The organism is Amycolatopsis keratiniphila subsp. keratiniphila (assembly GCF_001620365.2).
Taxonomy (GTDB): domain Bacteria; phylum Actinomycetota; class Actinomycetes; order Mycobacteriales; family Pseudonocardiaceae; genus Amycolatopsis; species Amycolatopsis keratiniphila.
This window is the reverse complement of sequence record NZ_LQMT02000005.1, coordinates 326,195-382,165: the sequence shown is the minus strand read 5'-3', so window position 1 is coordinate 382,165 and position 55,971 is coordinate 326,195. Positions and strand designations below refer to the sequence as shown.

The following is a 55,971-nucleotide window of genomic DNA, read 5'->3' as shown; positions in this document are numbered from 1 at the left end:
GGGAGGATCTCCTCGATCGGCGTCCGGTGGTAGTTGGCCTTGCCCTCGAAACCCTGGAAGCTCAGGTAGCCGCCTGCCATCATCAGGCCGCCGCCGTTCGTGACCCATTCGCGCAGCAGCTTGAGCCGGTTCGGCGTCGGACGGCCGCGGGTGAACGTGTCCGGGTGCAGCAGCAGCGTGTTGGCGCCGATGTCGGAGAGCAGGACGACGTCGTAGGCGTCGAGCTCTTCCAGCGTCTGCGGGAACTTCTCGGCCACGTCGTGCGAACGCAGATGAGTCACCTCGACCCCTTCCGCCGCCAGCGCCGCCAGCAGCCGCTCGCACCCGATCTCCACCTGGGTGTGCGCGAACGGGTCGTATCCCTTGTGATCGATGGTCGCACTGACCCACGACTCCCCGGCTAGCAGGACCTTGACCATCGACGACTCCTTCGAGCTAAAAGCCTTAGCGTATGTTGCGCAACATAGCGCAACGGCGCCAATATAAGATGCGGTCGCAGTCGCCGTCAACGCTCAACGGGGAGGAGCCGGATGTCGCTGGCGAAGGTGGCCCGAGAGGCCGGAGTGGCCGTGTCGACGGTGTCGAGGTACGTCAAGGGGGAGCTCAACGTCGCCTCCGAGACGGCCCGGCGCATCGACGCCGCGCTGTCGGCCGAAGGGCATCCGCCCGTGCGGAAACAGGTGACCGGCCTCAGCCTCGGCCTGGTGGTCCCGTCGCTGGACAACCCGTACTTCTCCACGCTGGCGGACGCCGTGGTCGACGCCGCCGCGACGGACGGCGTCGACGTGCTCACCGCGCTCACCGGCTCTTCGCCGTCACGGGAGCGCGCCGCCGTCGAGCGCCTGATGCGCGTGCAGGACGTGGGCGGGCTGATCTACCTGGGAATGAACACCACCAACGAAGCCTTCACCAGCCGCCTGGCAGGCGATTTCCCGGTGGTCTTCCTCGACGAGTACGTCGAAGCGGCCGGACCGCGGATCGCGCACGTCACCGCGAACAGCTTCGGCGGCGCCTACCAGGCGACCACCCACCTGCTCTCCCAGGGCCACCGGCGGATCGCCCACGTCGGCGGACCGGCCGGGCTGCGCACGGCCGACCAGCGCGAGGCGGGCTACCGGGCCGCGCTGAAGTCGCACGGGATCGCGGCGGACGAAGCGATGATCGTGCGCGGCGCCTTCAGCTCGGCGTTCGGCATGAACTTCTTCGCGCATATGGCGCGGACCGGCGCGACGCCGACAGCCGTGTTCACCGCCAGCGACATCGCCGCGGTCGGCCTGCTCGAAGCGGCCCGCCGCGCCGGGATCTCGGTGCCGGGAGACCTTTCGGTGATCGGCTGCGACGGGATCACCCTCGGCGAGTGGACGTCGCCGCGGCTGACCACCGTCGCGCAGCCGACGGAACAGATGGCCCGCAAGGCGGTCGACGAGATCACCCGTCTCGCGGCCGGCCGCGAACCCGCCGACCACGTGCTCTCCATGCGGCTCGTCGTCCGCGAATCGACCCAGGAGTACCCCGCATGACCGACGAAACCCTCGCGCTGCTGCGCGGTCTGGTGTGCCAGGACACCACCTCCGGCGACAGCGCCGCGCAGGCCGCCGCGCAGGAACTGGCCGTCTCCTACGCCACCGCCGCTCCAGGCGTCCGCGTGCTGCGACGCTCCACCGCCGGGCGCCCCTGGGTGCTGGTCGGCACCGAACCCGGCGACGGACCGTTGTTCGTGTGCCATATCGACACCGTCCCCGTCGGCTCCCCCGCGCTGTGGGACCGCGCCCCCTTCTCCGCGGACGTCGACGAGGAGTTCCTGCACGGCCGCGGCAGCGTCGACATGAAGGGCGGGCTGGTCGCCGCACTCTCCGCGTTGCGCAACGCCGCGGAAGCCGGTGCGCCGGCGCAGGTCCTCATCACCAGCGACGAAGAGATCGGCTGCCGGGGCGCGGCCGAGGCGTCGGCCTCGCTGGAGCTGACGCCGCGGATCGTCGTGGTGCCGGAGGCGACCCGGAACCGCGTCTCGCTCGGGCACCGCGGAGCCACCTGGCTGCGGCTCGCCGCGCAAGGGAAGGCGGCCCACGGCTCCACGCCCCGGCTCGGCCGCAACGCGATCCGGTTGCTCGCCGACCGGGCCCTCGGGGCGCTCGATTCCCTGCCGTTGGCGGCCGACGACTACCTGGGCGAGGAAACCGTCAACGTCGGCACCTTCGAGGGCGGGACCGCGACGAACATCGTGCCCGCGTCGGCGGTTCTGACCCTGGATGTGCGCACTGTGGACGGTGGAGCGCCGGTGATCGGCTGGGCTTCCTCGCTCGATCCGGCCATCACCGCGGAGGTGGATCTCGACCTGCCCGCCGTCCGGACGCCGCGTCTGCCGGAGTTGCTCTCCGGCCAGACTCCCGCACCCGCGGCCACTTACTTCACGGACGCCTCGGCTTTGGCTGGGTCCGTCGGCGGCGCGCCGATCGTGATCTGGGGCCCGGGCGATCCCGGCGAGATGCACGCGGCGAACGAAAAGCTGGAACTGGAATCGTGGCGGCAGGCTTCGCGCGACTATCTCGAACTGGTCTTGGCCGCCGCGCGCTGAGCGGTTCCCGACCGCGTCGGCGCGCAGGGTTGCGAAAGCCACTTTCGCAACGTTGAAGGTTGCGAAAGTGGCTTTCGCAACCTCCCGGCAGCGGCCGAGCGTGCTCAGCCCAGCTTGAGCCACCCCAACGCCAGCGCGACGACGAACCCGCTCGCCAAGACCACGATCACGCCGATGAGGACCAGCCACGCGACCGGCATCGCCTTGGACGGCATCGGTTGCGGATGCGAGAGTCCGGACGTCTGTGCCGAGTCGGGCGGCGTGTCGCCCGGCGTGACACCGCCTCCCGGTTCGCGGCGGGTCTTCTCGGGTTCCGGGTCGGGCGGCTGGGCTGTCATCGCCGGTGCTCCTTCGGTCGGTCTTCCCCCTCGGATACCCGAACGACGGCGACGAAACCCTTTCAGCCGAGCTGAGGAACGTCGTTCGGGAATCCGATGGGCAGCTGGTACATCCCGCGGGCGGTGCGGCCACCTCCGAGCCAGCCGTGGAAGTGGATGTGTCCGTCCACGACGTCCGCGCCGCCCGGCGCGTCGACCTTGCCGCCGAGCAGATCGGTGGACAGGAACGGCGTGCCCGCTTTGACGAACGGCCCGCTCAGCGAGAGCGCGGTGGCATATCCGGTGTGGTAGCCGGAACTCTGGAAGGTGTCGGCCGAGTAGAACAGCACGTACCGGCTCGGCGTCTTCACCACCGACGGCGCCTCGACGACGGCGTTCTCCGACGCGAGGTCGGCGCGCAGGAGCTCGATCCGCGGGCCGTCCGGTGTCCGTCCGTCGGCGCGCAGTTTCTGGGACCAGATCGCGGCCGGGGGCCCGACCGCCGCGCCGTCGCTCTTGTAGAGCAAGTAGCGCGTGCCGTCCGAGTCCACGAAGGTCTGCGGGTCGATGTCGCCGCCGTCGCCGGGGACACAGATCAGCGGACCGTCCCCGGCAGGCGTGTACGGCCCTTCGACCTTCGCGGCGGTCGCGACGCCGATGCACATCTCCCCGCCGGGAGCCACCGCCGCGGAGAAGTAGAGCACGAACGTACCGTCGGAAAGCCTGGTCACGTCGGGAGCCCAGAAGCCGCCGTCGGGTTTCGCCCACTTCGGTACGGCCGCGAGGGCGTCGCCGCCCACCCGCCACGGACCTTCCGCCGCCGGAGCGTGCGCGTAGGGCACTTTCACCGCACCGGTGCTCGTGGAGAAGGCGAAGTAGCCGGAGTCGGTCTTGACGATGTCGGGATCCGGGAAGTCCTGTCCGATGAGCAGCTGCGGCGTGCCGATCGCGAAGGCGGGCGGCGAGGAGATGAGGGTCAGGGCCACGGCGAGGGTCACGAGGCGGCGCAGGAACTTCATGACCGATTCTGTGGACGGGACGACGCGATCGGCAGCGTCACCCGGGCCTTGCCACCGGGAAGCGTGGATTTGGTCGTTCACCCGGTCCTGCGGGATTCAACCGCGCTTCTCCGGGTAGTCACGCTGTCTTGTGGTGCCGGACCACGGCGACCGGGCACGGCGCGTGGTGGACCATGGCGCGGCTGACCGAGCCCAGCAGTGCACGGCGTAGCGGCCCGCGTCCGTGACTGCCGACGACGAGCAACGCGGCGCCCTCGGCCTGCTCCGCCAGCGCGTGAGCGGGCCGGTCGACCGCGATCACGCGCTGGACGGGGACGTCCGGATACCGTTCCCGATATCCGGCCAGTGCTTCGTCGAGCACGGGCTTTCCGCGCTCCTCGATGAGCTCCCTGTCGTGCTCGGTGGGAGTCACCGCCATCGCTTCGAGCGGGAGATCGGACCAGACGTGCATGGCCACCAGCGCGCGGTCGTGCCGGTCGGCGAAGTCGTAGGCGAACCCGATGGCCTCTTTGCTGGTCTCGGATCCGTCGACGCCGACCACGACCTTCCGGTCGCCGTCCACCGCCGGTTCGTCGCCGGCACGCACGACCACGATGGGCCGGTGGTAGCCGTGCAGGAGTTCGTTGGCCGTCGAGCCGACCAGGAGCCTGGGCAGCGCGGTGAGCCCCGACGACCCGATCACCAGCAGATCCGCGTCCTCCGCGGCACGGGCCAGCTCGTCGGGCGCGCGGCCGGACAACAGCCGCGTCGAAACGGTCAGCTCCGGCCACGCCCGGCGGCATTCCCGCGCGATGTCGCCGAGCATGGCCTCGGCGTGCCGTTGCGCTGTTTCCTGGCCTGCTTCGAGGAACCCCGGTCGCGGCCAGGCCCCGCCACCCGGGAGCGCTTCGGGCACGGGCGGGAACCCGACGACATGGGCGATGACCAGTCCGTGGCCGCGGGCAGCGGCTTCCTCCGCCGCCCAGCGCACGGCCTTCCGCGCTTCTTCGGAGCCGTCATAGCCTGCGACGACGGCTCCCTTGTCCATCGGAACGGTCATGGTGTCACTCCCCAACCGCGCGGGCCTTGACACCTTGTGGGCTACCACGCCGGGCGGTCACCGAAACCTCGGATCGCCCCCTCGTCAGGTGAGTGCCGCGATCAGCCCGATCACCAGCGCCGTCCGTTCCGGGATGTGCTTCACGAGGATGTGTTCGTCGCGTGCGTGCGCTCCGCCTCCGACGGCACCGAGGCCGTCGAGCACCGGGCGGCCCAGCGCGGATACGAAGTTGCCGTCGCTCGCCCCTCCCACCGCGGTCTCCTCCAGCTCCCAGCCCGCTTCGGCGGCCACCTTCCGCGCGGTCGCGAACAGCGCCCGGGACGGGTCGTTCGGGGTCATCGGCGGCCGGTTCCACTCCCCTTCGACCGAGATGGTCACGCGGGGATCGGCGGCTTCCAGCCCGGCGAACACCTTGTCGATCCGGTCCATTTCGGACGGTTCGGCGACCCGGACGTCGACGCCGCAGCCGGCGCCGCCCGCGGTGACGTTCCGGCCGGTGCCGCCGGAGATGGTGCCGACGTTGACCGTGGTCCCGAGTTCACGCGAGCCCGCGGCCGCCACCTGCCCGACGATCCCGGCGAGGGCGTGGATCGCGCTCGCTCCCGCATACGGGTCCAGGCCGGCGTGCGCCTCGACACCGGTGGCGGTCACGTCGAACAGGCCGACCCCCTTGCGCGCGGTCTTCAGCTTGCCGTCCAGCGACGCCTCGAAGACGAGGGTGGCCAGCGCGCCGTCACTGGCCGCTTCGATGTACGGGCGTGAGTGGGGGCTGCCGATCTCCTCGTCGCCGTTGAAGAGGAACCTGACCGACGGATGCGGCAGGCCGAGTTCGCGGAGTCCGCGCAGGGCCCAGACCGATTGCACCAGGCCGAGTTTCATGTCGAACGCGCCCGGACCGGTGACGCGGCCGTCCTCGTCGGTGTACGGCCACCCGGCGAGCGTGCCCGTCGGCCAGACGGTGTCGTAGTGGCTCAGCAGCAGAACCGTGCCCGGCGCCGTCCCCTCATAGCCCAGTTCGAGCACGTCGCCCCGGACCGTGTCGGTGTGCCGGGCCTCGGTATCGGGTGCGCCGAGCCGGTCGAAGACCCACGCCCGGATGGTGTCGAGGCCTTTGTCCAGCATCGGCTTGTCGTAGCTGTGCGTCTCCAGCTCGACGATGCTCCGCAGATCGTCGAGCATGGCGGGCAGTGCCTGCCGGGACCAATCCGTGTGTGACAAGAGAATCCCTTCCTAGCGAACGGGGGCACCGGGGCCGAGCGGGATGCCGAACACCCAGAACACGAAGAACAGCAACGTCCACACCACGAGCAGGGCGAACGAGAGCGGGACCGTCATCGAGAACAGCGTGCCGATCCCCGCCGAGCGCCGGTAGCGCTGCAGGAAACCCAGCGCCATCACGAAATACGGGCTCATCGGGGTGATCGCGTTCGTGCACGAGTCCGCGATGCGGTACAGCGCCTGCGTCGTCTCCGGCGGGATGTCCAGCAGCATCAGCATCGGCACGAACACCGGGCCGATCAGCGCCCACTGGGCGGAACCGCTGGTGACGATCAGGTTCACCAGGGTCACCACGACGAGGATGCCCAGCATGATGACCGGCCCGGAGACCCCGGCGGATTTGAGCAGACCGGCGCCGTTGATCGCGGTGATCTCACCGATTCCGGTCCATTTGAAGTAGGCGAGGAACTGGGAAATGGCGAAGAACAGCACCAGGATCGGCGCCATCTCGCGGAAACCGTGCGCCATGAACCCTGGGATGTCACGGCTGCTGGTCACCGTCCCGGCGACCTTGCCGTAGGCCCAGCCCGCGGCCAGGAAGCCGAGCGCGAGGAAGATCGAGATGGAGGTCAGCAACGGGGACTCGATGATGCTTCCGCCCTTGCCGCGCAACGGCGACGACGCGGGCAGCACCGCCAGCACCAGGGCGACCACGAAGACGGCCAGCGCGATCAGCGCGGCGAGCAGGCCCCGTCGTTCCTCACGGCTGAGCTTCAGCGAACCGAGATCGTCCTCCTCGGCGTCGGCGTCGACGGGCATCTCCTCGGCCCGCCGCGCGAGGACCTTCTCGGTCACGAGCGTGATCACGGCGGCCAGCACGACCGACGAGGCGAGCGAGAAGAAGTAGTTGGCCAGCGGGGTGACCGAATAGGCCGGATCGATCGTCTGCGCCGCCGCCGTGGTCAGCCCGGAGAGGATGGCATCGGTCGGCGTGATCAGCGGGCTCGCGTCGTATCCGGCGGAGATGGACACGAACGCGACCACGATACCCAGGATCGGGCTCCGCCCCACCGCACGGAAAGCCAAGGCCCCCAACGGGATCAGCACCACATAGGCCGCGTCGGACGCGACGTGGGAGACCATTCCGGTGAACGCCAGCGCGAAGGTCACCCACCGCGGCGAAACCTTCGAAACACCGGAGCGGAGCACGGCCGCCAGCAGACCGGACCGCTCGGCGACCGCCACGCCGAGCATCACCACGAGGATCGTGCCGAGCGGCGGGAACGACGTGTAGCTCTTGACCGCGTCGGTCACCATCATCCGCACGCCGTCGGCGGACAACAGGTTCTTCGCCTCGACCGTCTTGCCCGTCGCCGGGTTCACCGCCGACACCCCGGCCGCACTGAGCCCCCAGCTGGCCAGTGCCAGCACTCCGCTCAGGATGACGAACAGCCAGAACGGATGCGGCAGCTTGTTGCCGAGCCGCTCGACGCCGTCGAGCGCGCGCAGCAGGAGATTCATCGGACGTGAGGTTGTTCTGGCCTGGCTGGAACTCACCGGCGCGGCTCCTTCCTGATCGGAGGCTCATTACAAACTCAAGCGACCGAATAGTGCAACTCGATTCGAATTCTGCACGAATCAGTCAGGTGAGATCTCCATATGACTGATACATTCAGCAGATGCTGACCGAACCCGACCTCGACCTGATCGCGGCACTCCAGATCGCCCCGCGCGCCTCGGTCGCCACACTCGCCGAAGCGCTCGACGTCTCCGCGAGCACGGTGGGACGGCGGCTGATCCGGCTCGAGGAACAGCGGATTCTCCGGGTGATCGGCCAGGTCGAGTGGACGGCGAGGGCTCGCGGGAACCCGCGGCACGTCTGGGTCACGACCGAACCGGGCGCGTCCGGGTCGGCGGCGAAGGCGCTCGCGCGGTTTCCCGAGGTCCAGCTCGCGGCGGAGACGGCGGGCCGGTCGGACGTCTACCTCGCCGTGCACGTGCCGGACCGGGCCGAGGCGCGCGAACTGCTCGCCGAGCGCATCCCCGGCGTGCCCGGCGTGGCGGGAACCCATTCGGAGCTGGTGTTGCGGGCGCCGACCAGGGCCGACTCCTGGCGACTGCACCGGCTCAGCGAAGACCAGCAAAGGATCTTGTCCCGCGAACAGATCGTCCCGGACGGCTTCGACGCCGACGAAGTGGGCCCGGACGAGCGACGGCTCATCGCGCTGCTGGCCGGGAACGGGCGGATCACCGCGGCCGAAGCGGGCCGGAGCCTCGGCCTCAGCCAGTCCACCGCCTACCGGCTGATCCAGTCGACGTTGCGGCGCGGCCTCGTCCGGCCCCGCGTCGAGGTGGAACCCGCGCAGCTCGGCTACGAACTGGAAGCGGTCATCGCGCTGACCATCACCCCGGGCGCCATCCAGGCCGTGGCCGGGGAACTGGCGCGGCATCCGTCGGCGCGGTACGTGTCGATCGTCGCCGGCACCGCTTCGGTCATCCATCAGGGCGTCTTCCGGAACGAGGACGAAATGGCCGACTTCCTCACCAGGGATCTCGCGCCGTTACCCGGGATCACCGCACTGCAGGTCTCCGTGGTGCTGCGCATGCTGCGCCGGTATTGGCTGTACCGGGAAGACGGCCGATTCGCCCCGGACCACACCTGAGACCAGCGGCCCGCCGATCGGCCGAAGCCCGGCCAACGAACCTTTCCCCACGGAGTCGCGGGGCCATCGCCGTCTGCGGCCACGGAGGATGCCGGTTCTTCACCTTGGGTGAAATGGCGGACGTCGTGGTGGAATTCGAGCTCTGGGCGACAGAACCCGCCCTGCCCACGTCTCCTCACGGAGATCGTTTCGAAGGATCGTTCACGGTGGACACCGGGCGCGTCGTCCTCGGCTCCGTCACCGGCTCGCCGTCGGACGTCGTCATCGAACTCCCTGTCCCCGGCCCTTTCCGGCTACGCGCCTTCCGTGCCGGCACTCCTACGGTGAACGCCGACTTCCCGGATCTCGACCATCGACACGAGCGATGGCTGATCCAGACCTGGCCGTCCAGCACGGAGAGCGTCGGCGACCGCCGGCCGGTCCGGTGATGACGCGGGCCACGCGACATCGTCGATGGCGAGCCACGGCGCCACGGCCACGGCCGAGGGCGTGTTCCCGGTGAACGCCTTGACCTCACGGTTCAGGTGGGATTGGTCGGCGTAGCCGCACTCGGCGGCGACGCCCGCGGCGGCGTGACCAGCGGCGAGGAGGTGGGCGGCGTTGTCGAACCGCACCAGCCGGATGGCGCGTTTGGGGCTGATTCCGAGCTGCGACCGGAAGCGGGACCACAGGCGCTTGCGGTCCCAGCCGACCTCGTCCGCCAGGCTGTCGACCTGTATCCGCCCTCGGCTCGTGAGCGTCCGCCGCCAGCTGTGGGCGACTTCCGGTTCGACCGGCGTGCGGACGCGTATCCGCCGGCCCACGGCCTCGGCCGCGATCCCGAACCGTTCGTCCCATGACGCGGTGGCCCGTAACCGGTCTTCGAGCCGCCCGGCGTCGCGGCCCCAGACGTCCGCCAGGGGCGCCATCGTCCCGTTGAGATCGGGTGACGCGTCGAGCACCGCGGCCGCCACGTCCGGTTCCAGCCGGATCTGGAGACATTCGCCCACGCGGCCGCCCGCCCGTAGCTCGCCGGGCATGAGCCCGATGACGACACTGCCCCGCTCGCGACGGCCGCGGCTCTCGGAGACGATGCCTTCACCCTCGCTCAGGTCGATGAGCACGGTGACCATGGGATGCGCGACCATGGCGATGTCCACGGGGGCGGGGAAACGCTGGCGGAACCCGGCCATGCTGACGCCCGGCAGCCGGTTCGACCGGCGCGGAACCGCGATGTCCACCGCTTCCCAGTCCGGCGGTGTTCCAGTCGGCAGCACACGACCAGTCTAGTGATCGGGGACCGTGGGCGGGGTGTTCGCCGTCCGCTCCCGCGACGTCCAGCTCAGCAACAGCTCGCTGATCGCCTCAGGCGCCTCGAACATCGGAAGGTGTCCGACGCCGGGCAGCATTTCGATCCGGGCGCCGGGCACTGCCTCGTACCGGCGCGCCGACGACGGGTCCCAGCGAGGGTCGGCACCACCGAAGACCGCCAGCACCGGAACGCCGAGGCCGGCGAGCCGCTCGGGCACGCCGCGCTCGGCGATGTACTCGGTGTTGCGGCGCAAGATCGTCCTGAACGTGCCATAGGAGATGTGTTTGAGATCGGCGACCGCCTCGTCGGGTACCTCCACCGGGCGAGCGGCCGTCGCCCCGATTCCCTTGCGAATCAAGGCATCCGAACGTCTCGGCCAGATCAGCGGGCCGAACGGCGGGCTCAGCAGGATGCGGAGGATCAACGGCTGGGGCAGCAGCGCGCTCGGATGCGGGCCGCAGCTGATCAGCGCGACCGAGCGCACCAGGCCGGGGCGCTGTTCCGCGAGGGCCGTGGCGACGTAGCCGCCGCTGGAGTGCCCGACGACGGCGACGTCGCCGAGGCCTAGTTCGTCGAGTACCGCCGCCACCCGGCTCGCCTGGGCGGGCACGTCGTAAGGCGGTGAAGGCGGGGATTGGCCACAGCCCGGGAGATCGACCCGGATGACGTGATGGTGGCAGGCCAAGGCCGGGACCACCGGGCTCCACAAGGCACCCGACGCCCCCGATCCGTGGATGAGCAACAGCGGCGGCGCCTCCCGTGGACCGTCGCGCACCACGTGTATCCGCTGCGAATGCTCGACACCGTTCTCACTCATACGAGGATGGTGCACGGTCGCGTGCCACCGGTCTTGGACGAATGTCGTCGAATGGCCGCAGTGGCTCCTGCCTATCATCACGATGAGCCTGCCCAAGGCGCATCTACCCGGTAAGGGTGCGTCCTGCCCGTCGCATGGTGGGGGTGGCGGCCCGTTCGAGCCGGGCCAGGTCCGGGAAACCCACGCCTCGACGGGAGGTGTCGGGGTTTCCACATCACCGACACCGTGATCGCGGATAGCGTGGGGCCATGCTGATCGAACATCGAGGACGACGCCCCGTGGTTCCCGAATCGGCGTACGTCGCGCCGTCCGCGGTGCTGAGCGGCGCGGTGGTTCTCGGCGAGCGCGCCCGGGTCCTGCACGGTGCCGTGCTCTCCGCGGAAGACGGGGAAATACGCGTCGGGTCGGACGTCGTCATCATGGAGCACGCGCTGATCCGCGGCCGCGCCCGGCATCCCGTGACCGTCGGCGACGCCGTGCTGATCGGTCCGCACTCCCACGTCAACGGCGCCACCATCGAGGATGAGGTGTTCGTGGCGACCGGCGCGTCGCTGTTCCCCGGCTCGGTCGCCGGCACCGGCGCCGAGCTGCGGATCAACAGCGTGCTGCACGTCGCTTCCCGGCTGGAACCAGGCGCGGTGCTCCCCATCGGCTGGATCGCCGCCGGGAACCCGGCCACGCTCTTCTCCCCGGACCGGCACGACGAACTCTGGGAACTCCAACGCACCTTGGAATTCCCGGAGGTCGTGTACGGCGTCCCGCGAGAGACCACGATGCGCGAGATCATGTCGCGACAAGCCCGGTTCTACGGCGCGCACCAGGACGACCGGATTCTCGAAGATCCCCCGGCGCGTTGAGCCGGATCACCAGTCGAGGGTGACCATCAGGTCGCCCCGGTCCTCCACCTTCCCGGACGCGCGGAGCAGCGGAACCCCGAGCCCGGCGAGCCGGACGAGGCTGCCGCGCTTCACCCCGTGCGGTATACGGACCTTTCTGGTGCCGTCGAACGTGTCCAGGTCGATGATCCCGCCCTTCCGCGCGATCGCGACCGGGATCCTGGTCGTGCAGTGCAAATCCGTGTCACGCCGTTCGAACCGGTCGTCGGGCAGTTGGTTGATCTCGACATAGAGATCACCGGCAGGTCCGCCACCAAGCCCGACTTCACCCTGCTCGGACAGCCGGATGCGCATACCGGTCGCCACCCCAGGCGGGATCTTGACCGTCAGCCCCCTCCGCATGCGGACCCGGCCGTCGCCGGCACAGACCTGACAGGGATCGTGGATCAGCGTCCCGAATCCGTCGCAGGTCCCGCAGTCCTCCCCGTCCCGGAGGCCGTCCCCGCCGCATCCGGCACACCGCTCGACGACGGAATCCGCGGCGGTGCCGAGCCCCAGACATTCTTCGCACGTCACCGGGGTCTCGACCTGCACCGTATCGACGGCGCCCAGAACCGCGTCCCGCAGCGGGACGTCGACCATGATCAACACGTCCTGTCCGCGGCGAGCACGGCGCTGCGGGCGGGTCCGGGATTTCGGCGCCCGCTCCGGCTGCAGCGAAATCGCGCGATTCGCCAGATACACGCGGTGCACCAGTTCCGATGACCATTGCGGTGTCTGCTTGGCCCCCGATTCCCGCAGGCGCTCGTAGACATGCTCGTACAGCTCGTCCACCGCCACCCTGCCATCGCCGTCGCGATCCGCTTCCCCGGTACGCAGACCGTGGACGATGGCCTCGGTGAACCGTGAAGGCTCCGGATCCAGCTCCCGGAGCCGGCTCCCCTCCCACGCGTACTCCGTGCGGCCGGTGGCCATCAACACCGCGCGTCCGTAGCCGGACAGCTGTTCTTTCGCGTCGACTCCGGCGGTCGCCTTCATCCCCGGTACGAACGCCCCGCTGAAACAGCAGTCGAGCAACAACACGATCGACTTCGCGCGGCACCGGCCCATCTGGGCGTGCAGGAACTCCGCCGGGACCGACGTGGACGCGAGCAGATCCGGATCCGTGTCCGCACAAGCGAAGTACAGGAGGCCGTCGTCGTCTTTCACGCCGTGGCAAGAGATGTGCAGGACCAGCAGATCGTCGGTGCCGCGGTTGCGGAAGAACCTCTCGATGGCGCGCATCGCCTGATGGGCCGGCGCGTCGACGACCTGCCGGGTCTCGAACCAGCCGATCGCGGGATCGGCCAGCACGCCGGCGAGCTCGACGACGTCCGCGGCAGGCGAGCGCAGCCCGGCGAGCCGCCCGTTGCTGTACGTGCCGGTGGCGATCAGAAGCGCGTCGCGGACGCCCATGTCGTCAGTCCGCTTCCAGCTCCAGCGTTTTCGTGAAGGCTTCGATCGCGCGCGCCTGCTGTTCGGCGTTCCCTCCGGTCAGCTCCAGCTTGTGGTCACCGACCTCGATCACCACGCGCCGGTCCTTGTCACGGGTCACCCAGGTCCGCAACACCTGGCAGACCCCGGTGACCAGCGCGGTCAGCACCGCGGAGCCACCCAGGCTGACGACCATCGCCCCGATGTCGGTTCCGGCGCCCTTCGCGCCGTCGGGTGCGACGACCTCGGGCAGGCGGACGTCCTGGACGTCCAGCTCCAGCAAGGCCCTCCGGAGCCTGCGCGTCTCCGCGTCCAGCTCCTCGTCCCCCGACACCCGCACCAGCAACGTCGTCATGCGCCCCCCTCGTCCGGTTATCCGTGCAGGGTAGTCGCCGGCGTTCTCTCGCGGGCTTCGTCAGCCGATGCTCTCGACGACGGCCTCGGCGACCGCCTTCATCGTCGTCCGGCGGTCCATCGCGGTGCGCTGTATCCACCGGAACGCGTCCGGCTCGGTGAGCCCCTGGCGGCTCATCAACAGCCCCTTGGCACGGTCGATGACCTTGCGCGTCTCGAGCCGGTCCGTCAGGCCCGCGACCTCGGATTCCAGCGCCTGCAGCTCGGCGAACCGGCTCACGGCCAGCTCGATGGCGGGCACCAGGTCGCGTTTGGCGAACGGCTTGACCAGATACGCCATCGTGCCCGCGTCCCTGGCCCGCTCGACGAGGTCGCGCTGGCTGAACGCGGTCAGGATGACGACCGGCGCGATCCGGTCGCCGGTGATCTTGGAAGCGGCCTCGATACCATCGAGCTTCGGCATCTTGACGTCGAGGATCACCAGGTCGGGCTTCAACTCGGTGGCCAGGTTGATGGCCTGCTCGCCGTCCCCGGCCTCACCGACCACCTCGTAGCCCTCTTCGCGGAGCATCTCGACGAGGTCCAGACGGATGAGGGCCTCGTCTTCGGCCACGAGCACCCGCCGCTGGGGTGCGGCGACGGCACCATTGGCCTCGGCAGCCTGCTCGGTCACCGGGGTCCTCCTGAAGGTCGTCGGGCAGTTCGGCTCGCGGTCCGTCCGCGAACCTGAAGCCTACCGGGAACGATCCAGACGGCTAGATGGCGTTCACCACGTCAGACGGTCGTCACACTCCCGGGCCCGGCGGAAGGAGCACTCCCGTGATCCCGTAAAGTTCACCGGGCACCGCCCCCGTAGCCCAACTGGCAGAGGCAACGGATTCAAAACCCGTCCAGTGTGAGTTCGAATCTCACCGGGGGCACCAACAACTACCCCACGAGCAGATCCCGCCCGCTGGGCTGGGACTTCTTGGGGATTCATGGGCTCGGTGATCCTCTCCGCCGCCTGAGCGATCTCGGGCAGCTGGTCTGCTGGGAGCTTGATCGTCATTGTCGCATGTTCGCCGTCGTCGTGGATCACGATCGCGAGCTGGACGGCCTCGAAGAGCGCCTTCAGGTATCGCTCCGGCGCCGCGGCCAGATGCATCGCCAGGTGAGGCAGCGCGTCGATCAAGGACAGCTCATCACTGGTGACGCGCCGCCCTTTATCCGCCTCATCCGTTTCATCCAGTTCCGCGATCTTCACTCGGAGGCGCTTCTCCTCGGCGGCCAGTTCGTTGTAACTGCCTCGTAAAGCCATCGTGAACGGGTCATCCGGATCCCCCTGCTGTGCCTGTTTGAGGATCGACGCCTGCTGTTTGGCGATCTCGGCGAGCCTTCGCAAGGCCCGCTGACGTCCGGAGTCCCGCTCGGATTCCGCACGATCGTCGGTACCGGCCAGGTCTGCCTCCAGGATCGACCTTCGGTCCGGTCCGAAGACTCGCTCGGCGAAGAATTTCGCGACGGCCTCGAGCAAGGCGTCCTCACGCAGGTAGAGGGCCTTTTCGTGCTCGATGAACCGATCAGAACGGCCGCGGTTGTTGTTGCTGGGCCTGCAGAGATAGTACGGCCGTCCATGACGTGACTCACCGACCATCCGCCGCCCACAGGAGTGGAACAGGTGCCCGCGGAACCGGTAGGTCTTCTTGACAGCTGGGTTCGTATTCGGGATCTCCGCATCGCGAGAACCCTGCTTCCCCTTCCAACCGGCGCTGATCGCGTCGTACATCCACTTCGGAATCAGCGGCTCGTGTGCGGGAGCCGGCGACCAAACCCACTTGATGGGGTCGTTGACCTTCCCTCGGCGGGATCGGGTCGCTCGCCGGTTGAAGACCTGGTAGCCCGTGTACTTGGGGTTCCGCAGTATGCCGTAGACGCTGGAGCGGCTCCACGCTCCGCGAGCCCGCCGCCCTCCAGGAGGTACGGGAGGCGGATACTTGACGAGATCCTCGTTGAGCCGGTCCGCGATCGTGTCACAGCCGACTCCTTCGTAATACCGCCACAGCGCCATCTGCGTGACCGTCTCGCCGCGCAAACCATCGGGCTCGAGCCGTGTCTTCGTGTAGCCCTTGGCCGCCTTGACCGGATTCGGGTGTTTGAAGACCTTCGCCTTGTAGCCATGACTCGGCTTACCGATGTTCCAGCCTTCTCGAACATGGGTGCACAGACCGCCCCAAGATTGTTCGAGCGTGTTCAGGACCTCGTACTCGGCCACGGACTGATTGATCCGGCGTTGCAGAATCCGCTGCGCACGACTCCCGGACACCGTGATGGGCTCGTTCGAAGCGAACAGCGGCACATCGTTCCGCTCAAGCTCACGCTCGACCGACAACCCCTCAAAGGCCCGACGAGCGACCCGCGCGATGTTCTCGCAGATCACCACATCGAACCTGCGCTTCGGATCAGCCGACTCGGCCAGCAGATCGGCGATGCCACCGTCGCGCGCGATCGGGATGTCGAACCTGTCGTAATTCTCGCCCTTGCCTCGGGCCGCGAGATCCATACGTCCAGACTCGACGTCGTAGAAGTGGGCGACGATCACCCAGGACTCAGGGATGGCGGCCTTCGAGTTGCCGAGCTGCCGCACGATGGACTGTCGGGGATCCTGCTGGTCCTCCGTAGATGTCCTCGCCAAGAACGCCACACGGACTTCATCGCGCAAGAGGGCAGTCGGCATGCCGAGCGGGGACACCGCGTAGTCCGACAGTCCCGACGGACCGGACACCGGGATCTGCGCCTCTCGGCCCGGCAGTTCCAGGCCAAGATTGGCGACAGTCAACTCGTCAGGCGAGATCATGGGTTCTCATGGTCCTCTTCGGATTCGCTAGATACGTTTTCGCGGGCCCACCTCAAGAGATCGGTTACGGCCGACGCCAATCGTATTCGAATCTGCTCGGCTTCGAAGCCATGAGCCCACTCGACGTGGCCGGAAAATCTGCGGGCGTTACCACGTCGACCTGGCTGATCATAGCACCAATCCGGCCGCCCTACCTCAGGAAGCGGTGTCGCCGGTTCATTGTCGCGACCTTGCCCCATCGCCCCTCCGAGACCATGGCCCGGCGCTCGATGCAACAGTGAGACCTGCCGTGGAGCAGGTCTCGAGAGGTCTCGCATCGAGTCTCGCCAGAATGACATGTCTCCGCAGACATGCACCTCGATGAGCAGAACAATGCACAAGAGGGTCCTGATTCACCAAAGAGGCAGCGAGAAACACGCGCAGACTCCGGCAATTCATTCAGGCGAACCGAGAACTCCTCCAGGAAACTTGGGGCCATAAGGCCTCTCAATGGAGCCGAATCAAGCAGAACGTCGCAACATCACGCGGACTGAGCCCGAACGAGACTTGCGTGAACGATGACGAGACTGCCACCTTTTCGCAGAGCATCGCGGGAAACGCCTCCGAAGGACACCCAGCTCCACCAATGCATTCACCCGGCGGCCGCACATCAGCTCAGAGCGACCATCCCGTCGACGAGACCGATCGCGACCTTGTCTCGCCCGGCTGCCACCAACGGGAGACCTGTCCACGTACTTGGTCGCAGTCACAACCAGCAACGCTTCCCACCAGAAGAACCTCCTGCGGAAGCCACTCGATGCGCGTGCGAGCCAGTTTGACTGTACGCAACCCGATCGAGTGAAAGTCACCTTGCCCCAGGCTCAGGCAAGCATCCGGACAAGGAAGAGCGAAGTGCGGCTGCGAGTCAGACGACGATTTCTCGCCACCCGAAAGCCGCCACTAGCTCCGCCTAGACCTGCAGTCGCCTTACCGCGCTCCTGCTCGCTGATCCGAAATCTCTCGCAGCGTGGGTTCGTATCGAGGACGCGGTACGGACAACAACCACGCGTCCTCCCAGCCTTCTGAGCTGCGGCTTTCCGCCACACTGAGGATCAACCGCCTCCGCCGAGACCGTGGTCGAGCCGCGTCATGAACAGTGTCCGCCAAGACCTCGCCCTCTGGATTCAATGCGGCTGTACGGCCCTGGTTGCCCTCGGCGCGACCTACGCTTCGTACGTCCACGGCCGCCAGTTCGCCGTCCGTTTCGGCGCCGACACGACGACCGCCTCCATCTGGCCTCTCATCGTCGATGGCCTCCTCACCACTGCAACCGTCGAACTCTGGAAGCCGAGCCGCGACAACTCCAGCCGGTGGCAAGCCTGGTCCGCTTTCCTATTCGGCATCTCCCTGTCGCTCTGCGCGAACATCGCTTCGGCACCCGTGACGAGCGCCTTCGGCATCGCCGTCGCCGCTTGCCCACCACTTGCCCTGCTGCTGGCCGTCGAACTCCTAAACCGCGCCCTCAAACGCCACCGCACCAACACGTCCGAGCCGTCCACCAACGCCTCACTCGAACAGAAGGCCGCTCCCCCGCTCACAACCCACGTTGCCGAGGCTTCACCCACACCTACTTCCGCACCTGAACTGAACGCTGAACAGCGCATGTGGAACTACTACATATCCGAACAGCAACGTGGACGAACACCGTCCGGCGCCGACCTCGATCGCGTAGCCGGAACCCACAACTACGGCCGCCGCATCCTCCGGAAATGGAGAGTGGAAGGCACAGACCACTCGCTGGCTTCAGGCGGCAAGAGTGGAGCCTGCACGGCACGAAGCCACCCATCTGACATGAAGCCTTCTCCGACCGGTAACTCCTACCCGACCTAAGGATTAAAAGTCCCCTCCGTCACTGTGTCAAACAGTGACGCGAAGTGTCGAATTTCGACCATCCGTGCAGATCAACGCGGACATCGCAGCCGAACCAGGTGTCAGGCTGTATCACGTCGTGCCGGGCTCTACGTCAGCAATGGATCTCAATCGGAGACGGCGGATCCCCAACGCTCCACTCCTTAAACACCGAAGTCGTCGCCTATCGTCATACCACGTTCACGACAGCCCGGATGCCGACGTGTCGTCTTCGCGTGGGTCCGGGTCCTTGCCGAAAACTGATCGGAACTTCTCCGGCGTATCCAGCTCCGACACGCATTTCCTGATATAAGCCGGCGTGTACAAGTAGTTTCGGTGCGGAGCGCTGTAGATGCAGTACTTGCGTTCGGTCTTCTCAGGCGGTTCACCGTTCTCGGGCCTGACACCATGTTGCTTACGCAGCGTGGTGAAGTGGCTCTGGTTGAACTTAAATGGCAACTGCGCCGCGATGGCTAGCGTCGCCTGCGCCGGAAGCAATTCGTCCATCAGTGCGACGTCCCTCAGCTTCTCCGCGATCACCACCGTTCCAGTCTTCGCCTCCCCTCGGATCCGCACCAGGTCTGCCTCGGTCAGTTCCTCTTCGCGTACGAACGTCACAGCTAGATCGGCCTCGGATGTCGATCCTTTCATCGGCGACAGCTGGATCCGGTAGACGAAGCGCTCGTCGTCCCGCACCGACTGATCGAGTGCTCCCTCGAAGTTCGTGATGTACGTTCTGGCAGCAGCCGAGATTCCACGTCGCAGCTTCCGCTGCTCCGCCATGCCGGCTGGGGTGAACGACTGCACGAAAACCGGGAAGCGCAACTCATCGGCGAGACTGTGTTCGTGACCGAACCGGCCAACCAGTTCAGCGTCGAAGTTAATCACTAAAGCGTGCACGTGAGCGGCTGTGGCGACCAGCAACGCAGCCTCGAACCTGTGCTCGATCTTGTTCCGCAAACCTATGAAGAACTCGACGTTCGCACGTACAGGATCGCTGTCGCCGAACTCTTCCTTTAAGCAATGCTGAAGCTCCCATGAACGCCGCTGGCCGTCCTTGCCCTTGACGTAGCGGCCACGAGCGTCACGGTAGTAGATGTTGACTCCTCGGCGCGAGAAGTCGGCGTGCAACAGGTTCTGCCAGGCGAGATGCATGTGGACGACGAAGTCGAGATAGCTGCGCTTGTCTCCAGACCGGTTGTAGAAATCGATGGCGACACATGCCTGACGACGAGCCTCCATCAACGTATGCCACCACCGCGGCCTCGGCGCCATGGACACCTCCTCGTAGTTCCATCGAGAAGTGTCGCCAATAGTTTCCCTTGAGCGGCACCCGTGATCGAAGCGCGACCAAGACAGATCGTGTTGTGATATCCGCAGCGCGATCGCGCAGGCGCTTAAGGACGAACTCCAGGAACTCTTCGCCAACACCTCCCAGGAGTGCGGCCTTTCGATAACAGCTCTACCGCCTCCACCACAGCCGGTTGGCCATCGGATAACGCCGTCTCGCCGCGATGGCAGCGTGCATGCGAATGCGGCCACGACCACCATAAGTGCCGCGATCACCGCGAACGCGCGGTTGTAGGCGACAGAAAGCGCTTCGAGGGTGGCGGCGTGGCCGCCCGCGACCGTGACCGAAACGGCCAGGCCGAGCGTCCCGCCGACCTGCTTGGTGGTGTTCATCAGTCCCGAAGCGGCCCCGGCGTCCGCCGTGTCGACGCCGGAGGTGACGGTGGTGCTGATCGACATGTTGAGCAGGCCGCTGCCGATCGAGAACACGATCGGATCAACTTCAAGACCTTCATGTACAGTAATCCATGGATTATTGGAGGATGCGCAGTGGGCAACATCAAGGCGGACTCGAAGGCAGGTCTCTACGACGCCTTCGCGGCCAGCGGGAAGGCTCTGGCCAGCGGGAAACGGTTGGAGTTGCTCGATCTCTTGTCTCAAGGCGAGCGCACCGTGGAGGCATTGGCGAAGGCGGCGGCGCTGAACCTGACTACGGCGTCGGCTCACCTGCAGACGCTCAAACGGGCCGGGTTCGTCGCGACCCGCCGGGATGGCGTGCGGATCTACTACCGCTTGGCGGGTGAAGACGTCGCCCGCCTGTTCGTGCTGCTACGCAAGGTCGCCGAGGCGCACCAGGTCGCCGTCGCACCGGCCCGGGATGCCTATCTCGGGAAGGACGAGGGCGGCGACATGAGCCGTGAGCAGCTGGTCGAGCGGGCCGCGGCCGGTGACGTGGTGGTGCTCGATGTGCGGCCGGCCGCGGAGTATCTGGCCGGTCATATTCCCGGCGCCATCTCCATCCCGGTCGACGAGCTCACCGATCGCATCGGGGAACTTCCGGAGGAGACGGAGATCGTCGTGTACTGCCGCGGGGAATACTGCGCCCTCGCCTACGACGCTGTACGCCTGCTCAACGACCGTGGCCGCCGGGCGATCCGGCTCCACGACGGCATGCTGGAGTGGCGCCTGGCGGACCTCCCGGTCGACGCGGGAGCGGCCACGTGACCGGTCCACTCCCGCCGCATCCCGGGCTGGACGACCGCCCTGTCTACCTCGACTACAACGCCACCACCCCGGTCGATCCACGCGTGGCCGAGCGGATGCTGCCGTATCTCACCGAGTATTTCGGCAATCCGTCGAGCGGGCATGCTTTCGCCGGCACTCCGAAAGCGGCGTTGGAACAAGCGCGCAGGCAGGTCGCGAGCCTGATCGGCGCGGGCGCTGGGGAGATCGTGTTCACCGCGTCCGGTTCGGAAGCGAACCTGCTTGCGGTCCGCGGTGCCGTCCTGGCCTCCGGTCGCCCACATCCTCATGTCATCACCCAGGTCACCGAGCATCCCGCGACCCTCCAGACCTGCGACGCGCTCGAACGCCTGCACGGAGCCCGGATCACACGGCTGCCGGTCGACACGGACGGCCGGGTCGACCCGGCGGGGCTCGCGGCCGCCATGACCGAGGAGACCACGCTCGTCTCGGTGATGGCCGCGAACAACGAAACCGGTGCCCTGCAGCCGATCCGTGAACTGGCTGCCCTGGCCCGGCGGGGCGGGGCCCTCTTTCATTGCGATGCCGCGCAGGCGATCGGCAAGATCCCGCTCGACGTCGGCGAGCTGGGTGTGGACCTGTTCACCGTGGTGGGCCACAAGATGTATGCGCCCAAGGGCATCGGCGCACTCTTCGTCCGCGAGGGTGTCCGGCTGGAGCCCGTGGTCTACGGCGGTGGACAGGAACGAGGGCTGCGGGCGGGCACCGAGAACGTCGCCCTCGCGGTCGCGCTCGGAGCCGCCGCCGAACTGGCCGCCGATGATCTCGCGAACAAGGTGCCGGACCGGATCGCCGCTCTGCGGGACGAGTTGCACCGCCGTCTCGCTGACGCGTTGCCCGGCCGGATCCACCTCAACGGCCCGGCCAGCGGCCGTCTGCCGAACACGCTCAACGTCAGCGTCGACGGCGCCGCCGGGCACGAGATCCTCGCCGCGGCGCCCGCCCTCGCCGCCTCCACAGGATCCGCCTGTCACAGCGGTATCCACTCGCCTTCTCCTGTGCTGAGCGCGATGGGGATCGAGCCTGTGCGGGCACTCGCGGCGCTGCGGCTGTCCCTCGGCCGCTGGAGCACACCCGGTGACATCGAGACGGCGGTGACCGCGCTGGCCACGGCGGTCACCGACCATTCACTGAAAGAGTCCTCATGACCACAAGCGTTCCCAGCGCACCACAGTCCACACAGGACAGTCGGTCGCAACGGCGGGTCCTCACCGTCCTGTTCCTCTCCCAAATTCTCAGCGGCGCCGGCCTGGCCGCCGGGATCACCGTCGGCGCGCTGCTGGCGCAGGACATGCTCGGCACCACCGGGCTCGCCGGTCTGCCCAGCGCCCTCTACACCGCCGGTTCCGCGATCGCCGCCGTCGCCGTCGGCCGCCTGTCCCAGGCCCGCGGCCGTCGTCCCGGCCTGGCCGCCGGATATCTGACCGGGGCACTCGGCAGCGCCGGTGTCGTTCTCGCCGCCGTAATCCACTCCCCCGTGCTGCTGTTCGCGGCCCTGTTCGTCTACGGCGCCGGAACAGCGACGAACCTGCAGGCCCGCTACGCCGGGGCGGACCTCGCCACCCCCGCCCGCCGCGGCCGGGCGCTGTCGACGGTCCTGGTCGCGACCACCCTCGGCGGTGTCGTGGGACCCAACCTCGCCTCCCCCATGGGCGCGCTCGCCGACGGGCTCGGTATCCCGCATCTGGCGGGCCCGTTCCTGCTGGCCGGGACCGCCTACGGGACCGCCGCGCTGGTGCTGGCGCTCTGGCTTCGTCCCGATCCCCTGTTGCTCGCCCGCGAGCTCGCCGGCTCGGGACCGACGACCGCCGCCGCGAGGCCGGAGACAGAGGCACGGCGTTCGGGCAGCGTCAGATTCGGCGCGGTGGTCATGGTGCTCACCCAGCTCGTCATGGTGGCGATCATGACGATGACACCGGTCCACATGCAGCACCACGGCCACGGCACCGCCGCCGCCGGGCTCGTCATCGCGATCCACGTGGCCGCGATGTATCTGCCGTCACCGGTCACGGGAATGCTCGTGGACCGGTTCGGGACGCTGGCGATCGCGGCGGCCTCCGGTGTCACGCTCCTGGCCGCCGGGGTCCTCGCCGCCGTCGCGCCCGCCGAGTCGGTCCCGCTGCTCGCGCTCGCGCTGGCGCTGCTCGGCTTGGGCTGGAACTTCGGGCTCGTCGCCGGAACAACGATCATCACCGACACCGTTCCCCTCGCCTCCCGCGCCAAGACCCAGGGCCTGGTGGACGTCTCGATCGCGATCGCCGGCGCCACCGGCGGGCTGGCGTCCGGCATCGTCACCGCCGCGACCAGCTTCGGCTTCCTGGCCGTCAGCGGCGGCGTTCTGGCCCTCACGATCGTGTTCTTCCTTCCCGCCAAGGAAAAGCTGAAAGGAACGCCAGCGTGACCGCACTTCGGCGGTGGGCGGACGCGCTCGCGTCCTGGGCCATCCCACCCGAAATCCTCGCGGCAGCACCGGAATCACCCTGGGTCCTGCCGCGCCAGGTGTTCGAACGACGCGCCGACACCCAGATCGCCGCACCGACCGGCGCCACCCACAGCGCCGCGCGCGCGGCCCTGGCCGAGCCGGGTTCGGTGCTCGATGTCGGCGCGGCCGCCGGGGCGACGAGCCTGCCCCTTGCCGGACGGGCCCCGGTGCTGGAGTTGACGGCGGTCGACGCGGACGAGGCGCTGCTGGCCGGATTCGCCACGCGGGCAGCCGGACTGGGCCTGCCCGCGACCGTCCTGTGCGGACGGTGGCCGGAGCTGGCGGACGAGACCCCGGTCGCCGACGTCGTGGTGTGCGGCAACGTCGTCTACAACGTCGCCGACCTCGCGCCCTTCGTGCACGCCCTGACCGGACACGCCCGGCGCCGGGTGATCGTCGAAGTGGCCGCCGCGCACCCGCTCATCGAACTGAACCCGCTGTGGCGCCGCTTCCACGGCATCGACCGTCCCACGGGACCTACCGCCGAGGACTTCCTGACCACGCTCAGCGAACTCGGCATCGAACCCACCGCCGTCCGGTGGCGCCGCCACCCGGAGGCCGAGTACGCCACCTTCACCGAACTGACCGACATCACCCGCAGGCGGCTGTGCCTCCCCGCCGACGCCGAACCCGAGGTGGCCGCCGCGCTGCGTGCACTCGGCGTCGACCCGGCCATGCCGCCGGATCTCGGCTCGTCCGGCCGCGACCTGGTGACGGTCAGCTGGCCGGGCCAGGGCATTTGACGGCCGCCACCCGCTCCACCGTGCCGAGCTTGCGCCGTTCGCTGCGCGTCACCTCGAATCCGGCCGGAGCGAGCAACGGCAGCGGACGACGGGTCTGGTAGTCGCCGATCATCCGGACCGTGAACTTCTCCAGCAGCCACTGCCCGAACCTCAGCACCCTGTGGTGGCTCCCGACGTGGTCGAGCAGCAGCAGCATTCCGCCCGGGCGCAGGACACGGTGCATCTCGGCGACCGCGACGCGCTCGTCCGGGACGCCGCACAACCCCAGCGTGCACACCACGGTGTCGAAGGACGCCTCCGGAAACGGCAGAGCTTGCGCGTCGGCCTCCCGCAGATCGACCTCAAGCCCCAGCTTCCTCGCACGAACTCCGGCGAGCTCCAGCATGGCGGGGCTGAGATCGACACCGGTCAGCCGCACCCCGGCCGGGTAGCAGGGAAAGTTGAGCCCGGTGCCGACCGCGACCTCCAGGACCTCACCGCGCGCCTGCCCGCACACCCACTCACGGCCACCGGCGAACTGCAGCCGTTCCATCACACCGATATCCCGGTCATAGCGGCCCGCATACCGATCCCACCGTCGCCGCAGCTCGGCATCGTCGAGATTCACTGCCATCCCTCCAATTTACTGAACTGACTTCACTATGTAGGCTATACATCAATTGGGGAAGGGGTGGCATGGCTGAGGATCCGGTCGGAGCGTTCGACAAGGCCTTCGAACTGGCGGCGCGCCTGAGCGAGGCGATGCGGGTCGCGCTGGCCGAGCGCGGTCTCACGCCCAGCCGCGCGGAAGTGATCTATGTGCTCGCCCGGGACGGGGAACTGGTCCAGCGGGCCCTCGCCGACGCCTTGCGGTGCACGCCCCGCCACGTCACCGGACTCGTCGACCAGCTCGAAGACGCGGGCTTGGTCCGCCGACGCCCGCATCCTCGAGACCGGCGGGCGACGTCGGTGGCCCTGACCGACGAGGGTGCCGCGACGGCACGCTGGATGGCCGCAAGCCGGCATGACGCGGCACGCGTGATCCTCGGCGACGTACCGGAAGACGACCTCGCGGCATTCGTCCGCGTCGCGGACCTCATCCTGCACGGCATCACCGCACCCTCCCCGTCGTGAACACCTACGACGTCGCCGTCGTAGGCGGGGGCCAGGCCGGGCTCGCCATGGGACGAGAACTCGCCGAAACCGGACTCGACTTCGTGATCCTCGACGAAGGCCACGCCGTGGGGCACACGTGGCGCGACCGCTGGACATCGCTGCGGCTGTTCACACCTGCCCGCTACGCCGCACTCCCCGGGCTTCCCTTTCCCGCGGACCCGGAATCCTATCCAGGCAAAGACCAGGTGGCTGACTACCTCGCCGCCTACGCGGCAGGGATCATCTCCGGCGGCCTTCCCGTCCGATCCGGCACCACGGTCAGCGCCATGACCCGCGCAGGCCATAGCTTCGATCTCACCACTACCACCGGCCCACTCCGGGCACGCCAGGTCGTCGTGGCCACCGGGCCGTTCCAGAAACCTGTGATCCCCGCCTGCGCGACCGGGTTCGCGTTCGAGGTTCTCCAGTACCACAGCAGTACCTACCGTGATCCCGCACCGTTCCGGGGCAAGCGGGTCCTGGTCGTCGGCGGCGGCAACTCCGGTTTCCAGATCGCCGCCGAACTCGCCACAGCACCCGCGGCCGGGCCGATCACCCTGACGATCGGGACGCGCAACGCCTCTGTCCCGCAACGGATCCTGGGCCGCGACCTGTTCTGGTGGCAGACCCACACCGGCCTGATCACCGCACCCGCCACCTCACGCCGCGGCCGCTGGATGCGCCGCGGCGAAGGCACCGTCATCGGGCACAACCGCAAGTCCCTGGCCCGGCACGGTGTCACCTTCCGGCCACGGCTGCTCCAAGCACACGGTCACACCGCCGTCTTCGCCGACGGACGCTCCGCAGACGTCGACGCGGTCATATGGGCCACCGGCTTCCGGCAAGACCACACGTGGATCCACATTCCGGACGCGCTCGACGACGGACGCCTGCGCCACGACGGCGGCCTCACACCAGTGGACGGCCTGTACGTTCTCGGCCTGCCATGGCAGCGCACCGCCGGATCCGCGCTGCTCGGGTTCGTCGGCCACGACGCCGCCCACCTTGCCCGGCACATCCGCGAGCGGCACCGGCGCACAGCGGTGCACCGGCCGGCCGAGTTTCGGGAAGGGTGACGCGACCCGTCGCGTGTTCGTCGTCGCGCACCCTCCGCAGGCCAAGCACCGCCACCACGGTCAGCGCCTGCGTAGGCAACACCTCGATCGCCGATGGCCGTTCCCAGGTACACACGAACGCGTCGGCGGTGCCTACACCGGCGAGAAGGGCCGACGTGAATCGACCGACACCTACGCTGCTACGTAGCGTGACACGCAGCGTCACCGCAGTGGCCGCCTGACGGCTACTGCGTCACCGTGAACGTCGCCACTCGGCACGCATAAGCTTCATACACACCATCTCAAGTTGCTCTTTCTCGTATTTATATTAAGTGTTAGCTTGGCATGATGGTTGACGCAGATGATGTCGCGCAGCGGACCCGGTGGGCGGTGTCTCGGTTGGCGGGCCGGTTGCGCGCGCAGAGCGGTGGCGAGCGGCCTCTGACCCGGTTGGCCGCGTCGGTGCTGGCGAATCTGCGGCACAGCGGCCCCCTCACCGTCACGACACTGGCGCGAATCGAGGGAGTGCAACCGCAGTCGCTGACCCGGGTGCTGAACCAGCTGGCCGACGAGGACCGGATCCGGCGGATTCCGGACGAGGACGATCGCCGAGCTCAGCGTGTCGTGGTCACCGAGGCCGGGCTCGGCGCTCTCGAAGGCCATGTCCGGGCCGGGAACGTCTGGCTGGCACAGGCGTTGGCCGGCACCTTGTCCGACGCCGAGCTGACGGTGGTCGGGATTGCCGCGGACCTGCTGCTGCGCGCGGCCGACCACCAGAGTGATCCGGAAGGCGAGCCGGCTCTCGGTGCGGCGCCGCCGTTGTGAGCGGGAACGCGGTCCGCGAACGGGGGCGGTTGCGGCTGCTGGGGGTTCTCGGGGGTTTGTCCGCGGCGGCGCCGTTGGCCACCGACATGTACGTCCCCGGCCTGCCCGCGCTCGCGGTTTCCCTTGGCGCGTCACCGAGCCGGGCGCAGGTGTCACTCGCCGGGTTCCTGGCCGGCGTGGTCGTCGGGCAACTGCTCTTCGGGCCGCTGTCGGACCGGCTCGGGCGACGCCGGGTTCTGCTCGGCGGGGGCACCGGGTTCACGCTGTGTTCGGTGGCGTGCGCGCTCGCCCCGACTATGGAGATCTTTATCGGCGGACGGGTGCTGCAGGGGGCTACGGGTGCGGCCGGGCTGGTCGTGGCCCGCGCGGTGATCACCGACACCCACGACGACCGTGCGTCGGCGCGGGGATTCGCGACGCTGGGGGCGATCAGTTCCGCCGCGCCGATCCTGGCGCCACTGCTGGGCGGGGCGATACTGGCGTTCGCGTCCTGGCGGGAGGTTTTCGTTGTCCAGGCCGCGCTAGGCACGCTGCTGGTCGCGGGTGTCGCGGCATGGGTTCCGGAATCGCTGCCACCGCGGCGCCGCAGCCGCGGCGGTCTGACGGTGACGCTGGGCAGGATCGCTGGTCTGGTTCGCCGGGCCGCGTTGACGCGCTTGGTCCTGGGCCTGGCGTTCGGCAATGCGGCCGTGTTCGCCTACATTGCCGGGACGTCGTTCGTGTTCACCGGGATCTTCGGTATGTCGGCGGCCCTCACCAGTGTCGTCTACGGGGTGAACGCGCTCGGCAATCTGCTGGGCTCGGTGGCGTTCGGCCGGGTCGCGGACCGTGTCGGTCTGCGTGTGCCGCTTGTCGGTGGTTCGGTAGCAGCGGGAACCGCGACGGCGGTCCTGGTGCTGGCGGCCGCCGCGGGTCTGGCCGGTGTCGTGGTGACGTGGGCGTGCCTGTTCGTCGCGATCACGGCGTTCGGCGTGTTCTTCCCCGCCGTGATCACCGCGGCACAGAACCTCGGCCGGGACGCGCCCGGCGCGACGTCGGCGCTGCTGGGCAGCAGCCAGTTCCTCATCGGCGCCGCAGCGTCTCCGATCGTCGGGGCGTTCGGTGAGACGAGCGCTCTGCCGATGGCTGCCGTCATGACCTTGTGCCTGATGGCCGCGGTGCTCGCAGTCTGTGCACGGACCGTCGGGAAGACCACCGCCTAGGTCCGGACTGCTTTACGGGGCAGAGCCCTGAAGCTGATTCGGGCGCGGCCGGGTCCACAGGCCTCGGCACCTTCCAGGTGGGACGCAGAGCCCATCGCGTCGGCCTATGCGATGTCGCGACGAACGCTCTACCGCGTGCTCCAACCCGACGAGGTCACCCGAATTCTCCGGCGGATCAGGATCGAACAGGCCCCAAACGGATGCTCGCCGGCACCCCGGAACGACCCGATCACCACAGCATGCAGCTTCGACAGTGAGTCCGGCTTCTACCGCTCCTTCAAGGCCGCGACCGGCCTCTCACCAGGCGCATACCGCAGCCACCACGAGACCGACACTCAAATGCGGTGACACAAGCGGCGCTCATCCCATCCCACGCCTGTTCCTCATAGCGAACTGGGCAGATTCGTCGCGAATCGACTCAGCGGTAGAGCCGATCGAGTGCGTCCAAGACGTTTTGCTTAGCTGTTTGGGCAGAGCAGGCGCCAATAAGGACGTAGTAGGCCAAGCCCTCTGCCAACGCGACCAGACCGCGGGCAACCGATCCCGGTTCCTGGGCAACGGAGAGATGGCCGGCGCGCTGGTCTTGGCGGAGCAAATCGGCGATGTTGTCGTCGTGAAGTTGTTCGTATTCCTTACGCATGCGTTCGGCAATTGCCTCGTGGTGTAGCGCGAGCGCGGCGAATGACTGGCGCACGCGAAGGTGATTGAGCGACTGCGCATCGTATGGAATCAGTTCCGTGAGCACCACTGTCAAAGCTTGCCGCGGTGACGCCGATCCCGGCGATCCTCCGAGTTTCGCGGCGATCCGCGCCGAACTGGCCGCGTTGGCGTGATCGAACGCGGCCTCTATAAGGGACTCTTTGGTCGGAAAATAGTACTGGACCCGGCCCTGCGAAACGCCGGCGCGCGCTGCGACCGTGCTCAGCGACACTGATGGCAGCCCGGAGTCCGCCACGACCTCGAGCACCGCTGCCGCGATCTCACTGCGCCGCTGCTCATGCTGGGAGCCTCGACCCCGGAACCGCCCCGTCATCGCACCCTCTCGCTCTACGCGCCACCGCCCGAAGCGTCCAGTTGGCTCGGTATGACATTCGGCTGATTCTAGCGTAGGTGCGACAGACGTGGTTGCAGCAAGACGACAGGGCAGGACAGTCCATCCAGTCGCAGACCGTCTTAGGTGGCGGTCGCCGTGAACAGCGCGACCGTGCCACGGAGCTTGACTTCGTAGTCCTCGAACTCCGCGCTCAAGAGCTCTTTCAGTCGTTCGACACTGTCGTTCTTGTTATAAAAGGCGCCCATTGTATTGTATTTTTCGTTGATGCGTCGAGAGATGACGGAATGAGGCGCACGATCGCCCAGGATTGTGGACCCGAAGAAGACTCCGCCTGGCGCCAGGAACCGGCGAATGTTGGCGAACGCGACCTCCCTGCGGCCATCTTCGTCAGGCAGGCAGTGCATCACATAGTTCAGGGCAACTGAGGTGAAGCTGCCCTTGAACTCGGCGAACGGCTCGCAGATATCCGCGACGATCTTCTGTGGCATGTATCGAGAAATTCGGCGCGAGACGAACTCGAGCGGCGAAGGGTTGAGGTCTAACAAGGAAACCGACGGCGTTTCCGGGAAGCGACAGTGATCGAGGTAATAGCCACTGCCGGGCCCCACGTCGAGGTGTTTTGCACTGACGTTGCGGTTGTAGTGTCGCAGCAGTTCACTGGTCGGACACCGCCACAGCAGGCTGTTCGACAGCCGTAGGACCACGATGTCGTAAAACCGTAGCCTGCCGGGGCGGTAGTAAGCCTGGTCTTCCAGGGCGGCTTCGTTGTCGGGGAACTTCGTCACATCTGCTCCTTGTGCTGGTTCGTCATCCGGGGGCGGGGACGTCCATCGTCACCCCTCGTGCAGTCGGGGCTAGAAGCTCCCGAGTCCACCGCAAATGTTCAGCGCCTGTGCGGTCACCGAGGCGGCTTCCGGGGAGACGAGGTACCGGACCATGGCGGCCACCTCGTCGGGCGTGGAGTACCGCCCCAACGGAATCTTCGCCTCGAATTGGGCGAGGACTGCGTCCGGGGTCGAGTTCTGCATAGCCGCATACTGCTCGCGTACGTCTACAGCCATGGGGGTTTCGGTGTAGCCGGGGCAGACGGCGTTCACGGTCGTCCCAGTGGGTGCGAGTTCCTTGGCGAGCGCTTTGGTGAATCCGATGACACCGGCCTTGGCGGCGGAGTAGGGGGCGCCGAAGGGGACGCCTTGCTTGCCTCCCGTTGACGCGATCGCGACGATACGTCCGTCGGCCGCCATGCCGCCCGCGTTGAGCACCGCGCGGGTAACCCAGAAGACGCTGTTGAGGTTGGTGTCGACCGCATCGAGCCAGAGGTCGTCGGCGATGTGGGCGGTCGGGCCACCTCCACCGCGCCCAGCGTTGTTGACCAGCACCGATGGGGCGCCGTGCCGTTCGGCCACCGTATCGACGAAGGTCTGGACGGCGTCACGATCCCGGACATCGCATGGGTAGCCGGCGACGTTCACGCCCTCGGAATGCAGCTCCTTGGCGGTAGCCGACACGCGTTCCTCGGTGCGCCCGCAGAGCACGACCTCTATCCCGTCCGCGGCGAGGGCTCGCACAGTCGCGAGACCGATGCCGGAAGTGCCTCCGGTGACGATCGCGACACGGCGCTCGACGGGCTGACCATTCACTGGATCCACCTTTCCCAAGAGTGTCCGGGTCTCCGCTGTGTGCTCGACCGCGCTCAGCTCGCCTGCGGTCGCTCGAAGTCTGTGGTCACGCGGTCGAACGGTTCTCGAGCGGCTCTCGACCGTTCTGCCCGGGGTGACGCCCAGTCGAACGCCTCTGGACGAGCGCTCGAGTTCAGGCGCGACGATCGTGTGCAGGTGCGACGAGAACCCCTGGTCCGGTTTCTCCGCGCGCCCGTCAGGTGTCTCCGGCGAAGGAAAGCGAGCGTCATGCGATCATCGAATTTCGATGGAATCGACGTGTTGAGGAAGTCTTTTCGTGGTCAGCTGATCTCGCCGGGCGATGATGCTTACGACCAGGCACGACGGGTATGGAACGGCACCATCGACAAACGTCCGGCGTTCATCGCGCGATGCGTTGACAACGACGATGTGACCGCGGCCGTCTCGTTTGCCCGGACAAGCGGACTTCCACTCGCCGTACGAGCAGGTGGGCACAGCGTCGCGGGCTTCTCGACCTGCGACGGAGGCGTGGTCGTCGACCTCACGCGAATGTCGGCGGTCGACGTCGACGGGGGGCGCAAGCGCGCCCGCGTGGAGGGTGGTGCCTTGTTGGGAGCATTCGACGTTGCTACCCAGGCGCACCTGCTAGCGACGCCCGCCGGAGTCGTCTCTCACACCGGCCTAGCGGGCTTGGTCTTGGGCGGAGGCATCGGCTGGCTGAGCCGCATGTACGGGCTGTCCATCGACAACTTGCTGTCCGCGCAGGTAGTCACAGCGGACGGGCGGACGGTGGTCGCCGACGCCGAGACCAATGCCGATCTCTTCTGGGCGCTGCGCGGCGGTGGAGGCAACTTCGGTGTTGTGACCGAGTTCGAGTTCGGACTCCACCGCGTCGGCCCTCTGCGGTTCCTCACTGCCTACCATTCACTGGACGACGGTCACGAGATCCTCCGAGCGTGGACGCGGCACATGGCTGAGGCCCCCGACGAACTGACCTGGGTCTGCTATCTGCGACTGTGCCCAGCTGTTCCTGAGATGCCTCAGCACATGCGCGGCAAACCCGCGATCTGCATCGCCGCATGCTGGGTCGGCGACCTGCATGAGGGTGAACGACAACTGTCCTCGGTGCTCTCCTACGGCGAACCATTCGCGATCACGAAGATCAATCTGTCGTACAAGGCCCTCCAGGCATACTCGTTCCCCAGTCCCGCATTGCCGTCGCGCGCATACTTTAAAAACGGGTATTTCGACGAACTCAGCGACAGCGCCGTCGACGCCATTCTGGAGCGAGCAGGTCAGCTGAGCTCCCCCATGTCGCAACTCGAGCTCATCTACCTCGGCGGCGCGGTTTCCCGGGTGCCGGCTGACGCCACGGCCTTCTGCCACCGCGAGGCCCCGATCGTCGCCAACATCGCCGCCGCCTGGACCGACCCAGCCGACGACGCTCGCCAGATCGCGTGGGCACGGGAGAGCCACGCCGCACTCAAGGCCGAATTCACCTCAGGTGGCTATGTCAACTTTCTCAGTGACGACGAGCCGGACAGGACGGCGGACGTGTACGACGCCACGACCCGGCGACGGCTGCAAGAGGTCAAGCGTCGCTGGGATCCGGAGAATCTCTTTCACCTCAACCAGAACATCACCCCGTGACCACACTCACCAGGGAAGGTCAACGATGACGACGGTACCGGGCAGTTTGGAAGACCTGATCGCTTCGTGGAGCGCGGCCGAGCGTGCTGGTGACGCTGCTGCGCTCGCATCGCTCCTCGACGACGGGTTCCTCGCGGTGGGGCCGCGGGGATACCTCCGGGACAAGGGCCAGTGGGTCACGCGGTACAGCTCCAAGACGGTTGTGAACACCTCGTTCGCGCTCGGTGAGCAAGTCGTCCGGCTCTTCGGCGACACGGCCATCGTCACCATCGCGCAGAGTCAGTCCGGGACGAACGACGGCAAGGACACCACCGGGACCTTTCGGTTCACCCTGGTAGCCCAGCGGCGAGGGTCCCAGTGGAGCATCGTCGGCCTGTTCATCAGCCCACGCCCGGACGCCATCGGCTGAGGTCCACCGCTTACTCCTGGCCCGGTGAGCCGGTGCCACCGGTAGTGTCCAGTCGATGCCGCACGATCTTGCCCGACCCGGTCCTGGGGATCTCTCCGACCACGTTGAGCTCGATCGGCACCTTGAACCACGCCAGGTGGTCGCGGCAGTGGGCGAGTACCTTCTCCTCGTCGAGCCCCTCGCCGACGATGAAGGCGACAGGTACTTGTCCCACTCGCTCGTCTGGCTTACCGACCACAGCTGCGTCACGGACGCCGGGGGCAGTCATGAGGACTTCCTCCACCTCTGCCGGCGAGATGTTCTCACCGCCGCGGATAATCAGGTCTTTGGTGCGGCCCGTTATCGTCAGGTAGCCTGACGCGTCGGCCTTCGCCAGGTCGCCCGTGTGGTACCAGCCCCCGGCGAGCGCGTTGGCCGTTTCCGCGGGCTTGCCGTGATATCCCTGCATCACGCCGGGGCCACGGACCAACACTTCGCCGTCCGTTCCGACAGGCACGTCTTGTCCCGTTTTCGGATCTGCCAAGCGTACGGAGAGGCCGGGGATCGGGAGCCCGCATGAGCCAGCCGGCCGCGCGCCGTCTGGCCAGTTCAGGGTGACCATGGTGGAGGTCTCTGTGATCCCGTAGCCGTCCAGCAGGGGAACGCCGTGCGCTCGCTCGAAGTCGGCGTGTGCCGAAGCCGCCAGGATCGCGCCTGCGGAGATTGCTACACGCAGCCGGTGCGGTGATGGCACTTTGTTGGCCATCCGAGCCAGGTTGACGAACATGGTGGGAACACCCGGCAGGACAGTGTAGTTGTCTCCGGCCAGACAACGCCGCGTCTCGATGACGGAAAAGCCTCGCATGATGCGAGTCGTGGCACCGACGGCGATGGTGCCTAAGACACATAGATCCAACGCGTATGAGTGGTACAGCGGCAAGCCGCACAGCACCTTGTCGTCAGCGCTGAGCCCGACGATCGGCACCCATCCGGCCGCGACGACCCACAACAGCCCACGCTGATTGAGCAGCACGCCTTTGGGACGCCCTGTCGTGCCGGATGTGTAGAGCATGTACGAAACGTCATCGAGCGCAAGCTGGTCCGGAGCCGGCCGCGGAGGCGCTGTGGTGGTCAGTTCTGCGTAGTCGAGCCACTGAGTTGCGTTGCCGGGCAATGAGGCAGCCAGGGTGTCGACCACGACCACAGTCGACAACGGGCACCGACAGAGCAGCGAACAGATCATTTCCGGGTTGTCGGTCACCAGGACACGCGCTCCGCTGTCGCGGATCGCGTACTCCACCTCCGTCGCGGTTGCCGCGGGGTTGAGGCAGACGGCGATCCCGCCGGAACGGGGCACTGCCAAGTAGGTTTCAGCCGTCTCGACCCGATTGCCCATCAGCACCGCTACCCGGTCTCCCCTATCGACACCGAGCGCAGCGAGGTGCCCGGCCAACCGTGCCGTGCGATCGGCGAGTTCGCCGTACTCGAGCGCGGTACGTTCATCGAGGAAAGCGACCTGATGCGCGCGTTCCCGCGCCTGAACTCCCAGCAGCTCGTGGACGGGACGCAGCAAATCTGTCCTGATCAAGGAAACTCCCGAAACGTCGACGAGGCGGCTCGCCTCGTTGTTCCCGACCGTCGCGCTCGACGCCGACCGTGAAACGCGCTGGTACGCACAGGACCACCTGCGCGGCACGCGAACACGGTCGCAGTCGGCGGTCTAATCCGGTTCGAGCCCGATTCGAGTGAGAACCTTGTGGCCGCCCGGCCAGTGACCACCTACCTATCGGTCGCTGTAGTGCGCCTCCAACCTGACTCAAGTGAGCGGCGGAGCGTCGGAGGCTGTAGCCGTTCGAAGGGAACCATCATGAGTACAGAAGATTTCCGGCCTGCCAGCGACCAGCACTACCACCTCGTGCAGAGGTTCTACAGTGATCGCCTCCACAAGCTGGACGCGGGTGACGCCGAAGGGTGGGCCCAGTCCTTCGCCGAAGACGGCGTCTTCGAGACCAACGCACGTCCCGAACCTTCCTTTGGCCGGAAGGCCATCGAAACCGAGACGAAGAACGCGGCCGGGCGCCTCAAGGAGAACAAGATCCAACGTCGGCATTGGATCGGGATGATGACGGTTGCCGGTGAGGGGGATCCGCACCTCTCCGTCGAGGCCTACTGCATTGTGGTGGAAACCGCGAAGGGAGAAGCTCCTGTTCTGGCCTACAGTCTCACGCTCCGTGCCCGGCTCGCCTGCACTGGCGACGCACTAATGGTGGAGCACGAAACCATTAGTCGCGACGACCTGTAGTTATCGAGAGTTGTTGGGCCGTTAGGCCCAACAACCTAACATCCCATGTCCCGCATCGAAGCTTCCCGATGGAACCACCTCCGAGACGGGAGACTGACCCGGAGGGCCGGCCATCTCAGTCACGCATATGGCCCTTTGCCAAGCGTCATGAAGTTACGGGCCGCAGTTCCCTCAAACCGCTCGCCCCGCCGTCCCCGGTCGCTTCCAAACAAGTAGAAACATCCCCCACACAGCGCAACGCGACCACGGAATGTAGGCATATCCCACCACAGGAGACGCAGATCACGTTAGTTTCCAACTTGCCTCCACGATCCAATGCGATAGCATCGAATTGCGTTTGCCCAGGCTTCCGAAAGCCGGTGAATTGGCCTAGTCTTCTAATACCGGGGGATGGAGAGCAGTCTTTTGCCTTCCGCAGAGTTTTGCATAAAACTTCTCAGGCCCGCACGAATCGAGCTTGGACATAGATCGACGGCGCCGTCGGCACATAAAGTCCGACAGGTTCTGGCATTATTGGCCCTGCGGGCGGGCGAGGTGGTAACGATAAATACCATTATCGACGAGATATGGGGTGATGAACCTCCGCGTAGCGCGATGACCACTACCCAAACTTATATTTATCACTTGCGCAGGCTGTTCGACGCCGTGTCCGACTCAGTCACGGGTAGAGACCTTGTTGTCACCCACAGTCCTGGCTACGTCCTCAAGCTCGACAAGTCGAGGGTCGACGCGCACCAATTCCGAACACTTGTCACCGAAGCCAGAGTATGCAGAGATTCCGACCCGATGCGTGCCCTGAAGGCGGTTCGCACCGCGCTCAGCCTGGTGGAAGATGCCCCGCTGGTCGACGTCGTATTAGGGCGTACGCTCGCTACCTACGCGACGAACCTGCGTGAGGATACCGTCAACGCACTTGAGCTCCGGATCAGCCTGGACATACGACGGGGCATGAATCAGGAGGTCATCAGCGAACTGCGGACGCTGACAGCGGAGCACCCCTATCGCGAGGGGTTCTATCTGCAGCTGATGCTGGCGCTGTATCTGAGCAACCGCCGGAGCGAGGCATTGGGCGTTTATCACGAGATACGGCGGACACTTCACGCCGATATGGGTGTCGAACCGTCTCACGAGCTCAGCCGGCTCCAGCACGCGATCCTCGTCGGTGAGACCTCCGAATTGCCCGGCCTGACGTCCAACGACGCTCCCGTGTTGACGCACGGTTTGACGAGCTGACCACATCGATCATCGGCGCGGCTCCGACATCCGCCGGGCCGAACCAGTACCGCGGAAGGCCAGCCGGGGTTGTCGGGCAGACAACACCGCGCTGGCCATTCCGGTGGTGGCCGTGGCGGCAAGGCCACCACGGCGCACCCCAGACTTTCCGGTGTTCCCAGGCGGCCCCTCTGCGAGCGTTGCGGCCCACGGCCACCTGAGGGTCACACTGCCGAAGCCGCCGTTGTGGCGTTGGCGGCCACGGCCTCGTCGATGGATTTCTTGAACTCGGCCACCAACTCGGGCTGAATCGATCCCTTGTTCCGATCGAACCCAGAGCACACCGCGCCCCGCACGCCCACCACGTCGGTGCCGATCTTGACCAGGTCGGCCACGTGTTGTGACTTGATCGAGCCGGCCAGGGCCGCGAACACGTTGTATTTGTGCGAGTCCGCGACGAAGCTGGCGCACTCCTCGATACCGACGTGGTCGAAGAGAGTCGATCCGTCCTTGATGGCCGTGTCGAGCATGGCTCCGTCGGCCTCGGATTCACGGGTGATGTAAGGGATCGACAGCGGGTTGACCGCACCGATGCGCCAGGCGTCGGCGTAACCCGCCGCCACCACAGTCGCGTCGGGCCGGTAGTCCTTGACGGCGCGGACTACACCGCGCATCAACGTGATGCCCTGCTCGACGGTGCTGATCCCGTAGAGCCCGACCTTGATGTAGTCGGCACCGGCGACCGTGGCGCCCAGCGCGGCCTGCGCCATGGTGCCGGGCTTGTACGGTGCGTCACCCAGGGTCGCTGACACGAGCTTGTCATCCGGGACCGCGGCCCGGATCTCCTTGATGACCCAAGGATAGTTCGCGCCCAGCGAGCCCTCGTCGGGCTTCTTGACATCGACGACGTCGAGGTGTTCGGAGGCCTCGACGCAGACTAGCGCTTCTTGCACACTTTCGGGACTGACCAGAAGACGCACGCTCATTCCTTCCTGAAGGTCTGCCGACAGATCGGACCAGTTGCCGAGGTACGGCTGCGCCCGCGACGACGCTGTGGAGGGCTTCGGTCCGATGTGAAGAGCACGGTGCCACCAGACGGGTTGGGCCGTGTTCGACGTGGCGGCACCTACGGTCACTGGATGCCCTTGAGGGGGCCTGGAGTCAGATTCGAGCCAGTGCACGACCGTCGGCCCCGAGCCGTCGCGGGCTCACACGAATAGTCCCCCGCCGTCAACCACAATGGTCTGTCCGGTGACGCGTCCGCCAGCGGACGAGCAAAGCCACAGAATCGTTCCGACGAGGTCGTCCGCATACAGCGGGCTGACGAGCGCGCGGCTCCGTGCCACAGCATCGAAATAGGTGTCGGGGTTGAGTTCTCGGCTCGCCTCGCCGTCGACCAGGCCAGGAGCCACCGCGTTCACCGTGATGCCGTACCTGCCAAGCTCGCGGGCCGCCGCCCTGGTCAGTCCCTCAACAGCGGCCTTCGCTGCGACGTAGTGCACGAAACCGGGGACCCCGGTACGAGCCACGACCGAGGAAATGTTGACGATCCGGCCGCTTCCCTGGGCCTTCATGACCGATGATGCCGCCTTGATCGCCTGCCAGGTGCCGCGGGCGTTAACCCGGAGCACGGTGTCCCATTCCTCGACCGAGAGTGCCTCAAGGCCGCGTTTCGCACCTAATCCGCCGTAGATCGCGGCATTGTTCACCAGCATGTCGAGTGACCCAAAGGCGTTCTGGGTCTTTTCGACCAGTCGCGCCAAGTCACGATCGCTGGTCACGTCAGCCTCGGCGAAGACTGCCTCGGCTCCTGTGGACTGCCCGATCTCTGCTGCGACGGCTTGCCCTGCGGCCGCGGCGGAAGGCAGGTCCACGATGACCACGTTGACGCCGGCCGCGGCGAACGCAGATGCGTATTTCGCCCCGATGCCAGTCGCACCTCCGGTCACCACAACGGTCTTTCCCGCCATTCCAAAGCTGGCTGGTATCCCAGGTGAATAGGTCATGACTCTCCCTCGTGGCTGGTGCCGCACATGGGTAGGCCTGATGCAAGGGGAGCGTTCTCGCGCGAACCCGCGTCCACTTTCCGCTCCGTTCCGGCATTCTATCGGGAATCGCGCGGCAGGCCGCGATCCACAAAGGACCGGATACTGGATCGCCGCTCGACCGGCACTGGACGACGAGTCCGAATACTCCCCTACGCGAGTCAGGCGCACGCTGTCCGATCCACTACGACCCCGGAGTGCTCGACATGGCATGGTCACACCAATCTCGTCCGGCGCGCAGGTTCCGTTGACGGCGTCTCAGCGCTGGGTGATCGGGATTACCGGAGCCACCGGCGCCGCGCTCGGCGTGCTGCTGTTGCAACGGTTGCGTGCTGTTCCCAACGTGGAAACTCACCTCGTACTCAGTCGGTGGGCTCGCAGCACGATCGAGCTGGAGACGCCGTGGTCGGTGCGCGAGGTCAGGGAGCTCGCCGACGTGTCCTACGGTCAGGACGAGCAGGGCGCCGCGATCTCCAGCGGTTCCTTTCCGGTCACGGGTATGGTCGTCATCCCGTGCAGCATGAAGACGTTGGCAGGGATCCGATACGGCTACGCCGACGGACTGATCGCCCGAGCCGCGGATGTAACCCTCAAAGAACACCGCCCGCTCGTGCTGGTGCCTCGGGAAACACCGCTGAGTGTCACACATCTGGAGAACATGCTGGCGCTCGCCCGCCAGGGTGTGCGGTTGGTTCCACCCATGCCGGCGTACTACAACTCTCCGACGTCCGTCGACGACATCACCGAGCACATCGTCTCCCGAGTTCTCGACCAACTCGGGATTCCGGCGCCGAACGCCCGAAGGTGGAACGGAATCGCCGAGGCACACACGAGCCGGCCACGCGCTGCCCACATCGGCCCACAGGAGTCAGTCAATGGCGTATCAGGATCTTCGTGAGTTCCTAGCAGTCCTGCAAGACCACGGCCAGCTGGTCACCGTGGACGAGGAGGTCAGCGCCGAGCCGGACCTCGGGGCCGCCGCCGCGGCGGTCTCCCGGCTCGGTGACGGCGCACCGGGGCTGCTGTTCACGAATGTGGCGGGCTTCCGCAGGCCGCAGATCGCCATGAACCTCCACGGATCATGGATCAACCACGCTCTGGCCCTCGGGCTTCCGCCTGAGACATCCGTCCAAGCCCAGATCGAGCACCTCGCCAAGTTGTCGGACGAATTCCCGGTCGATGTGGAGCGTCTGGACGCCCCACCGTTCGCCGCGAACAGCCGGTCCGGCGAGGACGTCGACCTGTTCGAGGTCTTGCCTCTGTTCCGGCTGAACGCCGGCGACGGCGGGTTCTACATCGACAAAGCGGTCGTGGTCAGCCGTGACCCGGACGATCCGGATCACTTCGGCAAACAGAACGTCGGTATCTACCGGATGGAAGTGACCGGTCGTAATCGGCTGGGCCTGCAACCCAATCCACAGCACGACCTCGCCCTGCAGCTGCGCAGAGCCGAGGAACGCGGCGAGGACCTCCCGGTCGCGATCGCGCTGGGCAACGACCCGGTTCTGTCGCTCGTCGCCGCCATGCCGATCGCCTACGACCAGTCCGAGTACGAGATGGCGGGGGCGTTGCGGCAGAAGCCCTTCCCGATCACCTCGGCGCCGTCGACCGGAATCGACGTCCCGTGGGGATGCGAAGTACTGCTGGAGGGCGCCGTGCTGGGTGGCGTACGTGAGCTGGAAGGCCCCTTCGGCGAGTTCACCGGCCACTACTCGGGCAGCAGGAGGATGCCGGTCATCCGGGTCGATCGGATCTCCTTCCGCACCGACCCCGTGTTCGAACACCTCTACCTCGGCCGGCCCTGGACCGAGATCGACTACATGTTCGGGCCAAGCACCTCCCTGCCGATCCTGCGGGAACTCCGCGCGGAATACCCCGAAGTCGTCGCGGTGAACGCGATGTACACGCATGGCTTGCTCGCGATCATTTCGACGCGACAGCGCTACGGCGGATTCGGCAAGGCCGTCGGCATGCGAGCGATGACCACCCGGCACGGCCTCGGGTACTGCAAGGTCGTCATCGTCGTCGACGAGGACATCGATCCCTTCGACCTGCCTCAGGTGATGTGGGCACTGTCGACGAAACTGCACGGCGCACACGACGTCGCGATCCTGCCGAACTTGCCGGTCCTTCCGTTGGATCCCGGTGCTGATCCGCCGGGAATCTCACACAAGGTGCTGCTGGACGCCACGACGCCGGTGGCCCCGGAACGGCGCGGCCGGTACCACATGCCGGTCGTTCCCGCGGCCGAGACCGACAGTTGGATCGCGCGGCTGACGGAGCTGCACCACCGGAACGGCGGCCGCTCGGTCGCATCGGACTCCGCGTCCAAGGAGGCGCTATGACCTGCCCTCGCTGTCGATCCGAGGAAACACATCAGCTGGCCACATCGCCTGTGCCGGGAGTGTGGGAGGTGTGGCAATGCCCAACGTGTCTCTTCTGCTGGCGGTCCACCGAGCCGCCATCGATCACGAATCCCGACCTGTACAGCGAACGCTTCCGGCTGTCCATGTCGGACATCGTCGAGGCGGGCGACTTCCCGCCCGTACCTGAGGTCCAGGCCGACTGATGGACACTCTGATGTGGGAGACGAAGGCGGCCTCGGGCCGCAGTGCCGAACTCGCCGACTGGATTCGCTCCGAAGCGCTTCCGGCACTTCGCGAGCGGCCCGAGGTCAAGCGGGTGGAGGTGTTCGCATCGGACACCGTCGCCGGGATCGATGACGAACGTATCGTCGTGATCGTGATCGCGAGCCCCGGCAAGCGGGAGACGGAGCTGCCGGCGCCCCCTCCGTCGCTCGTGGCACGCCCGCCGCACGCTTGGTGGTTCCGCCGGATGGACCTCCTCTGACGGCTGGCGGACTCGGCGGCTCCGGTCACGCTGTCAGTCCCGGGGCTTCGGCAGAGTCAACGCCAGCACGGCGACGACGATCATGATGCCCGCCATGATGACGAACACCGACGAGAACCCGCTCGATAGTTCCGCGGGGTTCACCTGACCGCTCGGGTCACCGGTGTGGGCCTGAGCGGCGACCGCCACCAACGCGGCCAATCCCAGCGCGCCACCGACCTGTTTGGTGGTGTTCATCAGCCCGGACGCGGCACCCGCATCGTCGTCAGTGACCCCGGAGGTCACAGCCGTGGTGAGGGGCGTATTCAGCAGCCCGACGCCGACGGAGATGGCAATCGCCGGACCGAGGATTCCGGACAGGTAGGTGCTGTCCACCTCGAGCAGGCTTTGCCACCAGAACCCGGCGGCCGCGACGAGTGAACCGGCCGCGATCAGCACCCGGGGCGAGAACCACGCGAGAAGGCGGGGCGCAAGCTGGGCGCCGACCGCGACGGTGATCAGCGTATGGGGCAGGAAGCCGATACCGGTCATGATGGCAGAGAAACGCAGTACTTCCTGCATATAGAGCGAGAGGAAGTACCACACCGGCATCAGGCACGCTCCCGCCAGCAGCATCGCCGTATTCCCGAGCGAGACGGCGCGGAGCCGGAACAGACGCAACGGGATCAGCGGCACCTTGGACAGCCACAACTCGTCGGCGACGAAGACCACGAGCCCTGCCGCGGCGACCAGCAAGGCGCCCCATGTCAGCGGATGCCCCCACCCCCGGTCTTCCGCACCGGAGAGGGCGAAAGCCAGTGCTGTCAGACCAAGCGTGGCAGAAACCGCACCCAGGACGTCCAATCGACGTCCGTTGCCGGGCTCGTCGGCCGAGTCATCCCCAGGCTGCCCACGGAGACGATGGTCCGCGGCCAGGACGCGGGCCGCGATCACCAGCGCCACGGCGCCCAGCGGCACGTTGATCAGCAGCGTCCAGCGCCACGACAGGTACTCGGTGAGCACCCCGCCGAGCAGGCTGCCCGCAGCTCCACCTGCCGACGCCAGCGCCGTCCAAATGGCGAGCGCGCGGACGCGGAGCGCGCCTTCGGGAAACGTCGTGGTGAGGATCGTCAGGCTCGCCGGCACCAGCAGCGCCCCGCCGAGGGCCTGCACAGCACGCGCTGCCACAAGCAGTTCAGGGCTGCCTGCCATACCGCCGACCGCGCTCGCCGCGGTGAACAACACCAATCCGCTGATGAACACGCGCTTCCGCCCGTACAGGTCGGCCAGCCGACCCCCGAGCAGGAGGAACCCCGCGAAGACCAGCGCGTAGCTGTTCACCACCCACTGCAGATCGGCCTGGCCGAAGCCCAACCCCGATTTGATCGCCGGCAACGCCACGTTCACTACCGACGCGTCGAGCACGACCATGAACTCCGCGGCGCAGGACAGCATCAGGACCAGCAAGGCCGGGCCCGCTAAGGACGTTCCCGGCCCACCACGTTCCAGCTCTCCCACAGGCTTTGACGCACTCATGCACGACTTCCGATCGTCGAGTCCCATCGCGATTGACCACAGCCTACCTCAAATCAATGTAGGCACATTGATTTGGAGTCGGGTTGGAGCCGGGCTGGACTTGACGAACGCGCGAACGCGGGGACATCCGCAGGCGCGCCCAAGAGCAGTTGGAAACGCGCTCGATCCAGACTCGATCCCCGCCTGGATGGTGAGAGTCGTGGACCGAAACGTCGCCATCACCGGATTGAGCGTCCTCGCACCAGGTTCGACGTGTACTGAAACCTTTTGGGACATGATCACGTCGGGACTGACAGCGACCAGGCGCATCACAGCCTTCGATCCGTCGCCATTCAGGTCGCATGTGGCGGCGGAATGCGACTTCGACCCCGAGGCGCACGGCCTGACCGCCCGTGATCAGAGGCGGATGGATCGAGCGGCCCAGTTCGCGGTCGTCTGTGCCCGGCAGGCGGTCGCCGACAGCGGCCTCGACGGGGACAACAGCGCACCCGACCGACTGGGAGTGGCGATCGGCTCCGCCGTGGGCTGCTCGGCCGGGCTCGAGGAGGAGTACGTCGTGCTCTCCGACGTCGGGAAGGACTGGCTGGTCGATCAGTCCTACCAGTCCCGGCAGACCTTCGAGTATTTCAGTCCCAGCTCCATCGCCCGGGAGGTCGCCGGAGAGGTCGGCGCCCAAGGCCCGGTCGCGGTGATCTCCAATGGCTGCACCTCAGGCATCGACTCGGTCGGCTATGCCTACCAACTCATCGCCGAAGGGTCCGCGGATGTCGTGATCACGGGCGCCACCGAGGCACCCATTACGCCTGTGGCTCTTGCCTCGTTGGACGCGATCCTCGCTACCACCCCGCGCAAAACCGACTTCGAGCAGGCTTCCCGCCCGTTCGACTTGGATCGGAACGGATTCGCACTGGCTGAAGGTGCCGCCGTTCTCGTCTTGGAGAGCCTGGAACACGCCAGGCGGCGCGGCGCCGAGGTTTACGCACTGATCAGCGGGTACGCGACTCGCAGCAACGCCTACCACATGACAGGGCTGCCCGCGGGTGGAGAGGACATGGCGATCGCGATCCGGGCCGCGATGCGCCAGGCAGGCCTCGGACCCGACGACATCGATTACATCAACGCGCACGGTTCCGGCACCAAGCAGAACGACCGGCACGAGACCAGCGCCTTCAAGAAGAGCCTCGGACCGAGGGCCTACGAGATCCCGGTGAGCTCGATCAAGTCCATGATCGGCCATTCACTGGGCGCTATCGGCTCGATCGAGATCGCGACCTGTGCCCTGGCCATGAGGGATGGCATCGTCCCGCCGACCGCGAACCTGCACACCCCCGACCCGGACTGCGATCTGGACTACGTACCGCTGGTGGCACGCGAACAGCGTGTCGATGTCGCACTCACCGTAGGAAGCGGGTTCGGCGGCTTCCAGAGCGCCATGCTCCTCGGCAAACCGCAAGGAGGGACTCGGTGAACACCTCCGTAGTCATCACCGGAATCGGGATCGTGTCACCACTGGGCAACACGCTCAAGACCTTCACCGAGGCGACCTACCTCGGCGTTCCCGCCATTCAGCCGATCGAGCACTTCGACACCAGCGGGTTCTCCTCCAGTTTGGCGGGCCAGGTCCTGGGTTTCTCCGCTGACGAGCACCTCAACGGCAGGATGCTCGCCCAGACCGACCGGGTCACCCGGTTCGCCCTGATGGCCTCCGACCAAGTGATCGCCGACACGGGACTGGACCTGTCGGAACTGGACGAGCACGCCGTCGGCGTGGTCACGTCGAACGCGACGGGCGGATTCGACTACACCCACCGCGAGATGCAGAAGCTGTGGACCCGCGGACCCGACTCGGTGTCGGTGTATCAGGCCTTCGCCTGGTTCTATGCCGTCAACACGGGCCAGATCTCCATCCGGCACAAGCTGAAGGGCCCCAGCGGAGTGGTCGTGTCCGACCAGTCCGGCGGGCTGGACGCCGTGGCCCACGGCAGGCGCACGGTCCGTCAGGGCGCGACCGCCAGCATCGTCGGCGGGGTCGAATCCTCGTTCGATCCTTGGGGCTGGACCTCACACTGCGCGTCCGGCAGGCTCAGCCAGGCCCTCCGCCCCGAGAACGGGTATCTGCCCTTCGACGAGCGCGCCAACGGCTATGTGCCTTGCGAAGGCGGCGCCCTGCTCATGCTGGAAGCAGAGGAAACAGCCAAGGCCCGCTCGAACTACCAGCCATACGCCCGGGTGGCAGGGCACGGCGCGACCTTCGACAGCAGCGAAGGCCACACAGGTCTCCGGCGCGCAGCGGAGACCGCGCTTACCGACGCCGGACGCACCCCAGCCGACATCGACCTCGTGCTCGCCGACGCCGCGGGGTTGCCCTGGCTCGACGAGCACGAAGCCACCGCGATCCGAGAACTGTTCGGTCCGAACGGGGTACCGGTGTCGGCGCCGAAGACGATGATCGGCCGGGCGCTGGCGGGAGCCGGCGCGATCGACGTCGTCTGGGCGGTCCTGGCGATCCAGGAAAACCTCATCCCCCCGACCATTTACGTGACGGCGATACCCGAGGACTACCAGATCGATCTGGTGACCAGGGCCCCGCGCGTGGCCGAGGTGAACACCGTGCTCATCCTCGCCAGAGGCCACGGCGGTTTCAACTCGGCACTCGTCGTGGAACGGCCGCATCTCGAAAACGTTTCCATCGCAAGGAGTACGACATGACCGCGATCACCCTGACCGATCTGAGGGACGTGCTCATCGCCAGCGTGGGCGAGGAGAGCGATCTCGCCGCCTACGGGGAGAAGCTCCGCACGATGCCGTTCGAGGACCTCGGCTATGACTCGCTGGCCCTCATCGAGACGTCAGCCGAATTGCGCCGCCGTTACGGCGTCTCGATTCCCGAGGACCTTGCCGCGCAGTTCACTACACCGGGAGAGCTCCTTGAGTTCGTCAACGAGAAGCTCGCTTCCTGACCCGGAGCGCACCGTGACGCCTCGGCGCTCAGTGGTGTTCATGTTCCCTGGGCAAGGTGCCCAGCACGTCCAGATGGCCGCAGGCCTCTACGGCCACTATCAGCCCTTCACCGAGATGATGGACCGCGCGTTCTCGTTCTTCGAACGACACGGGCGATTCTTGCGGCGGGAATGGCTCGCGAGCACACCGTCAGCGCAGTTCGACGATGTATCGGTCGCCCAACCTTTGTTGTACGCGGTCAACTGTGCGCTCGGAACACAAGCGATCGAGTTGGGAATCCGGCCTGACGTGCTGATGGGGCACAGCGTCGGTGAACTGTCCGCCGCCACCTTCGGCGGGGTCTTCGACTTCGAGACCGGTCTGCAGATCATCGACGAACTGATCGACCGCTGCAGCGGCGTACCCGCGGGAGGGATGATCAGCGTGGCGTGCAGCGCAGATCGCATCGAATCCCATCTGACCGAACAGGTCACCATCGGAGCGATCAACGCTCCACGGCAGCTGTTGCTCGCAGGGCCCGATGCCGCCCTGGAGGCTGTGCGGGAAAGGCTGATCCGCGAGGACATCACTTGTAAGCGGACACCGGCCCGACAACCCTTTCACAGCCCCGCAATGCTCTCGGCTCCTGTGGGGGAGAGGGCGTGGGCGACCAAGCTGCGCGAGCCGGCGCGCACGGTGCTCTCCTGTTACACGGGCAAGGAGCTGGACAAGGCGACAGCCACTGACCCCGACTTCTGGTCCTCCCAGCCCGCTCTCCCAGTCCTGTTCGGCCCCACCCTCGACGCGTTGCTGGCCGAGCGGTCGTGCCTGCTGATACAGACCGGCCCCGGACAGAACCTCACAGCTCTCGCCCGAAGGCTGCCGACAGTGCGCAGCGGTACGTCTGCTGCCGTGCCTATGCTCCCCGCCGGCGTTCAGCCGGACTCCGCAGCCGATCGCGAAGCGATCACAGCTTTGCTGCGACACCCTGCTCTAGTGTCACAGCCGGACGTCGGAACGCCCCGATGAGCAACCGCGGTACACCAATCGATCTCGAGGAACCGTCCCTCGGACACGCCGACACGTGTGCTGTCACGCTGGTCGTGAACGGTGAACCGCGGACGATCGCCGTTGACACCCGTGCGAGCCTGCTGGATGTGCTTCGCGCGCAACTGGGACTCACCGGAACGAAACGAGGGTGCGACCAGGGTGCATGCGGAGCCTGCACGATTCTGCTCGGCAACCAGCGGGTCTTGGCCTGCCTCACCATCGCCGCCCGGCACGACGGCGAGCAGATCACCACAGTGGAAGGGCTGGCGCACGGCGACCAGCCGCACCCGATGCAGGCCGCGTTCATCCGGCACGATGCCTTCCAATGTGGATTCTGCACGCCGGGCCAGATCGTCTCCGCTGTGGGTCTGCTGTCCGAGAACCCCGATGTCGACGTCAACGAGATTCCGGAGCAGATGAGCGGGAACCTGTGCCGGTGCGCGGCCTACCCGGGCATTCGTGCGGCGATCGCCGACGCAAAAGGAGCACGCTAAGCGATGCGGCCGTTCACCCTGCATCAGCCCAGCACCATACGAGAAGCCCTCGACGTCCTCACGAAACACCCGAACGCACGGGTGATAGCCGGGGGCACCGACGTGCTTACCCTGCTGCGGGACGCAGTCATCAGATCGTCGCAGCTGGTCGACATCGCGGGCATCGGCTTACACGGGATCCGGCACCACGACGACGGCACGACGCACATTGGCGCCACGACCCGGAACAACGTGGCGGACCGCAGACTCCGGGAACGCTTCCCTGCCTTGATCCAAGCCCTGTCGTCCGGGGCGTCACCGCAGATACGCAACATGGCGACATTCGGCGGCAACCTGCTTCAGCACACGCGATGCCCGTATTACCGCCAGCCCGAGTTCGCCTGCAATCGCCGAGCCCCAGGCAGCGGATGTGCTGCGTTACACGGAGATCGTCGGCGATCAGCGATCTTCGGCGCATCCCGCACGTGCCTGGCAGTCCACCCCTCGGATCTAGCGGTCGCATTGGCAGCCCTGGACGCGATAGTCGTCGTCGAAGGCAAGGACGGCATCCGGCGCATCCCGGCCCGCGGACTGCACCGGCCGCCGGGAACCACACCGGAACGGCCCACAGAACTGCACCCGACCGACCTTCTCACGAGCATCGAACTGACCACGAGCCCTCGCGCTCGGCGCTCTCGCTACGTCAAGTTCCGTGATCGGGCGTCGTTCACGTTCGCAGTCGCCTCGGCCGCCGTGGCCCTCGATGTCGCCGAGGGCGTGGTGCGGTCGGCTCGCATCGTGCTCGGCGGTGTGGCTCCGCTGCCGTGGGCCGCATCGAAGGCCGAGGAGGCTCTCGTCGGCCGCACCCTCGACGACGAGGCGATCTCTGCCGCGTCCAAGGCCGCGACGCACGGCGTCGACATCTCCACCCGCAACGAGTACAAAGTCGAGCTTGTACAGCGGGTTGTGCATCGCGCGCTGTCCGACCTCGGTGGTCGATCATGACGACCGGACACGAGCTGGATCGGCGCGACCCGATCGGAGCCGAGGTTGACCGGATCGAGGCGCTGGCCAAAGTGACTGGACGAGCCACCTATACAGGGGATGTCGCGCCAGCAGGGGCGGCGTACGCCGTCATGCTCGGCAGCACCATCTCGTCGGGACGTATTCGCAGCCTGCAAACGAACGAAGCGGAGACCGGTGACGGCGTGCTGGCTGTGCTGAGCCACCTCAACCGTCCGCCGTGGATTGCCAGACCGCCGGTGCCCTACTACTGCGACACTCGCCTTCCACTCGAAGACGATCAAGTCCATTTCGGCGGCCAATGTGTGGCGCTAGCCATAGCGGACACGGCCGAGCAGGCGGCGGAGGCAGCCGAGCGCGTCGTCGTCGAGTACGAGCCGCGGCGAGTGAGCGCCGGCACCCCGCACCGGCCTGTCGGGCCGTACGCCGACCGCTACCCCGTCGAGTTCAGGCGGGGTGAAGCCGAAACGGCTCTGCCCCACTCCGACCACCAGATCGACGTGGAATACCGAACGGCTCATCTAGCCCATGCCGCCATGGAACCTTCGGCCACCGTCGCCTCCTGGGAGGACGGCAAGCTCACCCTGATCGAGTCGTCGCAGGCCGTCCACTTGCACCGGGACGCCGTCGCGGCGGCGTTCGGACTGGCACCCGAGGACGTCCGGGTCATCGCACCCGTGGTCGGCGGCGCTTTCGGTGGCAAGACCTTCCTGTGGCCGCACACTCTGCTGGCCGCGCTAGCGAGTCGCGTAGTCGGCAGGCCGGTGCGGCTGACCATCACACGTAAGCAGGCGTTCACGTCCACCGGACACATGCCGGCGACCTGGCAGCGCATCCGGCTGGGCGCACGTCGTGACGGCCGGCTGACCGCGGTCATCCATGACAGCGTCAACACCACGTCGCACACAGTGGACCGGCAGGAGCCGACCATCCAAGCAGGACTCGTGCCCTACGCGTTCTCCCACCTGGCCGCGCAGACCCAGGTACGGAGAATCTACGTCGGTACATCCACAGTCATGCGCGCACCAGGAGACACGCCAGGCCGGTTCGCCGTCGAGTGCGCACTGGACGAACTCGCCGCGCAACTGCGCGTCGACCCACTCGAACTGCGCCGTCGGAATCACTCTTCCGTTCACCCGCACACGGGAAAACCGTGGAGCGCCAATCATCTACTGCGGTGTTACGAACGCGGTGCGGCCGCGTTCGGTTGGGACCGCAGGACCCCGGAGCCGGGATCCATGCGGCTCGGTCACGACCTCGTGGGTTTCGGAATGGCCGTCGGCGTGCACGAAGAGCGGCATAGAGCGGCATCGGCGCGGGTCGTGCTCACCGCCGATGGCACCGTCGACGTGTACACCGGGACTCAGGAGATCGGCGGCGGGACTCTCACCACCATGGCGCAGATCGCGGCCTCGGTAGTCGGTGTTCGTCCGAAAGCCGTCCGCGTGCACGGCGGAGACACCCGGCTTCCTGCCGGTGCGCCGACCTTCGGTTCGATGACGTCAGGCAACACCGGCAGCGCGGTACGAATCGCTGCGGAGAAGGTACGCGACGAGGTCCTTCGGATCGCGCTCCACGATCCCCGCTCGCCCTTCTATGGCCTGCACGCGGATGCCGTCGAATGCCGCGAGGGCGGGCTCGTCGGGCTCACGGAGCCATGCCGCCTCGAGCCGTACTCGAAAATTCTGCGTCGCAACAACATCGCGACGGTCAGCATGCGCGGCGAGTACGCGCCCCGTTCGGCCGAAACAGCGCCGTTCGCGGCCGCTGCCTTCGCGGCTCACTTCACCGAGGTTCGGATCGACACCAGGTTGCCTCGCGTCAGAGTCGTTCGACACGTCGGCGTATTCGACTGCGGGCGGGTGCTGAACACCAAAACCGCCACCAGCCAGGCACGAGGCGGGATCATCTTCGCCATCGGCGGAGCCCTCATGGAGTCCTTGGACTTGGACCCGGACTCGGACAGACTCCTCAATCCGGGCCTGACGGATTACCACGTGCCTGTGAACGCCGACGTCGGAGAGATCACGCCCCTATTCATCGATATCCCCGACACCGTCGCACATCCCGTCGGCGCCAAGGGTTTGGGCGAAGTGTGCGCCATCGGCGTCGCACCAGCAGTCGCCAACGCCGTATTCCATGCCACCGGCAAGCGCGTCAGGGATCTCCCGATCACGCCGGACAAACTCCTCCGCTGAGCGGCCGGTTGTCCACCGTGCTCCCGCCCCCTCGTCATGCCGGAGCGGGCTGCTCGGTCACCGTACGGATTCGCTGCCGTCCGCGGTGGTCCACGATCGCGGCGATAGATATTCGGCGGCGGCGCGCGGCCACGGCGCCCGATGCGGCCGGGGTTGCCGAGCACCACTCCCCACCAGAAGCAGCGTCGCGACAAGCGCCGCGACATCATGGTCGCTGGGGTTGCCCTTGACCACCCGGATATCCGGCATCACTGCGGCTGGTTCCCGTGCTTGCGCGCAGGCAACGGGCGATGCTTCCGCTGAAGCATTCGCAGCCCGCTGATCAGCTTCACGCGCGTTTGCGCCGGGTCGATGACGTCGTCCACGAGTCCGCGCTCCGCCGCGTGGTATGGATGCATCAGCTCCGCCCGATACTCGGCGATCCGCATCTGACGGACCGTCTCCGGGACCGCGGCCGCTGCGATCTCCCTGCGGAAGATCACCTCCGCCGCGCCCTGGGCGCCCATGACCGCGATCTCGTTCGTCGGCCAGGCCAGCGAAAGATCGGCACCCACCGAACGCGAGTCCATGACGATGTAAGCACCACCGTAAGCCTTGCGGACAATGAGCTGGATGCGCGGCACCGTCGCGTTGCAGTAGGCGTACAGCAACTTGGCACCGTGTCGGATGATCCCTTGATGTTCCTGCTCCACACCGGGTAAGAACCCCGGTACATCCACAATGGACACGAGCGGGATGTTGAACGAGTCGCAGAACTGGACGAACCGAGCGGCCTTTTCCGACGCGTTGATGTCGAGCGCACCCGCCAGGTGGGCCGGCTGGTTCGCGACGATGCCAACGACCTGCCCACCCAGCCTGGCCAACGCGCACACCACATTGCGAGCCCAAACTTCGTGTACCTCGAAGTAGTCGCCGTGGTCCACGATCTCCTCGACGACATCCCGTACATCGTAGGCGACGGTCTGATCAGTCGGGACGAGATCGCGCAATCGGTCCACGCATCGATCGGCCGGATCGCCGGATGCCTCGTCCGCCGGCGGTAGCTCACGGTTGTTCGAAGGCAACATGGACAACAGGAAACGGACGTCGGACAGGCACGTCTCCTCGTCGTCGTACGTGAACGCGGCGACCCCGGACCGCGACGCGTGCGCGTCCGCGCCGCCCAGTTCCTCATGGCTTACCGCCTCCCCAGTCACCGATGCCACGACATCGGGTCCGGTAATGAACATCTGCGAGAGCCCTCGCACCATGAACACGAAGTCCGACAAGGCCGGCGAGTACGCGGCCCCACCAGCACACGGCCCCACCATCACGCTCAACTGCGGGACAACACCGGAAAGACGGACGTTGCGCTGGAAGATGCCACCGTATCCCGCCAGTGCGGCCACCCCCTCCTGGATCCTCGCGCCCGCACCGTCGCACAACGCCACGATCGGCGCACCCGCGGACTCGGCCATGTCCATCACCTTGTGGATCTTCTCCGCGTGTGCCTCACCGAGGGATCCGCCGAAGATGCGGAAGTCGTGGGCGTATGCGAACACCGAACGGCCGTTCACCAGTCCCCAGCCTGTGACGACTCCGTCGGTGTACGGACGCCGGTTCTCCAATCCGAAGCCGGTGGCCCGGTGCCGGCGCAACGCCTCGACCTCGTGGAACGAACCCACGTCGAACAGCAGTTCCAACCGCTGCCGAGCAGTGAGCTTGCCCTTCTCACGGTGAGCGATAGTGGCCTTGGAGCTCGGCCCGGCGGCCACTCGTTCACGGATCATCGCCAGTTCCGCGAGTCGTGACGGCATCCCCTCTGGGGTCCGGAGATCGGCAGCGGTCAAGGTGTCCGGTTCCATTCGCCCTCCCAGGGTCCGCCTCCTGCCGATACTCGGCATCAGGATCGAGCCGAACTCGTGTCACGCCGGAGCGGAGCTTCGTGGCGAATAGCCGTAGAGGAAGGCGTGCACTCCGGCGGCGATGAGTTCCTTCTTTTCGGCAACCCCCAGCGGCGGAAGTCCGGTCTGGGTACGGCTGTTGACTTCACCGAGGACGAGCCAGATGTAGTGGTTCGCGGCGCGCTGCGCGTTGTCGAGCTGGAGCAGGCGGCGGTCCGCCAGATGCTGGAAGTGACGTGCGAGGGCATCTTCAGCCCGGCTGGGGCCGTTGTCGTGCCAGGTGGCGAGCAGGGCATCGGGAAGGCTGGCGGCTTCGGCGGCGAGATGGCGGACCATGGCGAAGTGGTCCGCGAACTCCCGCCGCGGCGTGACCCAGTCAGTGCCGAGGTCGACGAGAGCGGACTGCAGGTCCGTCACCTGGTCGAGATGGCGTTGCATGAGCTCGGTGAGCGCGGTGGTCACCTGACGCGCGCTGTCCTCAATCACGATGGCGAAGAGGTTCTCCTTGCCGTCGAAGTGGTTGTAGATCGTGCGGGTGGATACCCCCGCCTCGCCGGCGATGGTCTCGATACTTGCGCGAAGGTAGCCGTCGCGACCGAACACGGTGCGCGCGGCGCTGAGGATCGACTCGCGTTTGGCAACACACCCCCGCGTGGGTGGCACTGCCCGGTCGTGATCAGCCATGACTCCTCGAAGTGCAATCACCGTTGTACAAACTTGCTATGGTGATTGTACTTTGGTGACCATGGGGTCAGGGCTGGGGATCGGGAAAGCGTCCGACGTCGGTGTGCGCACCCGCTGGGGCGCGGTGGGGTTGCTGGCGGTGGCATCGTTGATCGTGGGCAGCGAAGTCAGCCTGGCCGGATTCGCCCTTCCCCTGGTCGGCACCGAGTTCGGTATCGGTGCCGGAGCGACGGCGTGGGTGTTGCTGGCGTACGCCTTGCCGATGGCGGCGTTGGCGATTCCGGCCGGACGGTGGGTCGACCGGGCCGCGCCACAGCAGGTCTTCCTGCTGTCGCTCGCAGCGATCGGCGTGACCGGGGCGGTGTCGGCGGTGGCGCCGTGGTGGTGGCTCGTGCTGACGAACAGGGCTCTGCAGGGATTAGCGGCGGCGGTGTACCTGGCGGTGTATCTGCCGTTGGTGACGGCGACGGTGCAGGAGGATCAGCGGGGCCGCGCGTTGAGCGTGATCGCCACGGTGATGATGATCGGCAGCATGGCGGTCGCTCCGCTGGGCGGGCTGGTCGCCGAGGTCGCGGGATGGCGTGGGCTGTTCGTGGCGAAGGTGCCGCTACTACTGGTGCTGCTCGGCCTCGGCCGCCTGGTCCTCCCCCGCGATCCGGAACTCGGGGGCCGCTCGCTGCCGATGCCCGACCGGTCCTTGCTGGCCGATGCCGCCTTGGTCGGGATGGCGATCACCGCGGGATTGCTGGCCGTGGAACAAAGCGCGGCCCGGTGGTGGCTCGGGGCCGGGCTCGCCGTGGTCGCCGTCGCCGCCGCCGCGTGGTGGTGCCGGTTGCGTAGTTCCCGTCCGGTGCTCGCCTTGGTGTGGCGGCGGACGTTCGGCTTCCCGGTGGTATCCCTGATGACGATGGCCTCGGCCGGCGGTTTGGTGGGGTTCTCGCTGCCGTTCCTGATCTCCGATGTTTGGCGGCGTGGATCGGAGGTGCTGAGCGTGGCGATGCTGGTCTTCGTCGCGACCGCCTCGATCGTGTCGCCGCTGGCGGGTGTGCTGGCCGATCGGTGTGGGGCGCGGCCGGTCGCGGCGGTCGGCGTGACGATCACGGTGGCGGGAATGCTGACCATGCTCAGCCTGGACGGCGAAACCGATGTGGGCGGTCTGAGTTGGCGGATGGTCGTGATCGGGGTCGGGATGGCGCTGGCCAACTCGCCGATCATGGCGCTGATCCTCGCCGCGGCACCACCCGACCAGACCGGCACGGCGGGCGGTGTCGCCAATCTCGGGCGCACCCTCGGCAGCACGATCGGCCCGGCGGCCGCCGCGATGGCCTGGAGTCTGACAGGCGGCGGCCTCGGTGGATTCCACACCGGAGCCGTAACTCTCTCGATCCTGGTGCTGACGGGGTTCATCACACTGCTCGCCGCCCGCCCCACCACCTGATGCCCGGAAATTCAGTTACATGTCCGGTTGGTCCGGTATCGACTCAATGCCTGTCCGGCGGATGAGGAAAGACTGTGAGAGCGACGTTTCCGGCGCGGATGAGCAACAGTGTTGCCCGAGGACGTGGGGTCGCCGAACCGCTTCGCCGGTCCTCGCGCACCAGCCTAGCCGTGTCAGTGGCTGCCGGTGAGTTCGCCGGAGAGCTTTCCGTGCATGCGGGCGCTGTGCTTGTTCAGTCCGACGATCTCGACGGTTTTGCCCCGTGACGCGTATTTGGTGGTGATCGCGTCGAGGGCGGCGACGGTGGAGGCGTCCCAGATGTGGGCGTCGGTGAGGTCGATGACGACCTTGTCCGGGTCGTTCGCGTAGTCGAACTGGTAGACCAAGTCGTTGCTGGAGGCGAAGAACAGCTCTCCGGTGACGGCGTAGACGACCTGGGTGCCGTCGGGATCGACCACGGCGGTGACGTCGACCAGATGCGCGACCCGGCGGGCGAAGATCACCATGGCGGTGATCGAGCCGACGACCACTCCGATGGCGAGGTTGTCGGTGGCCACCACGACGGCGACGGTGACGACCATGACGATGATCTCGCCCGCCGGCATCCGCTTCAGCGTGGCGGGAGCGATGCTGTGCCAGTCGAACGTGCTGAAGGCCACGAGCACCATGACGGCGACCAGCGCGGCCATCGGGATCTGCGAAACCAGCGGGCCGAAGGCGATGCACAGGATCATCAGGAAGGTTCCGGCCAGGAACGTCGAAAGCCGGGTCCGGGCGCCTGCGGTCTTGACGTTGATCATGGTCTGGCCGATCATCGCGCAGCCGCCCATGCCGCCGAAGAAGCCCGTGACGATGTTGGCGACGCCTTGTCCGATGGCCTCACGGGTCTTGTTGGAGTGAGTGTCGGTGATGTCGTCGACCAGCTTCGCGGTCATCAGCGATTCCATCAGCCCCACCAGGGCGAACGCGAGCGCGTAGGGGGCGATCAGCGCGAGCGTGTCGAAGGTGAACGGGACGCCGGGGATGCCTGGCACCGGCAGCGAGGACGGCAGCGATCCCTTGTCCCCCACGGTCGGGACCGCGATCCCTGCGGCGATGGTCAGCGCGGTCAAGGCCACAATGGACACCAGCGGCGCGGGAATCACCTTGGTGAGCTTCGGGAACAGCACCATCAGCACGAGCCCGCCCGAGAACAACGGATAGACCGGCCACGGCACGTCGATCAGCTCCGGGACCTGCGCCAGGAAGATCAGGATCGCCAGCGCGTTGACGAACCCGACCATGACACTGCGCGGCACGAACCGCATCAG

At 66.9% G+C, this 55,971-nt stretch carries 56 protein-coding genes, 1 tRNA gene and 1 pseudogene (1 of these 58 running past the window's edge); 33 read left to right on the top strand and 25 right to left on the bottom strand.

Translation table 11 applies throughout. The features are described from left to right. On the bottom strand, window positions 1–419 hold the 5' portion of the coding sequence (locus AVR91_RS03820; protein ID WP_063276315.1) for a glutamine amidotransferase. The gene continues 334 nt to the left of window position 1, outside the view; the window shows 419 of its 753 coding nt (coding positions 1–419); it begins with the start codon at window positions 417–419; its stop codon lies off the left edge, out of view. Window positions 420–530: 111 nt separating this feature from the next. Here AVR91_RS03820 and AVR91_RS03815 point away from each other — a divergent pair, with 111 nt between their 5' ends. Both AVR91_RS03815 and AVR91_RS03810 read left to right on the top strand, forming a co-directional pair. Then, entirely contained in the window at window positions 531–1,520 is a 990-nt protein-coding gene (locus tag AVR91_RS03815) for a LacI family DNA-binding transcriptional regulator (RefSeq protein WP_063276314.1), read from the top strand. Beyond that, a complete protein-coding gene (locus AVR91_RS03810) occupies window positions 1,517–2,575 on the top strand; it encodes a M20 family metallopeptidase (protein WP_063276313.1) in 1,059 nt (352 codons plus the stop codon). The genes AVR91_RS03815 and AVR91_RS03810 overlap by 4 nt, the downstream gene beginning before the upstream one ends. Before the next feature lie 104 nt (window positions 2,576–2,679). Here the strand turns inward: AVR91_RS03810 and AVR91_RS03805 are convergent, their stop codons facing one another. The 5 genes from AVR91_RS03805 to AVR91_RS03785 form a co-directional block, all read right to left on the bottom strand. After that, window positions 2,680–2,913: a DUF6480 family protein gene (locus tag AVR91_RS03805; RefSeq protein WP_063276312.1), complete on the bottom strand. Its 234-nt coding sequence runs from the start codon at window positions 2,911–2,913 to the stop codon at window positions 2,680–2,682. Window positions 2,914–2,975: 62 nt separating this feature from the next. Next, window positions 2,976–3,911 (bottom strand): glycoside hydrolase family 43 protein, encoded by a 936-nt coding sequence (locus AVR91_RS03800; RefSeq protein WP_063276311.1) that lies wholly within the window; start codon window positions 3,909–3,911, stop codon window positions 2,976–2,978. Window positions 3,912–4,029: 118 nt separating this feature from the next. Further along, entirely contained in the window at window positions 4,030–4,950 is a 921-nt protein-coding gene (locus AVR91_RS03795) for a universal stress protein (RefSeq protein ID WP_063823199.1), read from the bottom strand. 84 nt (window positions 4,951–5,034) lie between these two features. Then, window positions 5,035–6,129, bottom strand: coding sequence for a M20 family metallopeptidase (locus tag AVR91_RS03790; protein WP_063276310.1), 1,095 nt, complete (start codon window positions 6,127–6,129; stop codon window positions 5,035–5,037). Window positions 6,130–6,180: 51 nt separating this feature from the next. Beyond that, entirely contained in the window at window positions 6,181–7,689 is a 1,509-nt protein-coding gene (locus AVR91_RS03785) for an AbgT family transporter (protein ID WP_063276309.1), read from the bottom strand. A 158-nt stretch (window positions 7,690–7,847) separates the two neighbouring features. Here AVR91_RS03785 and AVR91_RS03780 point away from each other — a divergent pair, with 158 nt between their 5' ends. Further along, window positions 7,848–8,831 carry an Lrp/AsnC family transcriptional regulator gene (locus AVR91_RS03780; protein WP_063276308.1) on the top strand — a complete coding sequence of 328 codons (984 nt, stop codon included), beginning with the start codon at window positions 7,848–7,850 and terminating at the stop codon, window positions 8,829–8,831. Window positions 8,832–9,124: 293 nt separating this feature from the next. On the opposite strand, the gene AVR91_RS03770 is transcribed toward AVR91_RS03780, so the two are convergent. Together AVR91_RS03770 and AVR91_RS03765 are read right to left on the bottom strand one after the other, a co-directional pair. Beyond that, a complete protein-coding gene (locus tag AVR91_RS03770; protein ID WP_228709113.1) occupies window positions 9,125–10,087 on the bottom strand; it encodes a helix-turn-helix domain-containing protein in 963 nt (320 codons plus the stop codon). Window positions 10,088–10,096: 9 nt separating this feature from the next. Continuing rightward, window positions 10,097–10,939 (bottom strand): alpha/beta fold hydrolase, encoded by an 843-nt coding sequence (locus AVR91_RS03765; protein WP_063276307.1) that lies wholly within the window; start codon window positions 10,937–10,939, stop codon window positions 10,097–10,099. A gap of 248 nt (window positions 10,940–11,187) precedes the next feature. Between AVR91_RS03765 and AVR91_RS03760 the strand changes: the two genes are divergently transcribed. Then, window positions 11,188–11,796 carry a gamma carbonic anhydrase family protein gene (locus tag AVR91_RS03760; protein ID WP_063276306.1) on the top strand — a complete coding sequence of 203 codons (609 nt, stop codon included), beginning with the start codon at window positions 11,188–11,190 and terminating at the stop codon, window positions 11,794–11,796. 6 nt (window positions 11,797–11,802) lie between these two features. On the opposite strand, the gene AVR91_RS03755 is transcribed toward AVR91_RS03760, so the two are convergent. The 3 genes from AVR91_RS03755 to AVR91_RS03745 are packed head-to-tail and all read right to left on the bottom strand — an operon-like array spanning window position 11,803 to window position 14,275. Next, window positions 11,803–13,230, bottom strand: a complete 1,428-nt coding sequence (locus tag AVR91_RS03755; protein WP_063276305.1) for a caspase, EACC1-associated type — start codon at window positions 13,228–13,230, stop codon at window positions 11,803–11,805. Window positions 13,231–13,234: 4 nt separating this feature from the next. Continuing rightward, a complete protein-coding gene (locus AVR91_RS03750) occupies window positions 13,235–13,603 on the bottom strand; it encodes a hypothetical protein (RefSeq protein WP_063276304.1) in 369 nt (122 codons plus the stop codon). Window positions 13,604–13,663: 60 nt separating this feature from the next. Continuing rightward, window positions 13,664–14,275, bottom strand: coding sequence for an ANTAR domain-containing response regulator (locus AVR91_RS03745; protein WP_005157321.1), 612 nt, complete (start codon window positions 14,273–14,275; stop codon window positions 13,664–13,666). A gap of 173 nt (window positions 14,276–14,448) precedes the next feature. On the opposite strand from AVR91_RS03745, the gene AVR91_RS03740 reads away from it, so the two are divergent. Further along, a tRNA-Leu gene (locus tag AVR91_RS03740) sits at window positions 14,449–14,525 on the top strand. Beyond that, on the top strand, window positions 14,498–14,893 hold the full coding sequence (locus tag AVR91_RS43100; protein WP_158077381.1) for a hypothetical protein: 396 nt from the start codon (window positions 14,498–14,500) through the stop codon (window positions 14,891–14,893). Before AVR91_RS03740 ends, AVR91_RS43100 begins: the two co-directional genes overlap by 28 nt. Before the next feature lie 468 nt (window positions 14,894–15,361). Here AVR91_RS43100 and AVR91_RS44480 read toward each other — a convergent pair. After that, window positions 15,362–15,649 (bottom strand): annotated as a pseudogene (locus AVR91_RS44480) (recombinase family protein); the annotation flags it as partial. 144 nt (window positions 15,650–15,793) lie between these two features. Here AVR91_RS44480 and AVR91_RS43650 point away from each other — a divergent pair. Both AVR91_RS43650 and AVR91_RS03720 read left to right on the top strand, forming a co-directional pair. Next, complete coding sequence (locus AVR91_RS43650) at window positions 15,794–16,549, top strand: hypothetical protein (protein WP_228709112.1); 756 nt, start codon at window positions 15,794–15,796, stop codon at window positions 16,547–16,549. A gap of 1,014 nt (window positions 16,550–17,563) precedes the next feature. Further along, the gene (locus tag AVR91_RS03720; protein WP_076857244.1) at window positions 17,564–18,304 is read left to right on the top strand and encodes a DUF2637 domain-containing protein; all 741 of its coding nucleotides are present in this window, start codon (window positions 17,564–17,566) and stop codon (window positions 18,302–18,304) included. A 219-nt stretch (window positions 18,305–18,523) separates the two neighbouring features. Here AVR91_RS03720 and AVR91_RS03715 read toward each other — a convergent pair whose 3' ends face one another. After that, complete coding sequence (locus tag AVR91_RS03715; protein ID WP_063276301.1) at window positions 18,524–20,101, bottom strand: DUF3644 domain-containing protein; 1,578 nt, start codon at window positions 20,099–20,101, stop codon at window positions 18,524–18,526. A gap of 60 nt (window positions 20,102–20,161) precedes the next feature. Between AVR91_RS03715 and AVR91_RS03710 the strand changes: the two genes are divergently transcribed. Genes AVR91_RS03710 through AVR91_RS03695 form a run of 4 tightly spaced genes read left to right on the top strand, consistent with a single transcriptional unit; the run spans window position 20,162 to window position 24,100 of the window. Beyond that, the gene (locus AVR91_RS03710) at window positions 20,162–20,836 is read left to right on the top strand and encodes an ArsR/SmtB family transcription factor (protein ID WP_228709111.1); all 675 of its coding nucleotides are present in this window, start codon (window positions 20,162–20,164) and stop codon (window positions 20,834–20,836) included. After that, the gene (locus AVR91_RS03705) at window positions 20,833–22,023 is read left to right on the top strand and encodes a cysteine desulfurase family protein (protein ID WP_063276299.1); all 1,191 of its coding nucleotides are present in this window, start codon (window positions 20,833–20,835) and stop codon (window positions 22,021–22,023) included. Before AVR91_RS03710 ends, AVR91_RS03705 begins: the two co-directional genes overlap by 4 nt. Continuing rightward, complete coding sequence (locus AVR91_RS03700) at window positions 22,020–23,276, top strand: MFS transporter (protein ID WP_063276298.1); 1,257 nt, start codon at window positions 22,020–22,022, stop codon at window positions 23,274–23,276. The genes AVR91_RS03705 and AVR91_RS03700 overlap by 4 nt, the downstream gene beginning before the upstream one ends. Then, the gene (locus AVR91_RS03695; RefSeq protein WP_063276297.1) at window positions 23,273–24,100 is read left to right on the top strand and encodes a class I SAM-dependent methyltransferase; all 828 of its coding nucleotides are present in this window, start codon (window positions 23,273–23,275) and stop codon (window positions 24,098–24,100) included. Before AVR91_RS03700 ends, AVR91_RS03695 begins: the two co-directional genes overlap by 4 nt. Here the strand turns inward: AVR91_RS03695 and AVR91_RS03690 are convergent. Next, window positions 24,075–24,713: a class I SAM-dependent methyltransferase gene (locus tag AVR91_RS03690; protein ID WP_063276296.1), complete on the bottom strand. Its 639-nt coding sequence runs from the start codon at window positions 24,711–24,713 to the stop codon at window positions 24,075–24,077. The two genes, AVR91_RS03695 and AVR91_RS03690, sit on opposite strands and share 26 nt — an antisense overlap. A 62-nt stretch (window positions 24,714–24,775) precedes the next feature. Here AVR91_RS03690 and AVR91_RS03685 point away from each other — a divergent pair, with 62 nt between their 5' ends. The 5 genes from AVR91_RS03685 to AVR91_RS44475 all read left to right on the top strand — a co-directional run bounded on the left by AVR91_RS03685 (window position 24,776) and on the right by AVR91_RS44475 (window position 28,664). Beyond that, the gene (locus AVR91_RS03685; RefSeq protein WP_063276295.1) at window positions 24,776–25,213 is read left to right on the top strand and encodes a MarR family winged helix-turn-helix transcriptional regulator; all 438 of its coding nucleotides are present in this window, start codon (window positions 24,776–24,778) and stop codon (window positions 25,211–25,213) included. Then, a complete protein-coding gene (locus AVR91_RS03680; protein WP_063276294.1) occupies window positions 25,210–26,310 on the top strand; it encodes a flavin-containing monooxygenase in 1,101 nt (366 codons plus the stop codon). The genes AVR91_RS03685 and AVR91_RS03680 overlap by 4 nt, the downstream gene beginning before the upstream one ends. 327 nt (window positions 26,311–26,637) lie before the next feature. Next, window positions 26,638–27,114, top strand: coding sequence for a MarR family transcriptional regulator (locus AVR91_RS03675; RefSeq protein WP_063276337.1), 477 nt, complete (start codon window positions 26,638–26,640; stop codon window positions 27,112–27,114). Beyond that, window positions 27,111–28,316 (top strand): multidrug effflux MFS transporter, encoded by a 1,206-nt coding sequence (locus AVR91_RS03670; RefSeq protein WP_063276293.1) that lies wholly within the window; start codon window positions 27,111–27,113, stop codon window positions 28,314–28,316. The genes AVR91_RS03675 and AVR91_RS03670 overlap by 4 nt, the downstream gene beginning before the upstream one ends. Window positions 28,317–28,343: 27 nt before the next feature. After that, window positions 28,344–28,664, top strand: coding sequence for a helix-turn-helix domain-containing protein (locus tag AVR91_RS44475; RefSeq protein ID WP_394329942.1), 321 nt, complete (start codon window positions 28,344–28,346; stop codon window positions 28,662–28,664). A gap of 70 nt (window positions 28,665–28,734) precedes the next feature. Here AVR91_RS44475 and AVR91_RS03660 read toward each other — a convergent pair whose 3' ends face one another. The 3 genes from AVR91_RS03660 to AVR91_RS03650 form a co-directional block, all read right to left on the bottom strand. Beyond that, complete coding sequence (locus AVR91_RS03660; RefSeq protein ID WP_211282624.1) at window positions 28,735–29,283, bottom strand: TetR/AcrR family transcriptional regulator; 549 nt, start codon at window positions 29,281–29,283, stop codon at window positions 28,735–28,737. Between the two features lie 206 nt (window positions 29,284–29,489). After that, the gene (locus AVR91_RS03655) at window positions 29,490–30,155 is read right to left on the bottom strand and encodes a class I SAM-dependent methyltransferase (protein ID WP_063276291.1); all 666 of its coding nucleotides are present in this window, start codon (window positions 30,153–30,155) and stop codon (window positions 29,490–29,492) included. A 69-nt stretch (window positions 30,156–30,224) separates the two neighbouring features. Continuing rightward, window positions 30,225–31,010: an SDR family NAD(P)-dependent oxidoreductase gene (locus tag AVR91_RS03650; RefSeq protein ID WP_063276290.1), complete on the bottom strand. Its 786-nt coding sequence runs from the start codon at window positions 31,008–31,010 to the stop codon at window positions 30,225–30,227. Window positions 31,011–31,277: 267 nt separating this feature from the next. Here AVR91_RS03650 and AVR91_RS03645 point away from each other — a divergent pair, with 267 nt between their 5' ends. Continuing rightward, window positions 31,278–32,660 (top strand): FAD-binding oxidoreductase, encoded by a 1,383-nt coding sequence (locus AVR91_RS03645; RefSeq protein ID WP_063276289.1) that lies wholly within the window; start codon window positions 31,278–31,280, stop codon window positions 32,658–32,660. Window positions 32,661–32,685: 25 nt separating this feature from the next. Then, entirely contained in the window at window positions 32,686–33,069 is a 384-nt protein-coding gene (locus tag AVR91_RS03640; protein ID WP_063276288.1) for a nuclear transport factor 2 family protein, read from the top strand. Window positions 33,070–33,079: 10 nt separating this feature from the next. On the opposite strand, the gene AVR91_RS03635 is transcribed toward AVR91_RS03640, so the two are convergent. Beyond that, window positions 33,080–34,636 (bottom strand): class I adenylate-forming enzyme family protein, encoded by a 1,557-nt coding sequence (locus tag AVR91_RS03635; RefSeq protein WP_063276287.1) that lies wholly within the window; start codon window positions 34,634–34,636, stop codon window positions 33,080–33,082. A 279-nt stretch (window positions 34,637–34,915) separates the two neighbouring features. Here AVR91_RS03635 and AVR91_RS03630 point away from each other — a divergent pair, with 279 nt between their 5' ends. Continuing rightward, window positions 34,916–35,350, top strand: a complete 435-nt coding sequence (locus AVR91_RS03630) for a nuclear transport factor 2 family protein (protein ID WP_063276286.1) — start codon at window positions 34,916–34,918, stop codon at window positions 35,348–35,350. A 390-nt stretch (window positions 35,351–35,740) separates the two neighbouring features. Beyond that, a complete protein-coding gene (locus tag AVR91_RS03625) occupies window positions 35,741–36,583 on the top strand; it encodes an AfsR/SARP family transcriptional regulator (RefSeq protein ID WP_063823198.1) in 843 nt (280 codons plus the stop codon). 203 nt (window positions 36,584–36,786) lie between these two features. Here the strand turns inward: AVR91_RS03625 and AVR91_RS03620 are convergent, their stop codons facing one another. Together AVR91_RS03620 and AVR91_RS03615 are read right to left on the bottom strand one after the other, a co-directional pair. Further along, on the bottom strand, window positions 36,787–37,542 hold the full coding sequence (locus AVR91_RS03620; RefSeq protein WP_063276336.1) for a (5-formylfuran-3-yl)methyl phosphate synthase: 756 nt from the start codon (window positions 37,540–37,542) through the stop codon (window positions 36,787–36,789). Between the two features lie 228 nt (window positions 37,543–37,770). Then, entirely contained in the window at window positions 37,771–38,568 is a 798-nt protein-coding gene (locus AVR91_RS03615; RefSeq protein ID WP_063276284.1) for an SDR family NAD(P)-dependent oxidoreductase, read from the bottom strand. Window positions 38,569–38,818: 250 nt separating this feature from the next. Between AVR91_RS03615 and AVR91_RS03610 the strand changes: the two genes are divergently transcribed. The 4 genes from AVR91_RS03610 to AVR91_RS03595 are packed head-to-tail and all read left to right on the top strand — an operon-like array spanning window position 38,819 to window position 41,457. Further along, window positions 38,819–39,505, top strand: coding sequence for a UbiX family flavin prenyltransferase (locus tag AVR91_RS03610; RefSeq protein WP_063276283.1), 687 nt, complete (start codon window positions 38,819–38,821; stop codon window positions 39,503–39,505). Beyond that, on the top strand, window positions 39,483–40,952 hold the full coding sequence (locus AVR91_RS03605) for a non-oxidative hydroxyarylic acid decarboxylases subunit C (RefSeq protein WP_063276282.1): 1,470 nt from the start codon (window positions 39,483–39,485) through the stop codon (window positions 40,950–40,952). The genes AVR91_RS03610 and AVR91_RS03605 overlap by 23 nt, the downstream gene beginning before the upstream one ends. Continuing rightward, window positions 40,949–41,176, top strand: a complete 228-nt coding sequence (locus tag AVR91_RS44220; RefSeq protein WP_063276281.1) for a non-oxidative hydroxyarylic acid decarboxylases subunit D — start codon at window positions 40,949–40,951, stop codon at window positions 41,174–41,176. Before AVR91_RS03605 ends, AVR91_RS44220 begins: the two co-directional genes overlap by 4 nt. Next, window positions 41,176–41,457, top strand: coding sequence for a hypothetical protein (locus tag AVR91_RS03595; protein ID WP_063276280.1), 282 nt, complete (start codon window positions 41,176–41,178; stop codon window positions 41,455–41,457). The genes AVR91_RS44220 and AVR91_RS03595 overlap by 1 nt, the downstream gene beginning before the upstream one ends. 33 nt (window positions 41,458–41,490) lie before the next feature. On the opposite strand, the gene AVR91_RS03590 is transcribed toward AVR91_RS03595, so the two are convergent. Further along, window positions 41,491–42,903: an MFS transporter gene (locus AVR91_RS03590; RefSeq protein WP_228709110.1), complete on the bottom strand. Its 1,413-nt coding sequence runs from the start codon at window positions 42,901–42,903 to the stop codon at window positions 41,491–41,493. 256 nt (window positions 42,904–43,159) lie between these two features. Between AVR91_RS03590 and AVR91_RS03585 the strand changes: the two genes are divergently transcribed. From AVR91_RS03585 to AVR91_RS03555, 7 genes are all read left to right on the top strand, one after another. Further along, complete coding sequence (locus AVR91_RS03585; RefSeq protein ID WP_143253861.1) at window positions 43,160–44,440, top strand: beta-ketoacyl-[acyl-carrier-protein] synthase family protein; 1,281 nt, start codon at window positions 43,160–43,162, stop codon at window positions 44,438–44,440. Beyond that, a complete protein-coding gene (locus tag AVR91_RS03580) occupies window positions 44,437–45,681 on the top strand; it encodes a ketosynthase chain-length factor (protein WP_063276278.1) in 1,245 nt (414 codons plus the stop codon). Before AVR91_RS03585 ends, AVR91_RS03580 begins: the two co-directional genes overlap by 4 nt. Beyond that, on the top strand, window positions 45,678–45,932 hold the full coding sequence (locus tag AVR91_RS03575) for an acyl carrier protein (RefSeq protein WP_063276277.1): 255 nt from the start codon (window positions 45,678–45,680) through the stop codon (window positions 45,930–45,932). The genes AVR91_RS03580 and AVR91_RS03575 overlap by 4 nt, the downstream gene beginning before the upstream one ends. Window positions 45,933–45,972: 40 nt before the next feature. Beyond that, on the top strand, window positions 45,973–46,941 hold the full coding sequence (locus AVR91_RS03570) for an acyltransferase domain-containing protein (protein WP_228709121.1): 969 nt from the start codon (window positions 45,973–45,975) through the stop codon (window positions 46,939–46,941). Window positions 46,942–47,015: 74 nt separating this feature from the next. After that, window positions 47,016–47,456, top strand: coding sequence for a (2Fe-2S)-binding protein (locus tag AVR91_RS03565; protein ID WP_228709109.1), 441 nt, complete (start codon window positions 47,016–47,018; stop codon window positions 47,454–47,456). A gap of 3 nt (window positions 47,457–47,459) precedes the next feature. Then, window positions 47,460–48,440, top strand: a complete 981-nt coding sequence (locus AVR91_RS03560; protein ID WP_063276274.1) for an FAD binding domain-containing protein — start codon at window positions 47,460–47,462, stop codon at window positions 48,438–48,440. Beyond that, entirely contained in the window at window positions 48,437–50,656 is a 2,220-nt protein-coding gene (locus AVR91_RS03555; protein WP_063276273.1) for a xanthine dehydrogenase family protein molybdopterin-binding subunit, read from the top strand. The genes AVR91_RS03560 and AVR91_RS03555 overlap by 4 nt, the downstream gene beginning before the upstream one ends. Before the next feature lie 57 nt (window positions 50,657–50,713). On the opposite strand, the gene AVR91_RS44470 is transcribed toward AVR91_RS03555, so the two are convergent. Genes AVR91_RS44470 through AVR91_RS03540 form a run of 3 tightly spaced genes read right to left on the bottom strand, consistent with a single transcriptional unit; the run spans window position 50,714 to window position 53,223 of the window. Then, window positions 50,714–50,905: an acyl-CoA carboxylase subunit epsilon gene (locus tag AVR91_RS44470; RefSeq protein ID WP_076857242.1), complete on the bottom strand. Its 192-nt coding sequence runs from the start codon at window positions 50,903–50,905 to the stop codon at window positions 50,714–50,716. Further along, window positions 50,905–52,500 (bottom strand): acyl-CoA carboxylase subunit beta, encoded by a 1,596-nt coding sequence (locus tag AVR91_RS03545; RefSeq protein ID WP_063276272.1) that lies wholly within the window; start codon window positions 52,498–52,500, stop codon window positions 50,905–50,907. Before AVR91_RS03545 ends, AVR91_RS44470 begins: the two co-directional genes overlap by 1 nt. 60 nt (window positions 52,501–52,560) lie before the next feature. Then, a complete protein-coding gene (locus tag AVR91_RS03540) occupies window positions 52,561–53,223 on the bottom strand; it encodes a TetR/AcrR family transcriptional regulator (protein WP_063276271.1) in 663 nt (220 codons plus the stop codon). 61 nt (window positions 53,224–53,284) lie between these two features. Here AVR91_RS03540 and AVR91_RS03535 point away from each other — a divergent pair, with 61 nt between their 5' ends. After that, window positions 53,285–54,661 carry an MFS transporter gene (locus tag AVR91_RS03535; RefSeq protein WP_063276270.1) on the top strand — a complete coding sequence of 459 codons (1,377 nt, stop codon included), beginning with the start codon at window positions 53,285–53,287 and terminating at the stop codon, window positions 54,659–54,661. Window positions 54,662–54,834: 173 nt separating this feature from the next. Here the strand turns inward: AVR91_RS03535 and AVR91_RS03530 are convergent. Then, on the bottom strand, window positions 54,835–55,971 hold a 1,137-nt coding region (locus AVR91_RS03530; protein WP_063276269.1), incomplete at its 5' end, for a SulP family inorganic anion transporter.

Bases quoted from the DNA above. Each gene is read 5' to 3' on its own strand.
- AVR91_RS03815 (WP_063276314.1), top strand. From the start codon at position 531: ATGTCGCTGGCGAAGGTGGCCCGAGAGGCCGGAGTGGCCGTGTCGACG.
- AVR91_RS03810 (WP_063276313.1), top strand. From the start codon at position 1,517: ATGACCGACGAAACCCTCGCGCTGCTGCGCGGTCTGGTGTGCCAGGAC.
- AVR91_RS03805 (WP_063276312.1), bottom strand. From the start codon at position 2,913: ATGACAGCCCAGCCGCCCGACCCGGAACCCGAGAAGACCCGCCGCGAA.
- AVR91_RS03800 (WP_063276311.1), bottom strand. From the start codon at position 3,911: ATGAAGTTCCTGCGCCGCCTCGTGACCCTCGCCGTGGCCCTGACCCTC.
- AVR91_RS03795 (WP_063823199.1), bottom strand. From the start codon at position 4,950: ATGACCGTTCCGATGGACAAGGGAGCCGTCGTCGCAGGCTATGACGGC.
- AVR91_RS03790 (WP_063276310.1), bottom strand. From the start codon at position 6,129: ATGCTCGACGATCTGCGGAGCATCGTCGAGCTGGAGACGCACAGCTAC.
- AVR91_RS03785 (WP_063276309.1), bottom strand. From the start codon at position 7,689: ATGAATCTCCTGCTGCGCGCGCTCGACGGCGTCGAGCGGCTCGGCAAC.
- AVR91_RS03780 (WP_063276308.1), top strand. From the start codon at position 7,848: ATGCTGACCGAACCCGACCTCGACCTGATCGCGGCACTCCAGATCGCC.
- AVR91_RS03765 (WP_063276307.1), bottom strand. From the start codon at position 10,939: ATGAGTGAGAACGGTGTCGAGCATTCGCAGCGGATACACGTGGTGCGC.
- AVR91_RS03760 (WP_063276306.1), top strand. From the start codon at position 11,188: ATGCTGATCGAACATCGAGGACGACGCCCCGTGGTTCCCGAATCGGCG.
- AVR91_RS03755 (WP_063276305.1), bottom strand. From the start codon at position 13,230: ATGGGCGTCCGCGACGCGCTTCTGATCGCCACCGGCACGTACAGCAAC.
- AVR91_RS03750 (WP_063276304.1), bottom strand. From the start codon at position 13,603: ATGACGACGTTGCTGGTGCGGGTGTCGGGGGACGAGGAGCTGGACGCG.
- AVR91_RS43650 (WP_228709112.1), top strand. From the start codon at position 15,794: ATGGGTGCACAGACCGCCCCAAGATTGTTCGAGCGTGTTCAGGACCTC.
- AVR91_RS03720 (WP_076857244.1), top strand. From the start codon at position 17,564: ATGAACAGTGTCCGCCAAGACCTCGCCCTCTGGATTCAATGCGGCTGT.
- AVR91_RS03700 (WP_063276298.1), top strand. From the start codon at position 22,020: ATGACCACAAGCGTTCCCAGCGCACCACAGTCCACACAGGACAGTCGG.
- AVR91_RS03690 (WP_063276296.1), bottom strand. From the start codon at position 24,713: ATGGCAGTGAATCTCGACGATGCCGAGCTGCGGCGACGGTGGGATCGG.
- AVR91_RS03685 (WP_063276295.1), top strand. From the start codon at position 24,776: ATGGCTGAGGATCCGGTCGGAGCGTTCGACAAGGCCTTCGAACTGGCG.
- AVR91_RS03675 (WP_063276337.1), top strand. From the start codon at position 26,638: ATGGTTGACGCAGATGATGTCGCGCAGCGGACCCGGTGGGCGGTGTCT.
- AVR91_RS03645 (WP_063276289.1), top strand. From the start codon at position 31,278: ATGCGATCATCGAATTTCGATGGAATCGACGTGTTGAGGAAGTCTTTT.
- AVR91_RS03640 (WP_063276288.1), top strand. From the start codon at position 32,686: ATGACGACGGTACCGGGCAGTTTGGAAGACCTGATCGCTTCGTGGAGC.
- AVR91_RS03630 (WP_063276286.1), top strand. From the start codon at position 34,916: ATGAGTACAGAAGATTTCCGGCCTGCCAGCGACCAGCACTACCACCTC.
- AVR91_RS03625 (WP_063823198.1), top strand. From the start codon at position 35,741: ATGGAGAGCAGTCTTTTGCCTTCCGCAGAGTTTTGCATAAAACTTCTC.
- AVR91_RS03615 (WP_063276284.1), bottom strand. From the start codon at position 38,568: ATGACCTATTCACCTGGGATACCAGCCAGCTTTGGAATGGCGGGAAAG.
- AVR91_RS03610 (WP_063276283.1), top strand. From the start codon at position 38,819: ATGGTCACACCAATCTCGTCCGGCGCGCAGGTTCCGTTGACGGCGTCT.
- AVR91_RS03605 (WP_063276282.1), top strand. From the start codon at position 39,483: ATGGCGTATCAGGATCTTCGTGAGTTCCTAGCAGTCCTGCAAGACCAC.
- AVR91_RS44220 (WP_063276281.1), top strand. From the start codon at position 40,949: ATGACCTGCCCTCGCTGTCGATCCGAGGAAACACATCAGCTGGCCACA.
- AVR91_RS03595 (WP_063276280.1), top strand. From the start codon at position 41,176: ATGGACACTCTGATGTGGGAGACGAAGGCGGCCTCGGGCCGCAGTGCC.
- AVR91_RS03585 (WP_143253861.1), top strand. From the start codon at position 43,160: ATGGTGAGAGTCGTGGACCGAAACGTCGCCATCACCGGATTGAGCGTC.
- AVR91_RS03575 (WP_063276277.1), top strand. From the start codon at position 45,678: ATGACCGCGATCACCCTGACCGATCTGAGGGACGTGCTCATCGCCAGC.
- AVR91_RS03570 (WP_228709121.1), top strand. From the start codon at position 45,973: ATGTTCCCTGGGCAAGGTGCCCAGCACGTCCAGATGGCCGCAGGCCTC.
- AVR91_RS03560 (WP_063276274.1), top strand. From the start codon at position 47,460: ATGCGGCCGTTCACCCTGCATCAGCCCAGCACCATACGAGAAGCCCTC.
- AVR91_RS03555 (WP_063276273.1), top strand. From the start codon at position 48,437: ATGACGACCGGACACGAGCTGGATCGGCGCGACCCGATCGGAGCCGAG.
- AVR91_RS44470 (WP_076857242.1), bottom strand. From the start codon at position 50,905: ATGCCGGATATCCGGGTGGTCAAGGGCAACCCCAGCGACCATGATGTC.
- AVR91_RS03545 (WP_063276272.1), bottom strand. From the start codon at position 52,500: ATGGAACCGGACACCTTGACCGCTGCCGATCTCCGGACCCCAGAGGGG.
- AVR91_RS03540 (WP_063276271.1), bottom strand. From the start codon at position 53,223: ATGGCTGATCACGACCGGGCAGTGCCACCCACGCGGGGGTGTGTTGCC.
- AVR91_RS03535 (WP_063276270.1), top strand. From the start codon at position 53,285: ATGGGGTCAGGGCTGGGGATCGGGAAAGCGTCCGACGTCGGTGTGCGC.